Below are 51119 nucleotides of genomic sequence, written 5' to 3'. Positions count from 1 at the left end.
ACGCATCTTTTTATGCTCGTCCTGGGGCAGTTCTCTGACTATCGGGCAGTCCACCTGAATGCTAATAGCTAGTGGTAACAGGCCAACAGCCCATCCGGGCCATCGATAACAGTGATGGGGGTTTCAAAGATGGGCGTGAGAATCTCATCGCGCATGATCTCCTCCGGACTGCCGAAAGAAACGATGCTTCCATCCTTGGCCGCACAAATATAGTCGGCATAGCGGGCAGCGAAGTTAATGTCATGGAGAACGATGATGATCGTCCGGCCAAATTCCTTAGCGGCCTTTCGCAGGTGCTTCATCATCTCCACGGAGTGTGAGATGTCCAGGTTGTTGAGGGGCTCGTCGAGAAGCACGTAGTCCGTCTCCTGGCAGAGCACCATCGCCACGTAGGCGCGCTGGCGCTGGCCGCCGGAGAGCTCGTCAAGGTACCGGCTCTCCAATTCACCCAAGTGGAAGAAGTCGATGTAGCGCGAGACTATCTCTTCGTCCTCCGCAGTCAGACGCCCCTTCGAGTAAGGGAAACGGCCGAAGCTCACCAGCTGGCGCACGGTCAGCTTGGTAATGAAGTGGTTCTCCTGGCGCAGGATGGAAAGGATCTTCGCCAAGTCCTGCGATTTCGTGGAGGACACGTCGTAACCGGCGACCTCGATGGTGCCCTCGTCGACGTCGAGAAGCCGGCCAATCATCGTCAGCATCGTGGACTTGCCTGCGCCATTCGGCCCAATCAGCGCGGTAATACCGCCGGAGGGGATCTCCAAATCGATTGGACCGATGTTGGTCTCGCCGGAGTAGGACTTCGAAACATTGGAAAGCTTGATCACAGCTTGCCCTTTCGCAGAATGACCAGAAGGAAGACGCTGCCGCCCACTAGCTCGATAATGATGGAGACCACGCCCTGCGCGTAGAAGACGTGCTGCATGAGGAAGTAGGCGCCGGTGAGCACAGCAAAGGCCGTGGCAACCGCCATTGGGAATAAAAAGCGGTGGTCATACGTCTCCGCCGCCTGGTAAGCCAAGGTGGCCACGAGGAAGCCAAGGAAGGTCATAGGCCCTACAAGCGCGGTGCTCGTCGCCATCAGAATGGAGACCAAAATCAACGTGTAGATTGCATTGACCTTGTGGTTAACGCCAAGGTTCGTCGCGGCATCGCGCCCGAGCGCTAGCACGTTGAGCTGGCGGGAGTTCAGGAATATCAGCAGTGTCACCGCGAGGACCAACGGTATGGCGATGGGATAGTACTCGCTCTCCGCGTTGTTAACGGAACCAAAGAGCCGCGCAGTGAGCACGTCGAATTCACTGGGCGTGAGCATGCGCTGCATAAACGTCGAGAGCGAGCCCAGGCCTCCGCCGATAATGATGCCCACGAGCAACATCGCATGCATATTGTTGCGGCGGCTGGTCAGCAGCCAGGAGTACAGCACGAGGGAAAGGCCCACCATGAGAACAAGCTGCACAAGGAAGGTCCCCATGTTGCGGGCCTGAGTTAGGCCGGAGGCACCAAGGAAAAAGATCGTGGCTGTATTAATCGCGACGTACAGGGATTCAAACCCCATGATGGAGGGAGTAAGGATCCGGTTGTTCGTCACCGTATGAAAAGCCACCGTGGCCACGGCCTGGCATACGGCGACGATCGCCATGGCGGTCACCGCATCCGCGCGGCGACGCGCGATCAGCCACCACTTGCGGGTGCCAAACTCCATCGGGTTGTCGTAGGCCAAAAGCCCGAAGGCGAAGGCCAAACCGGCAACAATCAAGGCGGCGAGGATGATCCAGTACTTTCGTGCCGCAGCAGCAGACTGGAAGCTGCCCACGTTTCGCCGGGCACGTGACGTTTGCACAGGTTCCTTCGTCTTAGGGATAGAGATACTTACACTCACTTGGTCGACCTCACGATCAAGACGACGAATACGATAGCACCGACAACACCCAGAATGACTGATACGGGCATCTCAAACGGGGAGATAATGGTGCGGCCAATGAGGTCACACAAGGTCACCGTGGCGATGCCGAGCAGGCAGACCCACGGGAGGTTAGAGCGCAGGTCATCGCCGCGCAACATGCTCACTACGTTGGGAACGATGAGCCCAAGGAACGGCAGGGAGCCAACGACGACGGTGACTACACCCGTCGCCACCGCGATAAGCCCGGTTCCCAACAGAATCATCCGCTTGTAGTTCAGGCCAATATTGGTGGCAATGTCCTCCCCTAGCCCAGCGACGGTGAGTTTGTCAGCATAGAAATACACAGCCAGCAAAACCAGCAGGACGATCCATAGGACCTCGTATTGCCCCTCATAGACAGAGGTAAAGGATCCCATGAACCAGATTCCGAGCTGCTGCAAGGTATCCGTGGCCAGCGCCACGTAGGAAGATACTGCGCTAACGACAGCGCCCAGCATAATGCCGATAATCGGCACGATGAGTGAGGAGCGCAGCGCCACACGGCGCAGGAACGCGAAAAACACCATGGTTCCCACGAACGCAAAAACCACCGAGATAACCATCTTCACCAGCACGGATGAGTGCGGGAAAAGGATTAGAGAAAAGAGCAGGCCCAGTCCGGCCCACTCGGTGGTTCCCGTCGTCGTGGGTTCCACGAAGCGGTTTTGGGTCAGCAGCTGCATGACCAAACCGCTCATTGCCATCGCGGCGCCCGCCAAGACGAGCGCCACGGTACGCGGTATGCGGGTGGTGAAGAACATCGACCAGCCGTCCTCATTATCGAGGATGCTGTATTCCCCCACCATGAGGGAAAGGAGGAGCAACGCGATGACACCGAGCACGCCGAGGCCTAGCTTCCAGGTCAGCACAGGTCCGCGGGAATTGCGCGAACCGACAGCTGGGCGCTCGGCCGCAGTGTTGCTCTTCACCGTCACGGTTTAGCCTCCTCCTTCACTGCCGAGGGTTGTTTAGGCGTTGGCCTTCTCGAAGGCGTCGGCAAGCGCGTTCAAGATCTCGGTGTAGGTAATGATGGACTCATCAACGTAGGTGTCATTCGGCGCCACGTAAACGTTGCCTTCCTTTACAGCGGTTACGTTCTTGAGCGCCGCGTTGTCCTTGACCAGCTTCTCGCCCGGCGTGACATCCTGGCCTTCCTTGGAGATAGCGGAGTCACGGTCCATAACGAGGATCCAATCCGGGTTGGACTCGGCAATGGCCTCAACGGAGATGTCGTCACCCTCGTGGTCATCGGAGGCGTTGGACACCTCCAGGGCCGGGGTCAGGCCAAGCAGCTCAAAGACCGGGCCATACACGCGCCCGATACCGGGAGCGATGTAGCCGATTTCGCCGCCAGAGGTGTTCACAGCCATGACCTTCTGCTCTGGGTTGTAGGCCTTCTTAGCACGCTCAGCAGCGGCGTCGAAATCCTCGATGAGCTTAGCGGCATCCTCTTCGTGGCCGAAAACCTGGCCCAGGGCCTCAGTGTGGCGCTTGAGCTCGTCGAAGAAATCTTCGTCATCACGCGGCTCGAAATCAAGCACCGGGACGTCCTCGAGCAGCTTCTCGATGTCCTCTTGGTACTGCTCGAAGCGCTGGCCATTCCACACGACGTCCGGCTCTGCAGCTACCAGACCTTCAAGGTCCGGCTCCTTGTGGGATCCCAGGTCAACCTCGACGGTGTCCTTGTTGTAGGTATCACGCAGGGACTTCGGGACCAGCGGCAGCGGCGCGGCAGCAAGGTCGATATCCCACTGCGCCAGGACAGAAAAAGCGCGGTTATCCGTCACCGCAGGGTTCTCCACCGGCAGGGTGACTTCCTTTGAACCGAAATTATCTTCCACGGTGATGGTGGACGCGCCTGCCGCCGCGGATTCGGTCGGCTCAGCGGTCTCCTCAGACTGACTGGAAGAGCAGCCAGTGAGGGCAAGCGCTGCCACCGAGAGAGTAGCGGCAAATTTAGCGGCGGTCGTGCCCGCGGCACGGCGAGAAAGGTTAAACATAGCTTCCTTGCATATTAGGTGTGGCTAACCACAGTTGGCAAATAAGGGCAGCGTCTAACCTAACTCAAGTAAAGCTTACCTTTCAAGCATGCTGATGTTTCCTAATTCATGATGGGGGTAGCAGACCACCACCTGCCACCCCGTGACATGCCTTTTAGAACAAAATATTTACGCTTAGCCTTCCCCCTTCTCCGCGATGAGATCACTCACCGACACTGGCCCTTCCCTATCAAAATCCTCCCGCACCGCGCGGCGGAAATTCGGATCCGCCAAGAAGTCGAGGGCAACCTGTGCCAAACCCGCCGCCGAATCAACGGCCGCATCTACCGCCTGCGGCGTGGCAGCCCAGCGCGCAAAGTCCTCCGTGTGCAGGGCCACGTCAGTTGGCGATACCTTCACCATCGGATGCAGACCGGGCACGAGGTGAGAGACATTGCCAAAGTCAGTCGAGGCAGCCACCGTATCCGGCACCGTCCCAGCGGGCAGCGCGGTGCGTCCGCGGCGCGCCTGCGTGGCCGACCACCGCTCCACCAGCGCCGCGTTGTTGCGCACGGGCAGAGTCATCGGATGCTCATCCCAATCAAGCTCCACCTCAACACCGGCCATGAGTGCAGCGCCCCGGACGATGTCTTCCACCCTGGCGGACAGATCCATGAGTGTGCGCGTCCCCAACGAGCGCACGTAAATAGTCATTTCCGCCGCGCTCGGGATAATGGAAGGCCGATCGCCACCGCCCATGATGGCGTGCACGCGATCCGAGGGCGGCATTTGCTGGCGCATAAGCCCAATCCCCTGGTAAGCCAGGCTCGCAGCGTCGAGCGCGTTGCGCCCCATAAAGGGCTGGGAGCTCGCATGCGCGGCGACGCCGCGAAAAGTAACGTGCAGAATGCGGCGGCCCACCCAGGCGTGCGCGCCGATGTCATAACCAAAGCCATGGATCATCACCGCGGCATCGACTCCTTCGAGGCTGCCGCCGCGGATCATGTATTCCTTGCCGGAATGCCCCTCCTCCGCTGGGGTCCCTTGGAGGAGGATGCGGCCGGACACGGGAGGGGCGTCGTCCAACACGGCAGTAGCCGCCAAGAATCCAGTAACGCCCGCTGCGGCGATGACGTTATGCCCGCACGCGTGCCCAATCTGAGGCAGGGCATCGTATTCCGCCAGGATGGCCACAGTGGGATGCCGTTCAGGGTCAAAATCTGCACTCTGCCAGGAAGCTTCGAAGGCGGTCTCCACGCCGTAGACCCCGCGACACGTGGAGAAGCCGTGCTCTTCAACGATGTCCGCGAGTACCGCCATGGAACGATGTTCTTCGAAGGCCGTTTCAGGGTGAGCGTGCAGGTCCGCGACGATGTGCGCGGCCTTCTCCCGCAAGGCCTCAGCCCGCGCGGCCGCCGCGTCCCAGAGCTTCGCTTGGCCTGGGTAGTCCTCTCCCTGTTTTTCCGGTGGTGCTGCAGACGCCACGCGCTTGGCGACGCCCTCCTCCATCGCTTCCAAATACGCTGTCGATGGATTGTTGCGTTGGTTCATGCGCTTAACCAATCATGACGTTGTTGCCCGGTCCCAGCGGAAGGTCCACATAGAACCAGATGGCCAGCAAGATCGCCCAAGCCGTAAAGAATGGGACCACGAAGGGCACGAGGCGCGACATCAGGGTTCCCAGGCCCGCCTCGCGTTCATAACGCTGGAGGAAGCCAAGCATGACAATCATGTACGGGTTCAGCGGGGTGATGATCTGGGTTGCGGAATCGCCGACGCGGAATGCGCCTTGGATGAAGGCCGGCTCATAGCCCAGCAGAGCAAACATCGGAACGAAAACTGCCGCCATGAGCGTCCACATGGAGGAACCGGAAATAATCAACAGGTTCAGGCAGGACGCGAGTGCGATGAAGGCGAAAATAGCTGGGAAACCGGTAAGCCCGATGGATTCAAGGAAGGCCGCGCCCTTCACTGCGGTGAAGGTGCCGATACCGGTCCAGGCAAAGAGTGCCACGAACTGGCCCAGGATAAAGGCCAGAATAAGGAAGCTCATCATGTCTTTGAGAGCACCGATCATCATGTTCACAACGTCGGTGATCCCCTTGACCGTGCCGACTACCTTGCCGTAGACAACGCCGAGCACCAAGAAGTAGGCGAACACGATAAAGACGATGGAATTCAGCAGCGGGGACTTGGGCAAGAAGCCACCCTCTTCATTGCGCCACGGCGATTCTGGCAGAAGGACTGCAAAGAGAATGATGGCGGTGAGGATGACCGTGGCCACACCGGACCAGATGAGGCCCTTGGACTCGGCTGGGCGCAGCTCAGCGGTGAGCTCCTCGCCGTTTTCATCGCGGTCGCCGCGCTCGGCGGCATCCTCGGGATCAATGTCTTCTTCGGTGGGAACCTCCTGCTTCCACATGCGCGGCTCGATGACCTTATCGATGATGAAGCCGGCCAGCACACCCAGCACGATGGAAGAGGCCACATTGAAGTAGTAGTTCGACATGGCGTTAACCGGAGCGAACTCGGTATTCGGCAGGGTCTCCATGACCGCGGTGGTAATACCGGCGAAAAGTGCATCCAGCGAGGTGGGCACCAAGGAAGTGGAATAACCAGCACCCACGGCGGCGAAGCCGCCGATCAGACCCGCCACCGGATGACGGCCCGCAGCCTTGAAGACCATCGCGGCCAGCGGCGGGACGATAACGAAGGCGGCATCCGCCATGACGGAGGCGGTCACGCCGATAACGCCGACTGCATAGGGCAGTAGCCACGGCTTCGCCGAACCGAAGAGCTTACGGATGAGTGCCGAGAGCATTCCGGAGCGCTCCGCCACACCCACCGCCAGCATGATAGGCAGCACCGTTACCAGCGGCGGGAAGTTGATGTAGTTCTCACCCATTGTCGTGGTGAACCACGTCAGCCCCTCACCGGTGAACAAACCTTTGACCGGCTGGATCTCATCCGATCCGGGCACCTTAATCTCGACGCCCATCTTCGCCATGATGGTGGAGAGAACACCGGTAATGAGGAAAAGAATCAGGAAGATGGTGAAGGGTTCTGGCAGCTTGTTGCCAATGTATTCGACACCATTGAGGAACTTATCCAGCATCCCCCCGCTGGACTGTTGGCTCGATTTTTGCTCAGCCTTGACGGAATTCGCCTTCGGCTTTTCCGCGGTACCAGCGCCTCCTTGTGGCGCTGCATTCGATGGGCTGTTCATGGGTACTCCTGTCGTAGGGGTCAGTCCCAGTGCTCCACGTCACACTGTTGGGGAAAGGCTACCACGGGAATGTAACTTGCATAACAAATAGTTTGGGATTGGGTCACATTGTGTTCGGCCAGACCTACTCCGACTCCGCTCTCTCGCCGCCCGCTCACCTCCGCATACCTACAGGCTCTCCCCAACTACGCCCACGGTAAATAGTGGCCAAAAATCGCCAGTTTTTAGCCTCTTATCTACCGTGAGCGTCACCAGATTGCCCGAACGTTACGTCCCCACGCTCAGCTTCGTCACCGCTCGCCGGCACCAGCCCATAAAGCCGCGCGAAAGGATCCCACTCACTGTCGCGGTGCGCATCATATTCCGCAAAGTTGGCAGCATCGATGGCAGCACTGTCTGATACAAGGTGCGCAATGAGCGCGACCGTCATATCCATGCCCGCCGCAACACCTGAGGAGGTCCATCGATTGCGGTCGTGCACCCACCGCGCCTCCGGCTGCCAGTCCACCGTCCCTCCAAAGGAACTCGCCCACGCAAACGCTCGTTTGTTACTTGTGGCGGTGTAGCCCTCCAAGAGCCCGGCCGCCGCCAGGACCGCAGAACCCGTACACACGGAGGCAACCACCGGCGCTTGCGCACCCACCTCACGAAGCCACGTCAGAAAAGATTCGTCTTCCACGAGCTTCCGGGTCCCCTTTCCTCCCGGGACGAGGAGAACGTCGGCCGGCTCAATCTGCCCATAAGAGATTGTCGGCACTACTTCCACGCCCTGCGAGCTAGCAACTGGCCCACTATCCGACCCTGCGAAAACAACGGCGACATCAGGCACCGCTTGAAGCAGCTGGACGGGCCCGAAGACGTCGAGAAGCTCAAAGCCCTCAAACAAGACGACCGTGATGCGGAGAGATTCGGTATCCATGCGGCCATCCTAAAGCAGGCTGCAACGACACCGATATTGAACTACCTCCCCCGAGCATCCGTGAGCACACGTAATTGAAGCAAAACCGGATACAGATGGCCCACAACCCCGACAACAAGAAGAACTGTAGCCGCTAACAATCCGTCTGCCGCAGCGCACCATCCAGCGCTACATATATGGAGCAACAATCCCCACGCATGACCGGCTGCCGACGATCGCATGGGACGAAGAGGGGTCGCCCCTTCACGCTTGGCAGACTCTTCTCTGCGCATCGCCAAAATCATGCCGTTCCATCCGCTTCGCGTGAGCACAGCATTGAATAGCTCGACACCCCACCGACGGCTAGCAACGCGAGAGAATGACATCCGCCGCCACAGCGAAACCGGAATATGGCGCTCCAGAGAATCCCCAACAAAGGGAGCGAGCCCGAATCCCAAGAGAATAGCTGTAATTACGAACCCCACGGCATTCGCACCAGTTTCATTCGCCACAACATTCAGCCCTAGCACGGCTGTGATAGTCCCAGCGAAAGCGATCACTTCTACCCCCTTTAAAGGAACTCAAGAAAGCCTGCTAGCGGTTTCACGCTTCTTTCTCTATTCAGAACCCCCCTGACGCTTCCCGCCAGACAGCTGTTACCCAAGCTTAGCCACCAAAACGGTCTCGATACAGCATTCCCCTCGGTGAACACTCATGCTATTTGTGGAGCCGTCGGGGCTTGATTGGGGGGCTTTTGTGGGACTGGTGTGGGACTAGTGGGGTGTTTTGTGGGACTAATGCGGGACACGGGTGGCCCTACCTGCACGCACCGGACATGCGCCATTACTGCAGGCCAGGGATACAAAACGAGAAGAAGCCCCAGCTAGAACGTTATCTAGCTGGGGCTTTCCGGTGGAGCCGCCGGGGACTGAACCCCCACACCACAACACAGCAGGTCACAGGCGCAATTCAAGAAATAAGGACGGGAAAATTCCCTAATCCTTCCCTAATAGCACCAGGAAAGGCAACCATGACCACCCCACAAACCACCACCAACCCGGCACGCCGGAGTACCGGCACGCCACGCTTGCGGCACCTCATTCACCACATCGAACCACACGGAGTAATCCACACTCTATGCGGCCAACGCCTCTACAAGAATAAGGGTGCCACCACCGGGGCGTCGTAGGCTTCATCATCCACATCGGCCACGCCAAGCACCCCGTGGTCACCCCGGAGTTCTTTACTAACGGCCGCTATGTGTGGACCATCCTCATGGTCTTCTTCGTCTACTCCACCCAGATGGGCTTCATTTTCCTGCTGCCATTTGCCGCACATGACCTGCACGGCATGAACATCGATAAGGCCTCCCTGCTGATGATCCCGGGCTATATTTGCGCCATCCTCATTGGTATTTTCTCCGGCAAGATCGGTGGCGTTTTGTCCTCTCGCGCCACCATCTACACCGCTTTCGCCCTTGTCGCCGGCGCGCTGGTGGCGGCCGCGCTCTTCGTGCAGCTTCACGTCGCCGTACTCATCCTGGCCATCGTGGCCTTTGCCTCCGGCTTTGCGCTGATGTACGCCCCGCTGGTCAATACCGCACTGCGCAATATCACCGCCACCAAGTCCGGCATCGCGATTGGCTTTTATAACCTGACCATCAATATCGCCATCCCACTGGGCATTGCCTATACGGCAAAGCTGCAGGACCTCACCAGCTATAACACCGTGCTGTGGATCCTCGCGGCAGTCGCCGCCATCGGTATTGCCCTGTACGTCGTCTCTGACCTCAAGATGGCCCGTTCCGAATCCCGCCTAACCCGCTCAGGAGAACAATTATGACTTCCCGCACCGACGTTGCTTCCATCATCGACCACACCCTGCTCAAGCCGGAGGCCACCCCGGAGCAGTTCCGCGCCTTGGTCAATGAGGCGGCCGAGCTAGGCACCTACTCCGTCTGCGTTTCCCCGTCCGCCCTGCCCATCGAGGTTCCAGAATCCATGCACATCGCCACCGTCGTGGGCTTTCCCTCCGGTGCCGTAAAGCCGGAGATTAAGGCCGCTGAGGCAGCCCGCGCGGTTGCTGATGGCGCCGAAGAGGTGGACATGGTCATCAATATCCCCCTGGCCATCGAGGGCCGCGCCGAGGATCTGCAGGCCGAAATCCAGGCCGTGCGCGATGCCATCCCTGGCAAGGTGCTCAAGGTCATCATCGAGTCTGCCGCGCTTTCCGACGACGCCATTGTCCTCGCCTGCAAGGCCGCCGCAGCCGCCCAGGCGGACTTTGTCAAGACTTCCACCGGTTTCCACCCCGCCGGCGGTGCGTCCACCCACGCGGTCACGCTCATGCGCGAGACCGTAGGCGACGCTCTCGGCGTTAAGGCATCCGGCGGCATCCGCAGCGGCAAGGATGCACTGGCAATGATCGAAGCCGGCGCTACCCGCCTGGGGCTGTCTTCCTCCGCCAAGATCCTCGAGGAGCTTTAAGCCATGCCCGCACACACGAACTTCGATGTCGACTACGCCCGCACCTGGGCCGAACACGATCCGGATGCGGACACCGCCCGCCAGGTACTGACGTGGATCGAGGAAGGCAATTCCGAAGAACTCGCCGCGACCTTCGCTGGCCCCTTGAACTTCGGTACCGCGGGCCTGCGCGCCGCCGTGGGGGCGGGCGAATCCCGTATGAACCGCGCCGTGGTCATCCGCACCACCTACGGGCTTATCACCTGGCTCAACCAGCAGGTCGATGCCCCGGTCGTCGTCATTGGCTGCGATGCCCGCCACGGTTCCGCGCAGTTCCAGCGCGATGCCGCCCAGGTCATCTCCGCCGCCGGCGGTAAGGCCCTGGTTCTGCCTGCACAGAACCCGACCCCACTGACGGCTTTTACGGTTCGCTCCTTGGGCGCAGATGCCGGCATTATGGTCACCGCCTCCCACAACCCTCCAGCCGATAACGGCTACAAGGTGTACTTGGGCGGCCGCATCGCCACCGGCCCAGGCGAGGGCGTGCAGCTTATTTCTCCGGCAGACTCCGAAATTGCCGCCGCTATCGCTGCGGCTCCCTATGCCGACGAGGTTGCGCTTTCTTCTGAGCGCATCGAGGACGTCGATACCCGCGAGGACTATCTCGACCGCGCCGCCCAGCTAGTCGGTGACAATACCGATATCACCATCGCGCTGACCGCCATGCACGGCGTGGGGGCCGAGCTCGGCAAGGAACTGCTTTCCCGCTGTGGCTTCCGCGTCTCGCTGGTGCCCGAGCAGGCCGAACCCGACCCTGACCTCCCTACGGTGTCCTTCCCCAACCCGGAAGAACCCGGCGCCTTAGACCTTGGAATCAAGCACGCTGAGGAGATCGATGCCGATATCCTTATCGCTTATGACCCAGATGCTGATCGCTGCGCCGCCGCCGTCCCCACGGCGGAAAACTCTTGGCGCCAACTAAGCGGCGACGAAACCGGTGCCCTCCTGGGCGATTACCTTGCTCGCCGCGGCGCTACCGGTAACTTCGCCAATTCCCTGGTCTCCTCCCGCCTGCTCGGGCGCATCGCCGCGCACTACGGTCTCGGCCATAAGGAAACGCTTACCGGTTTCAAATGGATCGCCCGCACCCCAGAGCTATCCTTCGGCTATGAAGAGGCCATTGGCTTTTGCCCCGATCCCGCCGCGGTCAGCGACAAAGACGGCATTTCTACTTCCGTCGTACTTGCCAGCCTTGCCGCTGAATGCAAGGCCGCTGGAACTAGCTTGCTAGGCCGCTTGGAAGAAATCTACGCCACGGTTGGCGCCCTGCACACGCAGCCGTTGACCTTCCGCGTAGAAGACTTGAGCCTCATTGCTCAAGCAATGGAGAAGGTCTCCGCGAACCCACCGACCGAGCTTGCTGGCTCCCCTATAACCAAGGTGGAAAAGTTCGCCCAAGGCTCGAAGTTCTTCACCGACAACGATGACCGCGTCATCGTCCGCCCCTCCGGCACTGAGCCCAAGCTCAAGTGCTACCTCGAGTCTCCCGACGCCGATCGCCTCGATGCCATCGCCGCCGATCTGCGCGAGTACTTCGGGCTCTAAGCCGCCACGCTCTACGCTTTAGCCGCTGCTGCCCTCGGATTCTCTTTCACAGGGACAGCAGCGGCTTTTATCCGGCATGAACCGCAGCATAGACACCGTGGTTCCTTCGGCATTTTTCTTTGACCTCAGCCAGGGTGTCGACTACACGAGGGAAACCTCAGCAGTTCCTCTTTAGGATTTCGCCTCTGCCTCAAGAACGAAAAGGCGTTTACCCCAGCCAACAGCCGTGGTGGAGGCAATAAAAGCGCCGTTGTCAGCGACAGCAGCGTTGATGTCTTCCTGAGTCGGTATCTTGGTGCCGAACATGGAAAGCCTCACCATGTCCTCTTCATAGGAATGCTCATCTCCGCCTACCGTATCGATAACCTCGGTAAAGATATAAACCCGCCGGAACGTATCCTTACTTATTGCACGGTTTAATTGGTGAGCTACTTCCTCGCTACCAAAGACACCCCAGGGATCGATGAAAACTACATCAGTTGCCCACACATAGTCCACTTCAGTGGGATAAAAACCGCTTCCCTCGCCATTCGTCTCGCATCGTGCACGAGAGGTTACTGCGATTTCCTGTAGCACCGCTTCCGAGGAAGCATCACTGATAATACGGCTCTGGGCATGCTCCCATCGTCGGAGTATTTCATCTGCATATACCGCGCCTCCCTGGCCAATGATGAGAACGCGAGCGGTTTCATCTAAATACTGCTGTAGTGCCTTAGCTGCCGAAGGAGCAGTCCACCCAGCGCTCACATTCTTTTGCTCAAAGCGTTCGGCCACGAGTTGTGGGTCACGGCTAACATACTCTGACCACGGCAATCCCTTTTCCCCTTGAGGTGCTGACTCACCGGTACGAAGACTGTACTCAAGTCGCATCAGCGCCATCGCCTCAAGATGCGCAGGCCCGCTTAACCAGCGCACCGCATTTGAATCTGGGTCCGCCAGTTCCATTCCCATTGCAGTCAACGTGAGGGCGTTCCCGCTGATTTCGACGAGTTGAAGAGCGGCCAAGTAACGGACAAATCTTCCCAAAGCCTCCTCGTGAAGTTCTGCCGCAACAGCAAGGGCAGGGACTGTGTTGGCACCCGCATCGATTTCTTGAAATAGTCCTAAACGTACTGCAGTGCGAAGCGCAAAGGCCGAGTTCAACTCAGCTAAATCATGGATATTATGCAAAACACTATTACTACTGCTCGATGCGTTTCCTTTGCCGTGTTTCGGGTTAGTACGCCGCCAGTAGCCCGTGATTTCTTGATGCTCAGGGGTAATTCCGGAAGCTTTAAACAAACGGCGCAGCGGTTTTAGCCGAGAAGCTTCCCCTGCCGCCCATACGTATCCTTCGCCATCAGGCAATAATGAAGGAGAAGTAGCTTCAAAAAGCGCCCTAGTCTTTTCCACGAAGTCCTCACCCCGTTCGCGTACCGCCCAGTGGACCTGTACTGAATCGGAAATGTCTAAGCTCTGAATATCAGCGCTCGTAGGAACCTCTATCACCGCAATCGCAGGGTGCCCGCACGGGAGTGATTCTACGCAGCGGCCAATTGCCGGGAGCGCAGTCTCATCTCCTGCCAAAAATAGCCAATCGGTATGCGTAGGTAACTGTGCACAAGACTTCGGACCTGCCACAAAAATGGCGTCACCTATTCGAGCGTTCTGTGACCAGTTTTCTGCTAGGCCCTCACCGTGGCGCGCGAAATCTATTGCTAACCGCTGGTTAGCAGCGTCAAAGTGGCGGACTGTGTATGTCCGGAATAGATTTTTGACAGCTTCTGGCCACAGTAGGTTGCCATCTTTTTGGGCGATTGGGTGCGGCCTTTCTCCAGTTTCCGGATCCGGGAAGATCAGCCGAACGTCGTCATCAAAACCATTGCTTAATAATGCAGGAACGGAAATACCATCGTGTTTGTGCTCCTGGAGTTGCTCTCCGCTGAGCGTAATGCGCCGCATGCATGGCGATATATCTTCGACATTTTGCACATATAATTCCCGGTAAGAGATTGGATAAATTTCTCTACCTCGACTGTTTCTGGGCATAGTTTTAACCATTCCTTTTGGTCAAGTTGATTTTTATTTCGTTGCCGGAGAGGCAAGAACGAACTCACCACTTCCTTGGACTTCATCACCTAAAACAACGCCTTCCGATAAATCGGAAGGCGTTCATGACTACCTGCTGCAACGGAGTGAGCCCCTTCTAGCAGGTATCAGGGTTGTGCGGGCCTTGACTACTTTCCAACCTTTTCCAGCGTCGGCATCGTCTTATCCAATACCCAAGCTCGACTCAAGCTCGTCGGGTTGTTAAGTCCGGCGACGACGGCTGAATCACCAGCGAGAGTCGCATCGGCTTTCACCTGTGGCAAATCTTTGTATCCCGGAATATTTTCAACCTCTTCGATTGAGCCGTCGCGGTTATAAATAACCATGAAATCAGCGGCTAGGTAGGAAACATTTTCCGGGGAAAGCGTGACGCGGCCACTATTATTAGCTGGGACGGATCCGTCCGTCAGCTTGTCCGGGAACTTCATGCCCAGATCGTAGATGAAGGAAGCACCCGGATCCTCAGGGTCAGCAACGGCGCCAAAGGAGCCTTGGGCGAACTGGGAAACAACGCCGGTTTTACCGGAGAGGTTAGGCAATTTTTCCTTTGCGTCGGAGAAACGCTTCTGATCCTCTTCAATAGCTTTCTTCGCTTCGGATTCCTTATTGAAGATCTTGCCCAAAGCTTCTAGCTGAGATTCCCAGCCAATTCCCTCACCCTTATCGGAGATTCCGCCGAGAGTCGGTGCGATTGCAGACAATTCCTTGTAATTAGCCTCGGAAATTGTCCAGTAGTCGCCAACGATGAAGTCGGGTTCGATTGCCGCGATTTGTTCCTGGGGCAGAGTCTTGAAGTCTGTCTGATCGATCACCTTGACGCCATCGAGCTTGGCCTCGCGCCAAGGCGAGTTCTTGTCTATTCTATGCTGCACAACGGCAGCTGGTTTAATTCCAAGTTCCAGCAGGTTATCAACGGCCGTTCCTACGGCAACCACGTTTTGCGGGTTGACCGGATACGTGTCCGTTCCCCGTGCGTGCTCAATGGTCACGTATTCTGCAACCTCGGAGGTTGTTGCCGCTTCATCGATTGAATCGTTCGACGAGCAGCCCGACAGAACTAATCCGGCACAGATAGCGGCAGCAATGAATGACCGCGCACCTCTTTTTACTGACATCCTTTATCCTTAAAGTCGGTTTCCTCAAGCTACCTTTCAGCTCTTTTCATCAGAATTTTCGGTAGACCCGAAGGTAACTTTTAAGTTAGGTTAGCATTACCTATGCCACGTTGCAATAGTTTATTCTAGTTATTGATCTATAGTTATTACCTACCTAAAGGGGTATACCTTCACCCTTTCGCACAACGACAGGGGCGATATCAGACAGCTACTTGTATGCATTTTCATCAATGTCCGAGGACACGGTCACGATAAGTTCTGGATCGTCTTTTCGATACGCGGAGTATCGCCCTCGATTCTGTCGTTATGCCGAATGCCGACGCCAGCGGCGTAGCCGCATTTACGCCAATCCCTAATCTCCAGCAACTTATTTTGAACGCCCCTTAAGTAAATGAAGGCTTACCTTACTTTAAGTGGTAATATGTTTTCCCATGATTGACAACCACCCCCAGCAAAAGTCTGAGCCACAACTCGGCCGAAGCTCCCCTCCCCTTCCAGAGGTGGCAAGTACCCGATCGCGGAGGAACGATCCTGTGGGCACGTCGGGATATATGGAATTTTGTCAACCGCACTGGGACGAATTCACCGTTACGCACCTCTCCCGCCCCCACAACTTAGGATTTCCCATCGTGATCGATATGGCAGAGATGACCGGTCATGAGCGTCTCTCGTCCTTCTTGGGCCATCGGGTCACAGCACCCTTGGATCTGGACTCGGAGCTCCTCATGGTTTCGTCCGGGCCAGACTACCGAAGCACCAGCGCCTACTGGGCACTCTTTAGGGCCTACTTCACGGACATCGGAAAGCAGCAGTGGGCAGGCCAACAGGCTCGGTTATGTGGTCGCCTGCAGCTAGGTGCGGGCTGGCAGCCACTGCAGGGATTGGAGGCCACGCTATGAGTGTGCGCACTACCCGCCTACTGGGCCTAGGGGTACTGTTCCTACTGGTCCTCGGCGGCACGATCTGCAGTTTGCTGTACGGTGCCCGTTCCATTCCTGCGGAGGATGTGTGGGCCGCGCTGCGGGATCTCCCAGGGGCGAGCGGCTCCCAAGACGAAGTTCCAACCAATCAACGCGTAGTAGCCGAGCTGCGGCTACCGCGCACCCTGCTGGCCATTATGGTGGGGGCGGCACTGGGAGTGGCCGGTGCTCTCATTCAGGGCCATACCCGCAATCCCCTGGCAGATCCGGGAATCCTAGGTGTCAGCTCCGGCGCTGCCCTGAGCGTTGTGGTCAGCTTCGCTCTGTTTGGCATCACCGCCCCGTGGGCCACCGCAGTAGTAGCCTTCCTCGGCGCGATCGCAGCCACTGCACTAGTCTTCGGCCTAGCCTCCGCAGGCAAAGCAGCAGTGGACCCTTTGACCTTAGTACTGGGCGGAGCCGCACTGTCGGCGGTATTAAGCGCCATTACCAGCGCATTCGTTCTCACCAATGACAATAACCTGGATCGAATGCGCTTTTGGACCGTCGGTTCCCTTGCCGGTCGGGATATGAACATTGCACTAGGCATCCTGCCGTTTATAGTGCTGGGACTGATCCTGGCGTTTGCCACCGGCCCACAGTTGAACATCTTGAACTTAGGCGACGACGTGGCCGCAGGACTCGGCATCAACACCGCGGCCGCAAGACTTGGCGGCATGGGCATCATCGCACTGCTGGCCGGGGCGGCCACGGCTGCAGCGGGCCCGCTGGGCTTCATTGGTCTGGTAGTGCCCCACATTGTCCGGGCTCTCACAGGCCCAGATTACAAGTGGATTTTGCCTTACTCTGCACTGGCCGGCGCGGCACTGTTGCTGTGTGCGGACGTAGTGGGCCGCCTCATCGCCCGCCCCGGGGAGCTCCAAGTGGGCATCGTATTGGCCTTCGTTGGCGCGCCGTTCTTCCTCGCCTTAATCTCTCGGAAAAAGGTGATGACGCTGTGATACGACATAACAAGGCTGTACAGGATAAACAAAGCACTTCGTGGCAGATGCCGGGCAGGGTGCCATTCCGAGCTGGGCCAATCTCCTTTCTCTGGCGCCCGCGGGTGGTGCTGGTGTGTCTTATCGCCACAGCGCTCATTGTCTTTTTAGGAGCACTCTCCATCGGACTGGGCGACTACCCTATTTCCGTCCCCCGAGTACTACAGGTGATCTTTCATGGGGAAGGATCCCGCGTGGAAAAACTCGTGGTCCTCGAGTGGCGCATGCCTCGAGTAGCCACAGCCATCGCGGTCGGCTGCGCACTGGGACTTTCTGGAGCGCTAACCCAGACGGTCACCCGGAACGCGTTGGCCAGCCCCGATATCCTCGGCATCACCACGGGCGCCTCTGCCATGGCCGTAACGGTCATCGTGCTCGGCGGTGGCGGCAGCGGCTTCGCCGGCTGGCTCGCTGGAATTGGGATTCCCTTGGCCGCGTTTCTGGGCGCGATACTGAGCACCACGGCTATCTGGGCGTTGGCTTGGCGGCGCCACGCGGATTCCTACCGCCTCGTACTCGTGGGCATCATCATTACCGCGCTGCTAAGTTCCTACATCAATTTCCTCATGGTCCGCGCGGAACTGCGGGATGCCAGCCAGGCACAGTTCTGGCTCACCGGGTCCCTGGCCAAGTCGGAGTGGAATACCACCATCCCCATGGTCGCCCTTGTGATTGTATGCGCCCCGTTGCTGGCTTGGATCTCCCACCAAACGCTGGCCACCACTCTGGGACCCGATCTAGCCCGAGCGCTGGGCCAGCGAGTCAACGGCGTGCAGGTGGCAATGCTGGCGTTGGCCGTAGCGCTAGCTGCGGTAGCTGTTTCCGCTGCCGGCCCCATCGGATTCATCGCCTTTGTAGCGCCTCAAGTAGCCCTTCGGATGTGCGGCGTACCCAGTCCCCCGCTTGCGGCGTCGGCTCTTACCGGCGCAGTACTGTTACTAGGTGCGGACATCGTGACCCAAACTATTCTGCCGGTGGAACTTCCGGTGGGTATTGTCACCTCCGCGCTGGGCGGTATCTTCCTCATTTACCTACTCGTTCAACGCACTAGGAGCACAGACGCATGACCTCCCCCATACCTCAGTCAAGCGCAGACCAACCGAATACCACCAGTAGCGTGGTCGCTTCCTCGGTCACGGTAGGCTACGGCCAGCGCACCATCATCCGCGATCTCAACGCCACGTTCCCAGCGGGAAAAATCACCACTATCGTGGGGCCCAACGGGTGCGGTAAATCGACCTTGCTGCGTGCCATGTCCGGACTGCTCGACCTCGATACAGGGACCGTATATGTAAATGGACAAGATATCTCGGCCATCAAGCGCAAGGACGTCGCCCGAAAACTGGCAGTGTTGCCCCAATCACCCGTGGCACCTGAAGGCCTGTTGGTCTCCGATCTGGTAGCCCGCGGTCGGCACCCGCACCAAGCATGGTTCCGGCAGTGGTCCTCTACCGACGAGGAAGCAGTCTTCGCGGCTCTAAGCCAGACCGGTTCTGCAGATCTTGCGAGCCGTACGTTGGATGAGCTTTCCGGAGGCCAGCGCCAGCGGGCGTGGATCTCCATGGTGCTAGCGCAAAACACCGACATCCTCTTCCTAGACGAGCCGACCACTTACCTTGACCTGGCTACCTCCGTGGACATCCTCGAACTTGTCGATAGCCTGCGTCAGAAACTAGGAAGAACCGTAGTAATGGTGCTGCACGATCTAAACCTGGCGGTGCGCTACTCCGATTACCTTGTGGTTATGAAGGAAGGCCAGGTAATAGCTTCCGGCCCACCCGCCGATATCATCACCGCAGAGCTGCTGCAGCAGGCTTTTGATCTGCGGGCACGGGTGATCGAGGATCCGGAGACTGGAGATCCGCTCATCGTTCCACTCAGAATGAAGCGCCCTGGGTTTAGTTCCTCCCTCAGCTAAGGATTCCTCCGCTAGCCAACCTTCCGCATCAATCTTTGAGGGGAAGGAATGCCCAGGGCGGTGAAACGCACCATCCGGCCCGGTGTATTCCGCATAGACGCGCTTGCCCTTAACCGACACCTTGCCGAATTCCCGGCGCGTGCGCTCAGCCTTCCTCCGTGCCATTGCCACACCTTCCACAACGAGGGACTAGGGACTAGGGAAACGTTCCCTATTCATTCCCTAATCAGAGTCATTTAGTGGCAACTCGTGGCCACCTGTGGCAACACAGTATCATGCCAATGAACTGCACAGATACAGCAAATCCCCCGGTGAACGCTCACCAGGGGAAATGCTATCTGTGGAGCCGCCGGGAATTGAACCCGGGTCCTTCGTCACCTCGCCAGGGCTTCTCCGTGCGCAGTCTGCACAGGATCTCTACTCGGCCCTCCGGCTCGGGCAAACTCGCTCCGGATGATGGGCCCAGTTGCTCTCAAAGTCCCCGACCGGCCGAACAACAAACCGGTCAGGCAAGTTCCTTAGTCGATGCCAGGATCTAGGTCAGGAACCAAACCTAGGCTGACAGACACGCGTCGCTGTAATTAGGCAGCGAGGGCGTAGTCACGCTGAGAGTTCTTCTCTGCGTTTATTGGTTGCTACGACGCTTAACGGTGGTCTCTAGCCTGCACCGGCACGCTTCCCCTGGCTCAATGTACGAAGTCGAAACCAAGTCGACCCCTCATTTACACATTGCTGTGAAAGCTGCGCAGAACGCATCTTTATGCGCCCTACGGTCTGTTCAACGCTACTGCACCTGCCCCTATTCCCGCAAGCTTCACCCCAGGCCACATGAGGCATAGCTTTCATAAGCACCCCCTTGTGATTAGCATCAACTTAAACGCTGTTAAGGTGTGTGAGTCCGATACTCCTACTTTGTTAAAGGCTGCAAAGTGAGCACACATACCGAAACCACCAGTTCCCCGGAAGACGCTAAACGCCCAGCAAGCAACACCGAATGGGCCATCTCGCTCTTCGGCACCGCCGTGGGCGCCGGCATTTTGTTCCTCCCCATCAACGCCGGCAGCTTCGGCTTCTGGCCCCTTCTCGTGGCCACCCTTCTCATCGGCCCGATGACATACTTCTCCCACCGCGGACTCGCCCGCATGATTTGTGCGTCACCTCGCCAGGGTGAGGACATCACCGCAGTGGTCACGGACTATTTCGGCAAAAGCGCAGGTTTTATCATTTCGGTGGTTTATTTCTGCGCCATCTTCCCCATCGTCCTGATTTATGGCGTGTCGATTACCAACACGGTTAACAGCTTCATCGTCAACCAGCTGAATGGACCAACGTTTCCGCGCCCGCTTCTCGCGTTCGTTCTCGTGGGCTTTATGACCATCGTCTTCGCCTTTGGTCAACGCATCGTGCTCGCCGTGACGCAGTTTCTGGTCTACCCGCTGATCTTCTGCCTCGGCGCGCTGTCCATCTACCTCATCCCGCGCTGGGATATCGCCTCCTTCATGGAGGTAGGCAACAATGATTGGCGCATCGTCGGCTCCGTCGCACTGATCATCCCCGTGCTGGTCTTCTCCTTCAACCACTCCCCCGCGATTTCCCAGTTCTCCTTGGCCATGGTTGCCGCACACGGCCGCGAAAAGAGCTCCGAGAACGCCTCGCGCGCGCTGGCGCTGACCGCCATTCTGCTCACCGTGTTCACCATGTTCTTCGTGTGGTCCTGCACGCTGACCCTCGGCGCGGACGGCCTCACCGAAGCCCGCGAGCAGAACTTGCCGGTTCTGTCTTACCTGGCCAACGTCACCGGTGTTCCGGTCTTGGCCTTCCTCTCCCCCATCATCGCGATGATTGCCATCATCTCCTCCTACTTCGGCCACGTCCTGGGAGCTACCGAGGGCGGCAACTTCCTGTTGCGCAGCGCCGCTCCGCGCGCCACAGCGAAGCTCTCGGAGAAGCAGCTCAACTCCGTCATGCACGGCATCATTTTCGTAGCGGCTTGGATCGTCGCCATCATCGATCCTTCGATCCTGGGCCTCATCGAGGCCATCGGCGGCCCCTTCATCGCCTCGATCCTCTACCTGCTGCCGATGTATGCCATCCACCGCATCGATGCTCTCAAGCAATTCCGCGGCCGCCCCAGCAACGTGTTCGTTGTCGTCACCGGCCTCATCGCCGTGGGCGCCACCATCTGGGGACTATTCGTCTAGCTTTCCTCTAACCACGCCTTCAACACAGTGGCGTGGTTGATCTCGCGGTCTTTGGCGGCGAAAAGAAGGGTGACGTCGCCAGCCGCAGCAAGCTGGCGTAGTTCTTCCAGCTCTTCGCCGTCGTTCTCGTCGAGCTCCGCACGGTAGCGCCGGGCAAATTCCTCGAAGGTGTCAGCCTCGTGCCCCCACCACTTACGCAACCCCGGGCTGGGCGCGACATCCTTGAACCAGTGGTCATACGAGAGACGTTCTTTGGCCACGCCACGGGGCCAGAGCTTATCGACGAGCACCGCTACCCCGCGCGGCTTTTCATCACTCCGAATAACGTCATGAACCTTGGCCGTATAAATCATGGCTCCCAGGTTAGGCGTTGATCCCCTTTACGCGGCGCCCGAGCTCGCGGGTGATGTCGCGGTCCTGGTCACGGCGCTTAATCGCCTCACGCTTGTCATAGTCCTGCTTACCCTTGGCCAAACCAAGCTCGCACTTGGCGCGGCCATTCTTCAGGTACACCTTGAGCGGGATGAGCGTCTTGTTGCCATCGCGCACCTGGCCCATGAGCTTGTCGATTTCCCGGCGGTGCAGCAGCAGCTTACGTGTGCGCTTGGGTGAGTGGTTCGTCCACGTACCCTGGGAATACTCCGGGATGTGGAGGTTGCGGATGTAGACCTCGCCGTCGTCGATGGTGGCGAAGGCGTCTGCCAACGAGATCTTGCCTTCGCGCATCGACTTAATTTCGGTGCCCACGAGCACCATGCCGCATTCTAGGGTGTCGAGAATGGTGTAGTCGTGGCGGGCACGTCGGTTGGTGGCCAAGGTCGAGTTATTGTCGACGGCCGCCTTTTTCTTCTTTGCCTTCTTCGCCATAGTTCGGACTATATTACGCTACTGCCAGGCACAACCTACAACGGGCCTGTTGACCTATGTCCGCACGTAGGCGCGCATGGTCACCTGCGCGGTCAGCGCAGCGCACAGGATTGCCACGAGCCCCACGATGGGCAGAGCCGTCCACACGTCCCCAGACGTCACTGGGGCCAGCAGCTGGTTGTGGTACAGGTCCTTCAGCGCGGGATCGATCACGGTGTTCTTTCCCACGATGACGCCGACCCCGGCGAGGATGACACCGCCGAGTGCGCCAAGGACAGCCTCCATAATGAAGGGCGCGTGGGTAATCCACCGCGAGGCACCGACCATGCGCATGATCGCGGTCTCCCGCTGGCGCTGGTAAGCGGCGATCTGCACCATGTTCGCAATCAGCATGATGGCGGCCAACGCCATGACTGCAGCGAGGACGAAGGTAGCATTCCGGATGGCGTCGAGGTTGCCCGCGGCGCTGCGCACCTCCTCCTGCTGGTCGATGATGTCGCTGACGGCGGGGTCGGACGCGATGGCGTCGATAGGCGCGGTATCCGTCGGATCCTTCAGCCGCACGTGGAAGGCCGCCGGCAGCGCATCCGGGGAGGTTTCCTCAACCATGACCGGATCGGTTTCCTTGAACAGTTCCACGAAGCGCTCATAGGAATCTGCACGATTGCGGTAGCTCACGGACTCGATGTCTTCATCCGCCTCCAGCTTCTTCTTCAACCCGGCGCAGGCGGAGTCCTTACACTCCGGATCATTGGCAGAGATATCCTCATTGAGCTGGACCATGACCTCGACGCGCTCGAGATAGATGTCTTTGGTCTCGTTGGTCATCTGGGTCACCAGAACACCGGCCACCACCAGGGCCACCGAAATGGCCGTGGTAATCACCATGGCGATGGTCATGGTGATGTTACGCCCTAGCCCTTTGAAAGCTTCCCTGAATACAAAGCCCAGATTCACCTAGACCGCCTCCCCGTACATCGCGTTCTTCTCATCGCGCACCAGCGTGCCGTTGTGCAGCTCAATGACGCGCTGGCGGGCCTCGTTAACCGCGCGCGCGTTGTGCGTCGACATCACGACCGTCGTCCCGCGCCGGTTAATCTTGGTGAGCAGAGACATGATCTCCGCGGCGGTGGAAGGATCGAGGTTGCCTGTGGGTTCGTCGGCAAGCAGCAGCTTGGGACGGTTGACAAAAGCCCGCGCAATCGCCACGCGCTGCTGCTCACCGCCGGAGAGCTCATGCGGCATGCGGTGCTGCTTGGCACCGAGGCCGACCATGTCGAGGACCTCGGGGACCTGCTTGGCAATCCGCGCCTTGCGTTTGCCGATGACCTCCAAGGCAAAAGCCACGTTGTCATAAACGTTCAGCTTGGGCAGCAGGCGAAAGTCCTGGAAAACGTAGCCGATGGACTGACGCAAGCGGTTGACCTCGCGGCCCTTCAGCGTGTTGACGTGGAAGTCCCCGAAATAAATATCCCCCGAGCTGACATTGGTTTCGCGCACCATGAGCTGGAGGAAGGTCGACTTACCGGAGCCGGAGGGTCCGATGAGGAAGACGAATTCTCCGTCTTCTATCTCAAAGGACACCTTGTCCAGCGCGGGCCTCGTGGAGGTCGAATAGACCTTGGACACATTCTCGAAAGTGATCACTTAAGCCACATTAGCAACATTTGTTACTCGGGCCTAGGACTCCTGCTGCGCCATGCGCCACCGGATCCCGGATTCCAGGAAGCCATCGATATCCCCATCCAATACCTTGGAAGGGTCTCCTACTTCATAGTTCGTGCGCAGATCCTTGACCATCTGGTACGGGTGCAGCACATAAGAGCGCATCTGATTACCCCAGGAGGCATTGCCACCCGCGCCCAGGGCATCGAGTTCCGCGCGCTCCTCCTGGCGCTTGCGCTCCAGCAGCTTCGCCTGCAGCACGCGCATGGCAGAGGCCTTGTTCTGGATCTGGGACTTCTCGTTTTGACAGGTCACCACGATGCCGGTCGGGATGTGCGTCAGGCGCACCGCCGAATCCGTCGTGTTGACCGACTGACCACCAGGGCCCGAAGAACGGTAGACATCCACGCGCACCTCCGAATCCGGCACCTCGATGGAGTCGGTCTGCTCCACCACCGGAAGCACCTCGACCTCAGCGAAAGAGGTTTGACGGCGGGCTTGGTTATCGAAAGGCGAGATACGCACGAGGCGGTGCGCGCCCTGCTCCACGGAGAGCTGGCCATACATGTATTCACCGTGCACCACGAAGGTGGCCGACTTGATGCCGGCTTCTTCGGCATAGGAGATGTCGTAGACATCCACCTTGTGGCCGTTCTTCTCCGCCCAGCGCGTGTACATGCGCATGAGCATTTCCGCCCAGTCCGCGGCATCCACGCCACCGGCACCGGAACGGATGTTGATGACCGCCTCGCGCTGGTCGTACTCACCCGAGAGCATGGTGGTCACCTCGAGCGATTCGATGGCGGCGCCGAGCTCCTTCAACTCTGTGTCGACGAGTTCCTGAGAGGCCTCATCGCCTTCTTCTTCCGCCAGCTCCGCCATCACCGGCAGATCCTCAATCCGCCCGCGCAGGGACTGTAACTTGCGCAGCTTTGCCTGCTGCGCCGACAGCTCCGAGGTCACCTTCTGAGCATGGTCGGGGTCATCCCACAGCGACGGGTCCCCCGCCTGGGCCTCGAGCTCGCGCACGCGCTCGGACACCGCCTCCGGGTCCATCACCTTTTCAATGGAGGTCAAAGTGGCGCTGAGTTCCTCAAGTCGTGCTGTTTGTTCCGGACGCATAGCCCCCTACTCTACTTATTCTTTCTCCCTGATTAGCCATCGGCCGCGTTTAGCGCGACAATAGGCGGCATGAGTGACCAGCCAAGCCTCACCGAGATGATCGATGCCATCATCAAGACCTTCATCGTTGCCCACGCGGACGATACCGACGCCCACCTTGCCCAGGCGCTTGTCTATAACGCCGGCCGCCTGGCCTGGCGCCTGCGCGAGCAGGGAGTAGACATCGAGCAAAAGACCTCCGTCTCCGATGTCGTCACCGACGCCGACTTCGCCGCCGAGCGTTTCGTCGCCGGTGTGCTCGAGGCCCTGCGTGGCGAGGACGGCATCGTGGGCGAGGAGGGCGCGAACCGCGAGTCGAAGTCCGGCCGCACGTGGGTCATCGACCCCGTCGACGGCACCTACAACTTCGCCTCGGGTTCCGACTATTGGTGCTCTGCGCTCGCGCTTGTCGACGCTGAAGGGGTCATCCTCGGCGCCGTCCACCGCCCCGCCATGGGCTATACCTGGTTCGGCGGCCGCGACCACGCCACGAGCCTGGACGGCAAGGACGTCGCCAAGCTCAGCGATGCCCCCGCCGACAAGCTGTGCCTCTCGACGTACCTGCACCCTACGTCCATGACCGACCCGAACATCGCCGCCGCCTGGGAGAAGGTGGCACCGCACTTTGCCACCGTGCGCATGCTGGGGGCGGGTTCCGTGGATCTCTCCTGCGTGGCGGATGGCACGTGGGGTGCCTGGATGCAGCACTCGGTCAAGGACTGGGATTGGTATCCAGGTCAGGCGCTAGTGCTGGCCGCGGGCGGCGCGGCGCGCAAGGTTGAGGCCGGCGGTGTGGAATGGTGTATCGCGGGTAATAAACAGGTAGTTGATCAGATGGAGGAATGGCTTCGTGGGTAAGTACAAAGAAGACCTCGGCCTGGCGCTGGAGATGGCAGGCCACGCGGACGCCATCACGATGCACCGCTTTGAGGCTGCGGACCTGTCCGTCAAGGAAAAGCCGGACATGACCCCGGTCTCCGATGCGGACCTGGCCTGCGAAAAGGCCATCCGTGAGGCGCTCAAACGCTCCCGCCCGCGCGATGAGGTGCTGGGTGAAGAGTTTGGTGGCGAGGCCTGCTTCGAGGGCCGCCAGTGGGTTATCGACCCTATCGACGGCACGAAAAACTTCGTCCGCGGCGTTCCCGTCTGGGCCACCCTCATCGCGCTACTGGAAGACGGCGAGCCGGTGGTCTCCGTCGTCTCCGCCCCCGCCCTGCGCCGCCGCTGGTACGCAGCCAAGGGCGGCGGCGCCTACCGCGTCTTCGGTGGCGAACCGAAGCGCCTACGCGTTTCCGAGGTCTCCAAACTGGAGGATGCCTCCCTGTCCATGAGCTCCTTGTCTGGGTGGCAGCCGAACCGCGACGCTTTCATCTCATTCACGGACAAGGTCTGGCGTTTGCGCGGCTACGGCGACTTCTGGAATTACTGCCTTGTGGCCGAAGGTGCCGTCGACATCGCTGCCGAACCCGAGGTTTCGCTGTGGGACCTGGCTGCCCCGGCACTGCTCGTAACCGAGGCCGGTGGACGCTTCACCAACGTCCGCGGCGAAGACGGCCCCCACGGCGGCTCGGCGCTTGCCTCCAACGGCAAGCTTCACGACGCCGCCCTCAGCGCCCTCTCCTAGCGCCGTGCGGCGCCGCACGCCGGCGTCATCCCCCAGCGCCGGCCTGCAAACCGCACTCCGCAGGTCATTTCGATCAAATAAGGCCCCAGATCGTTAACGATCTGGGGCCTTAAATGTTAGAAACGTACTTCTAGTTCTCCGGAATCGTGAATCCGGAACCCACGCCCTCGCGGCGGTTCAGGTCCGCGATGATGGCATCGGTGTTGGACACGACCGTCGGGTTGTGCAGCGCACCCTGCCACGGAGTGCGGCAGGACGGCAGCCCCGGAATCAGACCACGGGATACCGAGCCAACAATGCGGCCATTGTGGAAGACCGGCGCACCGGAATCTCCAACCATGGCGCACACCTGGTTGATGGTGATCTTCTGGCTGTGCTGGAAGGTCATGCCACAGGTGCGGCCGGTAGCCACGCCGCGCTTGCAGGTGATGTCACCCGGCTGGGTGGCCCCACCAATCCCGTACGCGGTCACACCGTTGTAGCTGCGAGTCACCTCTGCCTGGGAGCCGAACTCGATGAGCGAGTAGTCCAGCTGCGCGTTCTTGGACACCACGGTGCCGGTGGGACCTACCTGCCAGGAATCCGCCGAAGACACCGGATCACCCACGTTGCCGCAGTGACCGGCAGTAATCCCGACCTTGCGGCCTTCAGCATCCGTGCCGGCAGCCGTCAGCGTGCACATGGTGTCCTCACGGATGTACAGCGGGGTACCCGGGCCGTACAGCGACTTGCCTTCAGTCATCGCAACATTAGATTCCTCGGGAATCTGGGGCGCATCGTAGAAGGAGCCGGGTACCCGGTGCAGAACATAGTCCGCGTGCGGTTTACCGGCCGCAATCTTGGAGAACAGGTCGTTCTTCCACACGTAGTTCGGATCAGTACCCTGGGGCACGAACTCCGGCTGCGTGGCCTCCTCCAGCAACCCGATGGGAGTCGGGTTCGTCAGCGGTTCACCCGTGATGGCATCAGCGCCGGCATAGTCCTGCTGCTCGGACGGGGCCGGCAGCTGCGTCTGCAGGTTCGCCTGCTCCGCGACGCGCTGCGCCGCAGGAGAATTCACGGCTCCTTCGACCGCCTTGTTCACATCCTTCGATGCCGCTGCGGCAGCCCCGTTGACGGCGGTGTCGACGGCGTCGGTCAGCGCTGCGTCCACTGGCTTGGTCTCGATGCCTACGGACTTCAGGTCCGCGCGCACTTGGTCAACAAAACCAGCCGAATCGATCTCCGGGATGGTGGGGAGCTCCTGGGCACCCGCCGCTGGGTTACCCAGGAAGAACGCACCTGCGAAAGCCGAGCCCACGAGGACTTTCTTAAGGTGCGGAATTTTTCGCATTGAGCAATTCCTCTTTCACTTCTTCTCGTATTGGTCTATAAGACCTACCCATGATGGCACGCGCATCGAAGCGGCCGTTTCTAACGTGTGAGACTGTGTCCAACCCGTTACATTACTGACAGTTTTCGGGTGCCCCCTCTCTTCTTTCACCGCCTCCCCGCCCCGGCGCGGCCCTACTATGGAGGCATGTCTGAGACCTCCAATTCTCCTTCACCCGCTGCAGACATTGAGGAAATTGTCGCCGTTGTCCTACGTGATACCCACGGCCGCGTGCTAGTCCTCCGCATCACCTCCACCCCAGAATTCGTCCTGCCTTTCGGCTCCATCGATGACATGATCAATCCCGCCCGCGCGGCCCAGCTCATCGCTCACGAGGCCATACGTGCCGTGGTCGATATGTCCAAACTGCGCCGGCTTGCCACCTACATCTCCCCGGCCGCCAACGACGCCCCACAAACTATCCACGCACACGTCTATGTCTACGAAGAAGAAATCTCCGTGGCACACCCAGATAAGGAGATCGCTGAGCTGGCGTGGGTCGATCCCGCCGCCCCGGACGTCACTATCGCGCCATTACTTAGGGAGAGGGTATTCCCCGCCTTGCAGGAACTCTAGGTCCATAACGTCTAGACTCCCCACCATGATTACGCAGCGACTACTCCCCGTTCTCGCCGCCGATTCCCTTGCCCTTGCGCTGGCCGGCTGCGCCACCGATGACAGCACCGACGCCACGCTTTCCGACGTCTCCCCTACAACCACCCAGGCCGCCGACGCCGAATCCGGTGCTCCAGCACCCGCGGCTCCGCAATCGTCCGCGGTCGATGCTCCGGCTCCAGAGGACTCCCAGCCTGCGGCAGGCGACGACGCTGAATCGACTCAGAACACCGACCCGGCCGCAGCTGGCAACGAATCCTGCGCAACGGCCCAGCTCGATATCGGCCTAGCCAACGAGCAAGGCGCGGCCGGTTCACTTTTAGCGGACATCACCTTCACCAATACGTCTTCCGAGCCCTGCACCTTGCACGGCTTCCCCGGTGTTTCCGCCGTCGCCAACGACGACGGCACCCAGCTTGGCGCTGCCGCCGTGCGCGAAACCGGCAAGGAAGCAACAACCGTCACGCTTCAGCCCGGCCAGTCGGCCCGCGCGGGCCTCAAGATGACCAACGTTGGCGTCCTCGACCCCGCTTCCTGCCAGCCCCAGACAGCCGACGGCTTGCGTGTGTACCCACCCGGCGAAACCGCCAGCGCTTTCATCCGCGCCGAAGGCCTCGAAGGCTGCGCGGGCGATGCGAATTACCTTTCCATCCAGCCCGTCGCCGCCGCCTAAAGCCCACCCCCGGGGGGATTCGAAAATAGACCTTTCAACGTAACTGGCCGCAAATCATGAAACTCACGCCCCTCAGGTAACAAGCCTTAAAGTTGATCCCCCAAGCTATTGCACAGCAATCACACAGGGGGCATTATAAATCTGCCACATACTGGCAAATTCTCTTCTCTCTCAAGGAGCTGTCATGCCCAACCTCAATCGGATGATCCAGGCCTTGCCGCAACTTGTTGCTGCAATCATCGCAATCATTACTCTCATCACTGGTGCCGCTTCCACACTAGGAAGCTCGAAGCCAAGCACCCCACCCGCAACGGAGCAGCGAATCGGGGACGAGTTCATCGACCCAGATTTCTTCCTCGGTGGCTATAAGGTTGATTTTGTCAAATCAATCACTGTCGCTGGAAAACCAATCCAAGGCAACGCGGCTCGTGCAACCGCAAATGCAAACGGCGATGCATCTGTCGCCCGCGATTTTCTAGATAGGCACAACTACAAGACACTGACCTTCAACGCCGCCTGGGACGAAAACGTCAAGCGCGACCCATCAGCACAACAGGCTGTGATCAAGGTCTACCTTGGCAGAGCCGAGAACGAGTATGCAAAGACCTACGTTGTTAGGCCTGGCGAAAGCATCAGTGCCGGCCCGATTAATATCAGCGGTCTCGAGTACGTCAGTATCCGAATCGTTTCCCCGGGTTCCAAGGGTGTTTCGATCTACAACGCACGCCTCCACCGCTAGCCGCTCAATTCCCCGGTGACCCAGAACTAGTTGGTTCTGGGTCTTCTCTCTTTCCAGCACAACGTAACCGGTATCAGCGGTCTACACTCGCGGCCATGGAATCAAAGACGCTGACATCGCTGGTGTTTGGGAATGTTGTGCTGGAATCGCAGTTGACGAAGACGATTATCGTCGTTTATTCGGACGACATGCGGTCGTGGTACTTCCGTCCCAGTCCCTATACGGAACTCAAGGTGCCGCTCGACGAACTGCAGGGGAAGCTGAGCAGAGAACGCGCGGAGCTTATCTCAGAGCGCATTTTTGATAACGTCAAGCTGGAGCTCGAGGAGAGCTACCCCGGAGGCGTCGACCGCGCCCAAAAGGAGCTCTGCGGTTGGCTCCTGTGTGAGGAATCAGCCGCTTAAACCAACATCAGGCCGGTGTACGTGCTGATTTAGGCTCGATGCGGCCCGTTGGACCGTACGCCAGCCGGCGATGTGCCCACTCGAATGGACCGGGCTTGCCCCAAGCCTCAAGCAGAGCGGCAAGAAGCAGCGTGAGAACAAAGACCAACAGACCGATTCCTAACTTGCCGCTCACCGAAGCATCCGCACCTAGCCCGAAGCCAGCTGGGGTAACCAGAATGATGAAGAAGACCGACTGCGCAATGTAGCCGGACATCGAGCGCTTGCCTAGCGCCACGAAAGCATAGGCCCACCCGGGGACCCAGTTGTCGAATCTCTCCGTGAGCAGTGCCAACACTCCCAGGATCCCCGGACCGGTAAGGAAACCGAAAGCTTGGTTCAGCATGAAGAACACCGGTTCCAATTCGGCTGGCAGGACACCAGCGGCAGTAAGACCCCACGGAAGCCCCACAAAGACGATGACCATACCTGCAATAACAACCCAGGTGATGAGAGTGCGGCGGTGTGCAGAAACGTTGGCCAGCACGCCCTCCCGCGCCCAGATGTACCCGATGAGCAAAGCGCCTACTAGCCCCACGAAGGCGACGGGGATCTGCCCCAAGGCGGCAACCTCACCGCGCAGGTTGCGGGCAAAGTAGTCGCCGAAGGTAACAAGGTCAGCGGTCATCGGCCGCGAACTGGGCAGAGGATTGAAGTAGCCAAAATAGGCTCCAAGCGCACCTGAACCAGCGAAAACCGCATATCCGCCAAAGAACCAGTAGGCAATGCGCCGCAGCGTGCGCGTCGAAAGCGTAAAGCACCACGCCAGGGCGATGCCCATGAGGCCATAGACCAGCATGATGTCGCCGTCGAAAAGCACGAAGCCATGCGCCAGACCAAACAGCGCCAGCAATCCGTAGCGGCGGATGAGCACGCGCCGTGATTCTTTAGTGGTGTAGCCCTTGCGCTGCAGGCTGGCCGCAATAAGACCAATTCCGAATCCCAGCAGCATGCAGAACATGGGCAGGCCTCGCACACGTACAAACATGCCGGTGAACACCGCGGAGAAAATGTCTAAAGTGCTGCTGGGGCGCACACCGCCCACGGTGGAGCTGGGCCCCAAGGACCTCTCGTTCACAATCCAGCTCTGCACAGCATTCGCCATGGCAATCCCCAACAGCGCCGTGCCACGCGCTAAGTCGGGAACGATAAGGCGTTGCTGTTTCTCCTGCATACACCCTATTTTACTCTTCTCAAGCATCATCTAAAGGCCGTTTGACTAGGCTAAGCCCCATGCCTGAGCCACTGTCCTATTCCTCCACCGAGGGCTTCCCGCAGCTACACATGTCCCGCGTCATAGACGCCGATTTCGATACTGCCGCAGACAAACTGTTCCGCTGGGGCCTGCAGCGCAGTGGTCTTTTTCGGGTTCGCCCGAGCCACGCCACGGTGGAAGAAGGCGCGGAGGTCGGCCTCGGGTTGGGGCCGTGGGAGTTTCGCTGCCGCGTGGTGGATGTATTCCGCGAGGAGGGCCGCTGCGGCTTTACCTACGGCACCCTCCCTGGCCACATCGAGCGCGGCGAGGAAACCTTTACGCTGGAGCGCCTGCGGGATGGGCGCACGCTGCTGCTTGTCGACGCCTCCTCCCAGCCCGCCCACCTAACCTTCCTGCGCCCGCTGCTCGATATTCCCCGGCGCGCACTGATCCGGTGGTTTTATCTGCGGGCGCTGGATGAGCGATAGGGATGGCAGCCGCTTTAGCCGCAGTCCCAGTCGAAGAGAACCTTGTCGAAGTTACGCGCGGCGAGGTCTTCGGGGTGGATGTAGAAGTTTCCGATTCCTCCATCACCCCATTCGAATGTGCCACCATTATCCACAGTCGCGAGTGCGATGTGTTCATCGCCGATAGACAGCTTGCTGGGGTTCCAGTAGGTAGCGTAGCCGCCGAGGCGAACCTCGCACTGCCCGTCCTCGAGGTTTACGCGCTCCTCTGATTCCTCAGCGGTGGGATCAACGCTGAACCCCTCGGCTTCAACGCGGGCCACAATCTCATCGAACATTTCCTTCTGGCCGTCCTTAGTATCGCCGGGGAGCTTGGTCGCCTCAATTGTGGTTTCCCCGTCGATAACGCGACGCGTAATAATGTCCCAGCCGTATGTGTGAACATCCACAAAGTCCTCGCCGCGCCGCAGGAGGGCACGAAGATCATTGTTCCAGAAGGCGGTGCGGCCAAACTCGTGCGCGTTTTCGGTAACGCTCAGCTCGCTCAGCTTCCCGTCGATAGTCGTAGCCTCCAGCGGTTCTTCGGCTGGGTGCTCTCCTGAATCCTCTACTTCCTCCGGCACCTCGCCTACGTGTGGGGCGGAAAGATCTTCGAGGTATCGAGCGAAGGGCGTGGAAGTGCGTTCACCTGTCGCCACATACTTGTTACATAGTTCCATTCCCCATCCGTACTCACCGGGTACGAAAAGCTGAAGGAGGCCGGACGTAGGGAAACCGGGAAGCGGTTCAAACTCAGCGAAGTTGAACTGAGCAATAAAGAACATGGGCTCGTCGTCGTACTCGGGGTACTGCGCGTGCTCTGGCAGGTACGGGGTTCCGCACAGCTTGGAGGTGGTAGGCGAATCTGGGCGGGAGCTTTCCTCAAAGTCGATGATCGGGCGCATGGGGACACTGTCGAAGGAATACTTCAGGGCATAAAAGTCGTCTTCTGCTGTCATGGGGGCGATTTTAAAGAAGAATCATGCAGGTAGCTCGGGGGATATTCCCCACCGCTTTTTCGAAAGCAAGCGGCACGCAGGCGTTCAATGTAGCTTGGCTCACATGGATAACACGTCACGCTTCTCTCTAACGCCCCTGTTAACGGCGTTGATCGCTGCTCTTGGAACAACCGCTCTTGCCGTTGCATCAGGTCTCCTTCCAGTAGCCGCTGCTGAAGAAGAGACGAATTCCTCCAGTTCCTCTTCGAGCAACATGGCCCCCACCATGGTGGTCTTCGATTCCTCCGGCTCGATGATCACCAACGATGCCGGCGGGCAGACCCGCATTGATGCCGCCAAGGAGGCTGCCCGCACCTTCATCACCGAAGCCGGGGACGACGCCCCTCTGGGGCTTGTCACCTACGGCGGCAACACCGGTGAGGCTCCCGAAGATGAGGCGGCCGGTTGCCAGGACATCACCGTGGTCACACCACCCGAGGCCGGTAACTCTGAGAAGATGATCGCCCATATGGATGGCCTGCAACCGCGCGGCTTTACGCCCATCGGCGAGTCCCTACGCAAGGCCGCCGCTGAGCTACCAAAGGAAGGCCAGCGCAGCATCATCTTGGTCTCCGATGGCGTTGCCACCTGCACCCCGCCACCCGTGTGTGATGTGGCGAAAGAGCTGAAGGAGCAGGGCATCGACCTAGTCATCAACACCGTTGGCTTCAACGTTGAGCCCGAGGCACAGCAGGAACTGCAGTGCATTGCCGACGCCACCGGTGGCACCTACGCCGACGCCTCCGACGCCGATAGCTTGGCCAAGGAGCTGAACCGCGCAGCACCCCGCACCTTCAACGCCTACGAGTCAGACTTGGAGGAAATTGACGGCGGCGAAACCGAAGGTTCCCCGGCCAAGGTAGACCGTGACGTAGAGGCCTTCTCCACCACTCTTCTTCCGACGGAAGGTAAAGGGCACTCGGCTGAATCCACCACCTACTTCACCACCCCTATTGCTGAAGGCGAGTACGTGGTGATTAGCGCCAACACGACACAAAAGCCGAGTATTAATAACTTCCGAAAAGGTGGATCACACCAATTAGATGTTGACTCAGTCGAGCTATCCTGCGAGCTCGACACCGCTACCGCTACTGACCTCGGCCCGAACCAATACCAAACAGCGACCTTGTATAGCACCCAAGGTGGTGAAGAGGGCTGCGACTCCGATGAGCTTGCCTTCATTATCGAGCGACGAGGTGATTGGAAACAGGATGAGGAGCTCGGCGTAGAAGTGACCATCACCCGCTTTGGCGAGCCGGACATGGAGGGCCAACCAGATCCGGCCGAGGAAAAGACCCCTGTAGACCCAGTCACGGTGTCCGGTGACCCCGCCGAGGTTACTCCCGGAACGTGGTTCACCGACGCTGCTGAGCTCACCCCACAGCAGCCAGTACGTGCGCAAATCGTGCCTGGTGAAACGCACTTTTATCGCATTTCTGCCGAACACGGGCAACAGGTTGCCGGCACGGTCTCCATGGTCGAAGAGGCCGATGACTTTGACAACAACGGGCCGGGTGACTCCCTCGTTCTTACCGGCTACAACGAAGCACGCGCAAAAATTGATCTGGAGGGTTCCCGCGCCGTCGTAATTAAAGACGGCACAATCGATTTCAGTTACCCCGCGCCCATCCTCTTTGCCAACCGCTATGGCGGCTCGCTCAACGATGGTGCGGGAGGTCTAGGAATTGAAAAGGTATGGCAGGGCGGCGAGCAATATATCGCCGTCAACTACGAGAAGCTCCTCACCGACCAGGAAATTGATGAAAATACGCAGCTTCCCGTGCTGACCTATGACCTCGTTGCAGACGCCGTGGGCGATCCCGTTCCGGAGCCTACCTTTGCACCAGTCAAGCTCGAGACCGAGAAGCCCTCTGCGCCAGCAGAAAAAGAAGATAAAGAAGACACGGAGAACCGCGCGCAAGACAACGATGATTCATCGCTCTTCTCCGGCTTCCCCTTCCTCTTGGTAGGGCTCGGCCTTCTGGTCCTTTTCGGCCTCGTCATCGCTCTGGTTGTTGTCATCAGGAGCCTCAACCGCTAGCCACGCTCGCGACGAATGTCGTTCACGGTAAATAGTGCCCCGAATCTTCAAGATTTCGGGGCTTATTTACGGTGACTGTCGTGACGTAGTACTCCACCCTGCAGGGCACCACCTCCGCTACTGAAGCGGAGCCATCGCGTGTCTTAAAGTGTGCGCAACCGACAACGCCGTAATGGCTGAGGTTTTGGGATTTACGGGACTGGGAGCAGATTCGCTAACCAGAGAGAACGTACCGGCCGAGCCTGATACCTCGATGTGATGGCGCGTATCAGCCAGATTCGGAGAAGCAATGAGCTCAACCGATACGCGCTCAAGCGATCGCGCAAGCAACTCGTCATCGCTGGAGCCTCTGCCGCGAGTTGCCCAAGCAAGAGCGACGGAAACATTGACGTTGCCGGGGAATTTTGCAATCGCGTCACTAGGCCTGCCGCTGAAAAGTACAAACGGTTCTGTTGCGTTTTCTAATTGCGCGCGCTCGTCATCATTCATCCATCCTTGAATGAGGGCTTCGGCTTTCTTGGTCGTTCGAATCTTTACGGTGTCCACGGCATTCGACTCTGCAAGCGCTGCCCACAAATCGAATCCGCCGATCGCACCAGAGGTGACATGCACTTTCCCAGGTCCAGATAACAGTGCTTGGCGCGCATCAGGATCGGCCAAAGCGCCTACCGAAGTCAACACCAGATCCTTGCCACGTGTAATCACCGCCGGTCCGTGTTCTTTCGCCGCCGCAACGCCTGCGCATTCAACCACGATGTCGTGGGCATCGATGAGCTTCGGAAGATTGTCATCGTAAAGGGATACTCCCAAGGCGCCGCGTTCCCGGTGCGTGGCAGCATCACGTACAAAGGCACTGACTTCGAATTCCGATGGGTCAAAAAGCGTCACCAATTGGCGCCCGATTGCGCCAAAACCAAGGAGTAAGACGCGTGGAGCCGAAGCAGACATGACAATCCTCCATTACCTTGCGGTTGATATGTGAGCCCACTCTATCCCCTTTAGTTCTTGCCACGGGATTTCTGGCTTGGGCTGGGGGTAAAGGTCTGGCCCTTAACCCTGGGCTGGCCTCGGGCTCGCCTCAAAACGAAGAAGAACCCCACCAGTCACGTTGACTGATGGGGTTCTGGAAGTTGGTAGCGGGGGCCGGATTCGAACCGACGACCTCTAGGTTATCGGATTACATTCGAGCCTAACAGGCGTTATTCGATTCTGACCATGCTGTTTAGAGGAATTTTCGATCATTTAGAACCATTGAGAATCATCCAGAATCATCCCTCTAGTGCACCATCTAGTGCACCACCTTCAAGTGCCGACTGCATGGCCAAAACGTCGGTAAGGTCCGTGTAGTTTCGGGCGTTCATGGCCTCAGTGTGACCAAAGAATGCGCTGCGAATCTCGGAGGCAACTCCGCGAGCGATTGCTCGGTTGTTGAGTACCGTGCGCCAGGCGTGTGATCTCATAGAAGAAAACACTCTGAACCAGTGCGCCCTCTGGGCTAGCATTGGACTGCTATCTACACTTTCCTAGGATAGGCACGAGAAAGGGGTTATGTTAATGAGACGCATGATGGCGCGGATAGGGTTCATTAGTATTGTCTCCCTATTACTCTCCTCTTGTAGTTTTGATGACCCATTGGCTTCTCATCTCGCGTCCGTAGAACGATCGGGACATGCAATCCCCGTTACTGAGTCCATCACACTGGAGGAACTCTACGGACCAGAGTGGACTGAGTTTTCGCTCGTGTGCCCATACACTCCGTATCAAACAGTCAAAGAAACACTTATGGCTGATGATCCCCCTGTTCCAGAACACGGCTTCTCCGATCACGAAAACTTCCTCTTTCTTAGAGGAAAGGGCGACAGCGAACAATGGGTGAGGTTCTCTCGACAGGCTCTCGATCTGTGTTCTCCATCAAGTCCGTCTTCTTTAATCATGGAGTCAACGACAGTTGCTCTCAGTTTTTCTCTGGATAATCCGGGTGGTGCTTGGATTCTAACCGGCTTGAACAAGTAGTCGTATGGGCTCGCTGCTCCTGGGCAGTATCGGGAACACTCAGATTGGGGTCAGCGTGCACGCCCAGGCGATCATCGTCGCGGCCTTGAACGAGCAGTGGGATCGTCTTGACGGTGGCCAGCAACGGAGCATCGTGAAGGGCCTGACCCCGGAAAGTAGACACGTCGGGGGGGGGTTAGCTATGCGGCTCGGGTCAGTGTAGCTGATTGGAGTGCTTCGAACCGGAGGACTACGGCGACTACATCCTGCCGCTGACAGTCCTGCGCCGACTGGAGTGCATCTTGGCTCCCACCAAGGACAAGGTTGTAGACCTAGCCACCAAGCTCAATGCCGAAGGCATGAGTGAGGCTTACCTGGACTGGGAGGTGCAGTCACAGTTCGGGTTGTCCTTCTACAACACCTCGCAGTTGGACTTGACCCGAATCGCGGAAACCGACGACCACGTATTCGACTCGCTTATGGATTACGGCGGCGCATTCTCACAAAGCGTCCGCGATATTTGGGACGCATTCGACTTCGCGGTCAAGATGCGCACCCTCGATCAAGCTGGCCGCCTGTGGCCGGTGGTCAAGCACTTCTCCACCATTGACATGTCTGTAGAGGCACTCCCAGACGCACAGATGGGTGACCTGTTCGAGCACGTCATGTACCGCGCCTTTAACACCAAGGGCAAAGCTGCGGGTGCCTTCTACACCCCGCGTGATGCGATTCGTCTCATGGTGGACATTCTCTTTGAATCCGACGATCTGGGCTTAACCTCGCCGGGTGCTTCGCGCACCGTCTACGAAACTTTCATGCCACGACGGATACAAACGCGCGCGAACTACGATTTAGCCGCCTGACTGGTTCACCGACGTAACCTCGCGCTTCATTGGACGTCGAAAGTCTTCGACTGTTTTTCATTATCTTCGACCCAGTGAACGGTTAGCTTTGTGCCTGCGGTGCCCATCGAATACGAGACTGGCACTTTCCAGATGACCCCAGGTTCCAGCGTGATTGGCTGATCATCCACAAGGAGTCTCATAAGGCCCGATGCGGCTTGGCCTTCGAAGGTCACCGCTTCAGCAGCGAGATCACCAGTATTGGTAACCTCAAACCAGTGTTTCGTTTCGTATTTGATCTTGCCGCGCTTGTCAATTTCCTTTTCGTGTCGCTCGCTCTTTGACTCGACGCGGAAGCGGACGCCGAGCGGCTCATGGCGCACCCCGACCACGGAGAGATCGATTTTGACTAGGTCATGCTCGACGGCAGCCCAGACTTGGTTCTCCAGTTGGCGGATGTCATCGAATTCTCCGAGCAGTCCCCGCTCCTTGATTTCATTCTTGAAATTTCGGAGACCCTCGAGTTGCGCAGTATCGACGTCATGAGGCAGTGGGGCTCTTGAGAAAAACAGGTGTACCGGTTTCCCGCTGTTTACTGCTCGCTCAATCTCTTCAACTGTTCCCGACACTGCATCTGGTGTTGGTGAGCCGAGTCGGCTGCCGAAGAGCGCGACCACGATGTCGGCTCCGTCGACTCCCTGGGTGTTGATGATCTCCTGAGGGTGACCTCCGAGCAGCGGTACAGAATTGGTCTCCCACCGCCACGGCAGTAAGACTACATTCCGAGTCGTCGCGTGGAGTCGATTCCATGAGTGCAGAGCGCCCTCGACTGCATCTCGGGCATCGGGTACGTCGGATGGGGAGGCGACGAGAACGCGCAGAACGGTTGCCGGAAAGCTCATGACTTTATTCAACGTGTCTAACTGCCCGGGTGACGAGAGGAGAGTCCTAGGACCACTAGGAACTGGTCGCGATTGTCTGTTCGCTGCCGTCGCGGCGCAGGCCCTGTCGCGCGCGGCCAAGGCGGGCGATACCTCTCCCGGGGCCGTGACGGCGGCGATCAAGACGACGGCCGAGTGGCTACACAATACGCCGGCGATCGCGCGCGATTCCTATATCAATCCGCGGGTGATCGAGCTGTTTGAAAAGGGCACGGTCATCTCGGGTAAGGCGACCGACGCGAAGGTGCGGGCCCTGCTGACCTAGGCTTCGTCGCTCTCCGGCCACGTGATGGGCGTGGGCGACACATCGCGGGCGGCGAAGCGCTCCGAGCCGATTCCGGCGGCGACGACGAGCACGATGCCAAGGACCTGGATTGGCAGCGATACTTGGGCGAGGACGATCGCGCCGATAAGCACGCTGATCGCGGGCTCCAGCACATGAGGGTGTCGAAGGCGGCCGGGGCCATGGCACGCAGCGCGACGATTTCGAAGGCGAGAGGGATGACCGGCATCAGGAGTGCGAGCCCGAGCGCCGTGGCGATGACCGGCAGGGACAGGTACGGCAGCGCCTCGGGTAGCCCGATGGGCGCGTAGGCGATGGCGACGATCGGGATGGTGTAGGCGAGGGCGCTGATACCGGAAAACCGATCACCGACGCGTTGGGTTAAGACGATATACAGCGCCCACCCGAGCCCGGAGCCGAGGGCGAACAGGATGCCGACGACGTCGACGTTACCGATCCAGGGCCGGGTCAGTAAGACGACGCCGATCATGGCGAGGGCGGGATAGGAAAGGGCGCGCCGCGAGGTGCTTGTGAGCGCGGCAAGGACGAGTGGGCCGAGGAATTCCAGAGCCATGGCGGTGCCGAGTTAGATGCGCTGGATTGCGGCAAAAAGAAGAAAGTTAGCGAGCCGGTGGTGACGCCGAGGGCGGTGACGAGACCGGCGTCACGCCAGGTCATACCGCGCAGGCGCGGGCGCGCGATTGCCAGGATGAGGACGGCGCCGGCGGCCACGCGCAGCCAGGCAGCCCCGCGCGGCCCGACGTCGTTGATCAAGCCAACGGCGAAGGCTCCCGAGAGTTGGACCGAAAGCATGGCAAGGACGGTGAGTAGCCAGGGCGGCACCTCGGCCGCCCGGGCTTGCTGCTTGTCGCGCCATAGGCTCACCCTTCCAGGCTAGACCCTGCCTTGGCCATTGCCCACGCCTGCGGTTCAATGGGGCTATGACCCGACCCACGATCATGTTTGTGTGCGTTCACAATGCAGGCCGCTCCCAGATGGCGGCGGCCTTTGCCAAGACGCTGTCCGGCGGACGCATTGAGGTCCGCCCCGCGGGCTCCGCCCCCGCTGATTCGATCAACCCCGTGGTACGAGAGGCGATGGCGGAGGTCGGGATCGATCTGGCCGCGGCGCGCCCGAGGGTGCTGGTGGCCGAGGACGTGCAATCCTCCGACGTCGTCATCACGATGGGCTGCGGCGATGCGTGTCCGTTTTCCCGGCACGCGCTATGAGGATTGGCAGCTGGCCGATCCGGCTGGGCAGGACCTTGCCACCGTGCGCGTGATCCGCGACGAGATTCAGGCTCGGGTGCGCGAGCTGGTGGCGAGCCTGCAGCCCTAGGCGCCGCGCCGACGCATTGCACCCCGCCCTCGACTTAGGCTAGGATTACCTTAATTTGTGGCACGGCGCAGGAGGGAATGCACATGGCGAAACGGGGTTTTGAGGGCGTGCTGACGCGCGGATTTGGAGCGCGCGACCACAGCGCAACAGTCACGGCCGTGACCTACCTCGCCCCGCATTTCGTGCGAATCCACCTGGTGAGTGCAAGTCTGCTTGCCGAGGTCGTTCTCACGCCCACGGCCTGGCTGCGGTTCTGGTTCCCCGATCCGGACGGCAGCGACCAGGAACATCAGCGCGGCTACACCATCGTCGAGGCCGACCCGGATACCGGTGAGTTCGCGATCGACGTGGTGCTGCACGAACCCGCCGGGCCGGCCTCCAGCTGGGCAAGCCAGGCACAGCCGGGCGATACCATCGCGGTCACTACGCTCGGCTCGACGGGTTTCGTCCTGCCCGAGGAACTACCCGACGGATACCTCGTCATTGGTGATGCCGCGTCGCTGCCCGCCATCAATTCAATCCTCGAGGTGCTTCCATCCGAGCTGCCGGTCGAACTGTACCTGGAAGAGCACACGCTCGATGACCACATGCTGGAAATCCGCACGCATCCGCGCGCGCGAGTGCATTGGGTGCCGCGCGTCGATGAGGCGAGCCTGGCGGCGGGACTGGCTGCGCGGGACTGGTCGAACTGGAGCGCGTGGGTGGCGTGTGAGTCCGACAGCTTGAAATATGTGCGTCGCCGCCTGATGAACGATTTTGGCTTCCCGAAGTCCGAAATCCAAGCCCGCGCCTACTGGTGTTATGGGCGGGCATTCGGCAAAAAACGCCCCAAGGATCTGCCCGAGGCTGCCGCCGCGCAGGTACCTGCGGCCGGCGAGGCTGCGCCTATCAGCGGGACGTGGCGGGCTGAGGCCGGTCGGCGCCTGCTCGCCCCGCTGCGCACAACCTTCATCCTGGCGGCGATCGTGCAAGCGCTGGCCACACTCGCGCAGCTGGCCCCCTACGTCCTGCTCGTCGAACTCGCCCGGCTGCTGCTCGTCGGCGCCGGCACCGACGCGCTCATCCGCCTGGGCTGGTGGGCCGGCCTGGTCCTTATCGCGGGCGCGCTACTCACGACCGGGCTGATGACCTGGCTGCACATCGTCGATGCGCGCGTCAGTCAGGACCTGCGCACCCGACTGCTGATGACGCTCGGACGCGTGCCCCTCGGGTTTTTCGATACCCGCAGCGCGGCGCACATCAAGCAGCTGGTGCACGATGACCCGCTGGCGATGCACTACCTCATCACGCATGCGGTGCCCGATGCGGTCGGCGCCATCGTCGCGCCCGTGGCCGTCTTGGGCTACCTGTTCGTGATCGACTGGCGGGTGGCGCTCACCCTGCTGCTGCCGGTGCTCGCCTACCTGATCGGCATGTACATCATGATGACGCAGTCGGGCCCGCGCGTAGTGCAGGCGCCGCAGTGGCGCCAGCAGATGGCCAGCGCTGCTGACGCCTACCTGCAGGGGCAGGCCGTCGTGCGCGTCTTCGGGGGTGCAGCCGCCGCGCCCTTCACCCGGAGCCTGCGAGACTACCTCGATTTCCTGCGATCCTGGCAGCAGCCGCTCAGCGGCCGCAAAACCTTCATCGATCTGGTCACGCGCCCCGCGACGTTCCTGTTCCTCAGCTGCGTGGTGGGCACCGCGCTCATCACCGCGGGCATGATGGATCCGATCTCGCTGCTGCCCTTCCTCTTTCTTGGCACGACGTTCGGTGCGCGGCTACTGGGCGTCGGCTACGGTCTGCAGGCGCTACGCGACGGTATGCTCGCGGCACGCCGGATCCAGGTCATGCTCGACCAGGAGCAGCTGTCCACGCTGCCTGAGGTCGAGCACGCGGCGAGCGCGCCGAGGCCCGCTGGTCTCGTCGAGTTCGATGATGTGAGCTTTGGCTACGACGCGTCTACCCCCGTGCTGTCGGGCGTCTCGCTGCGCCTGGCGCCCGGTACCATCACTGCGCTCGTGGGCCCGTCCGGTGCGGGTAAATCCACCCTGGCGAGCCTGCTTGCCCGGTTCTACGACGTGACCGACGGCGCAATCCGCATCGGCGGCCACGATCTTCGTACGCTCGAGGCATCACAGCTGTATTCGCGGGTTGGCTTCGTCTTCCAGAATCCGCAACTGGTGCGCGCCAGCGTCCACGAGAACATCGCGCTCGCCCGCCCGGATGCCAGTCGGCACGAGGTGGAGCAGGCTGCCCGCGCCGCTCACATTCACGAGCGCATCCTCGCCCTACCGGACGGCTATGACACGATCCTGGGCGCTGACATCGCCCTATCCGGCGGTGAACGCCAGCGCATCACCATCGCCCGTGCGCTGCTGGCCGACTGCCCAATCCTCGTGCTGGACGAGGCGACGGCATTTTCCGACCCCGAATCCGAATACCTCGTCCAGCAGGCGGTCAGCCGCCTGACCGCCGGACGCACCGTGCTGCTCATCGCTCACCGCCTGCACACCATCACTGGCGTCGATACCATCGTTGTGCTCGATGGCGGCCAGATCATCGAGCAGGGTCGGCACGAGGAACTGCTCGCACGCGGCGGTCGCTACGCCGAACTCTGGGCAGCCGCCGAGACGAAGGCCACCTCATGATCCGCACGCTCATTAACCTGCTGCCACCGGCCCAGCGCCGCCATATCACCCCCTACCTGGCGCTCACGGCGCTAAGTATCGCGCTACGCGCCGCAGCGGCGCTCGCCCTCATTCCGCTCATCTCGGCCCTGTTCAGCTCGCAGCCGGGTGATGCCTGGCGCCCTCTGGCCATGATCGCGATCGCTACGGCGCTTGGCTGGGGGTGCGATAGCGCCGCGGCCCGCCACGCCTACGCTGTTGGCTTCGTGCTGCTGGATCACGCTCAGCACACCGTCGCCGAGCGCATCACCACCATCCGATTGCAGTGGCTGACCGGCGATAACCTGGCCACCACGCGTCAGGCGGTCGCTGCCACCGGTCCCGAACTCGTCGGGTTGATCGCCTACCTGGTGACGCCGCTGCTGAACGCCCTTATTCTTCCGGCCGCGATCGGCATCGGCCTGCTGTGGTTTTCTCCGACGCTCGGCGCTGCAGCGCTGGCGTTCCTGCCGCTGCTGCTTGGCGCCCTCGCCCTCTCGATGCGCCTGGCGCGCAGCGCCGACGCCGCCGCGGATCGCGCCCACGCCCAGCTGTCCGAGCGCCTCCTGGAGTTCGCCCGCACCCAGCAGGCGTTGCGCTCCGCCCGCCGCGTCGATACCGAGAGCAGCCATGTCGGCCAGGCACTTGCCGCGCGCACTCATGCGATGAGTCGACTGCTCGCCTACCGCGCGCCCGAGCAGCTGGTTTTCACTCTGCTGACCCAGCTCGCCCTCATTGCGCTCAGCGCCCTCGCGGTCAGCCGCGCCGTCACCGGCGAGGTTTCCCCCGCCGCCGCGATCGCGCTCATCGTCGTCATCGTCCGCTTCTTGGAGCCCCTGGCGCTCGTGGCCGATATCACCGCCGGCTTGCAACTGACCACGAACGCACTGCGCACCATCCACACCGTGCTTGCCGCACCGCGCGAGCACCCCGGAACCGCGACACCAACCCTCTCAACCGCTCCCCAGATCGAGGTCGCCGACGTCACCTTCGGTTATGACGCCACGCGCGAGCGCCCCGTGCTTGACGGCCTGAACCTCACCTTCCAGCCGGGCACCACAACCGCGATCGTCGGGCCTTCTGGCTCGGGCAAATCCACCCTGCTGTTCCTGCTGGCCGGGCTCCACCAGCCCACCTCCGGAAGCATCCGTATCCAGGGCACGGACCTCGCCGAGCTCACTCCCGCCGCCCGCCGCGCCCTCATCGCCGTCATCTTCCAAGACCCGTACCTGTTTGACGGCACACTGCTGGACAACATCTCCATCGGTAATCCCCACGCCAACGGCGAGCAGATCGAGCGCGCCACCGCACTCGCGCGCGTGGATGCCGTTGCCGCGCAACTCACCGACGGCATGGCCACAATGGTCGGCGACGGTGGCACGCTGCTATCGGGCGGGCAGCGCCAGCGCGTCTCGATCGCCCGCGCCCTGCTCAGCTGCGCCCCCGTGCTGCTAGTCGATGAGGCCACCAGCGCGCTCGATACCGAAAACGAACGCGCCGTCGCCGCTGCCCTGAGCTCGGAGACCACGCCCCGCACCCGCATCATCGTCGCGCACCGCCTGTCCTCCATCCGTCAGGCCGACCGCGTCATCTTCTTCGATGCCGGCCGCGTCATCGAGGACGGCAGCATCGAGGACCTGCTCGCCCTTGATGGCCGCTTCGCCGCATACTGGCGCCAGCAGCAGGCCGCCAGCGCTTGGCGCGTGCGCTAGTGCTCCCGCCAAGCCCTACGGTAGATTCAACGCCATAGCCTACGTGACCCAGCTCACCGCCGGGTTGAAAGGATGGCATCAAGAAACGCTGTGCAGCAATGGCTCTGGTTTTTGCAGCTACGCTCGCCGGTTGTGGCGACGAGACCGCACCTGAGAGGGGCCTGACCCCCGGAAAGTAGACACGTCGGGGGTTAGCTATGCTGCTTGGGTCAGTGTAGCTGATGTGAGTGCTTCGAAGGCATCGGGGGCTAGAAGATTGCACCAGGAGTGCCGTCTGCGCGTGTTGTAGCGCATGCACCATCGGAAGACTTCTTGGCGGCAGATGATGGGATTGTCAAACACTTTCCGATCACGCAGAACTTCACGCTTGAGACTGGCGTTAAACGATTCTGCCAGGGCATTATCGGCACTTGTACCCACTGCTCCCATGGATTGGCGAACACCAAGTACAGCGCAGTGCTCTCTAAATGCTTGTGAGGTGTACACACTGCCGTGATCGGAATGGAAAATTGCCCCTTTAAGGCTTCCGCGGACTTTTCTGGCATGAGATAAAGCTTCGATAACCAGCGATACCCGCATGTGATCGGCTAGTGCATGGCCGACGAGTTTGCGAGAGTAGACGTCGATGACTGTGGCAAGGTACATGTTCTTGCCGCTCTTACACGGCAGGTAGGTGATGTCGCCTACATAGACCTGGTTTGGCCTGTCAGCTGTGAATTTGCGGCCTACTAAATCTGGCATGACGCGGTGGCCAGGCTTGCGCCTGGTGGTGATACATCGACGCCGTTTAGTAAAGCCTTTTAGCCCCATGGATTTCATGATGCGTGCGACCTTCTTGTGATTGATCGGAGGAAAGTCCTTATCGTCGTTGAGGCTTGCAGCGATGCGTTTAGCACCATAAAGCCCGTTCTCATCATCGAAGATGCTCTTGATTCTTGCACCAATAAGAGCATCCGAACACGTCTTTAACCTACGCTTTTCACGGGTGTTGAGCCATTTGTAGAACGAGGAGCGATTGAGCTTTAACACGTGGCACATCCGCTTGACCGAGTACTCGGTTCGGTGGTCATAGACAAACTGGAAGCGGATCACCAGCGTGTCTCTTTAAGCAAAATATTTCGCGGCCTTACGCAGAATATCGCGTTCTTCGCGCAGCTTAGAGACTTCTTTTTCTAGCTGACGAATTCGCTCGGAATCAGTCGTCTCCTGGGCCTTGTCGCGCATGGCCTTCGTGCGGGCACGTTTGCCGGTGCCGTACTGCTGAAGCCAGGAGAAAAGCGAGGAACGATTGACTCCAAGCTCTGCTGAAGCCGCGTGAAGTGAAAGGTCCTCATTGTTTTCATAGAGGGCCACAGCATCACGTTTGAACTGTTCGGAGTACCTAGGCATGGTGGTAGATTACCTTTCTTCCCAACCCAACCGGGCTGGATATCAGGTGTCTACCAAACAGGGGTCAGGTCCGTCACCCTTGAAACCCTAACCGCCTAGAGTTAAACTAGTCCAACTTTCGGAGGCAAGTTCAATCCGTCAGGCATAGGACGATCTTCGCCCCATACTCCTTCCGATGATCATCGGCGTGGCCATCGGTGCGTTCATCTACGGGGTCGTGCCCGAAGACGGCCTGAGATTTATGGCCGGTGGAAACGTCTGGTGGCTGATTCCACTGGCTGCGGCGATCGGTATCCCGCTGTATGTCCGACTGGAGACGATGCTGCCGGTCGCCCTGGCTTTATCGGGTGCCGGGGTGGCCATCGGCCCGATCTTCGCGATGATGATCGGCGGGTCCGGGGCCTCGCCACCGGAAATCTCGATGTTGGCGGCAGTGTTCAAGCCGAAACTGTTGGCCACCTTCGTGATCACCATTCTGCTGGCGGTCATGCTGGCCGGCTACGCGATGACGATCATCCTCTAAACCACGTACCTCTAACGAAAGGAGACCCTCATGGGCTTCAAAGACCTGTTTCACACGAAGAATACGAACTCCGATTGCTGCAGTGTCGAGATCGTCGCCGACGACGACACCGACACCACCAGTGACCAGGAGGAGGAGCGTCCGCAGGCTCAGTCCTAACCTGCCACGCTCCTGGTATCTACCAGCATGTCCGGTTTCAGGCCGACGACGCTGATGATCAGTTCAGGCATCAACGCCCCCGCGCGAGTTCGCGCGGGGGCGTTGATGGTGTGAGGTGGGGTGGTCAGTTCTCGAGCAGCTCGGCAACGAGCCGGCGTACACGCGTGTCGATGTCGTCACGGACCAGACGCATGCGCTCGATCCCCTCTATCCCCCTCCTGGACGGCTCGTCGGTCACCCACCGTTCGCACGTTCCGTGGGCGTCGTCGGGAAGCTCCAGCTGGGCATCACCTCCCAGGATGATCACGCGGTCAACCTCGCGCAACAGCTGTGGATCTACACCCTTAGGGTGGCCTGCGGACATGTCGGCACCGGCCTCGGCGATGACCTCGACGGACTGGGGGTTGAGCTTCGTGCCGGGTCTCGTGCCGGCGGAGTGGATCTCGATCCGGTCACCAGCGTGCTTAGCGGCTAGGGCTGCGGCCATCTGGGACTTGCCGCCGTTGCCGACGCAGACGAACAGAACTGTTGGGTGGGTGCTCATGAGGTGAAGTTCTCCTTCTCGGATACAGCAGTCTGCGAGGACAGTGTCGAGGATACGGGTAGGGTCGGATCCTGGGGGAAGAGTTTCGGTCCCAGCCACCGCATGGTGTAGACCAGGCCGACAAGCACCGGGATCTCGATCAACGGGCCGATCGTACCGGCCAGCGCCTGTGCGGAGGTCGCCCCGAAGGTGCCGATGGCCACGGCGATGGCCAGCTCAAAGTTATTGCCCGTGGCCGTAAACGACACCGACGCCGACTGGGCGTAATTCATTCCCGACGCCTTCGCAGCAATCAGTGCGATGGCGAACATGCCGACGAAGTAGGCCAGCAGCGGCACAGCCACGCGGGCCACGGTCCACGGCTGGGAGGTAATCTGCTCGCCCTGCAGGGAAAACAGCAGCACGATGGTATAGAGCAGGCCGATCAGTGCCAGCGGGGAGATCTTCGGCAGGTAGGTGTTTTCGTACCAGGCACGGCCCTTGGTTTTTTCACCGATGATCCGGGAGGCCACTCCGGTGGCCAGCGGGATGCCAAGGAATACGAGCACGGAAACCACGATCGACCAGAAGGAAAAATTCGGCCGAGGTAGTCGCCAGGCCCAACCAAGCCGGCAGGACCTGGAGGTAGAACCAGCCGAGTACGCCGAGCATGATGACTTGGAACACCGAGTTAATCGCCACCAGCACGGCCGTGGCCTCCCGGTCACCACATGACAGATCACTCCAGACGAGCACCATCGCAATACACCGAGCCAGGCCGACGATGATCAACCCGGTGCGCAGTTCCGGCTGATCTGGCAGGAAGATCCAAGCCAAGGCAAACATGAAAGCCGGACCGACCAGCCAGTTGAGGACGATGGACACCGTCATCAGGCGTTTATCGGCGGCGATCTCGACGGCCTTGTCGTAGCGAACCTTCGCCAGCGGCGGATACATCATCACCAGGAGGCCAAGCGCTATCGGCAGGGAAATCCCACCGACCTCTAAAGCGCCCAAGGCGTCACCAATACCGGGGACCACCCGGCCGATGAGTAGGCCAACGGCCATGGCGAGAATAATCCAGACCGGCAGGAAGCGATCTAAAAAGGTCATGCGTGGGCGGTTATCAACATTCATATTCATACGAGCCTTTCACAGTATTGACAAGCATCAATACAAAAAGTAGCTTTCATATTGATGATTGTCAATATAGAATGGTTGGTATGACACTCTCGCAGACTCTCCCGCTGGCGGACTTGTCCGACTGTTGCTCACTGGGTGCTGGCCCCTTGACCAGTGGTGAGGCCGAACGCTACGCCACATTGTTCAAGGTGTTGGCCGATCCCGCCCGCCTGCGTTTGCTATCGCAGTTGGCGGCCGACGGCTGCGGCCCGGTCAGCGTCGGGGAGCTGACAGAGACGTCGGGATTGAGTCAGCCTACCGTGTCGCACCACCTGAAGCGGTTGACCGAGGCCGGGTTATTGGACAAGGTCCGGGTCGGTCGGACGGTGACCCATCAGGTGCGCCCGGAGCTGTTCGCGGAGCTGCGCACCGTGTTGCAAATGGACTGAATCACCACCGACGAGAAGGAGATGACCATACACGTGACCAGCAAAGACTTCGAGGCGATCATTATTGGCGGTGGCCAGGCGGGGCTGGCCACCGCCTACTACCTGCTGCGAGCAGGCGTGGACATCCTGGTCCTCGACGATCAGGAGGATGCGGGTGGGGCGTGGCGGCATGTGTGGCCATCAATGACGTTGTTTTCCACCGCGGAGTTTTCCAGCCTGCCGGGCAAGCCTATGCCAGCCTACGAGGGGTTTCCACCGTCGGACCATGTCATCGACTACCTTGCCGACTATGAGCAGCGCTACCGGATCCCCGTCGAGCGCCCCGTGCACGTGGACCGCGTCGAGCGGGTGGCTGGAGGCTACCGCCTCCACGCCGGTGATCGGTCGTGGACGGCTCCCCATGTCGTAGCCGCCACCGGTACCTGGTCTACTCCCTTCGTTCCGGCCTACCCGGGATTGTTTACCGGCACGCAGTGGCATTCGGCGAACTATCCGGGGGTGGGCCCCTTCCGGGGGTCGTCCGTGGCTGTGGTGGGGGCGGCGAACTCCGCCGCGCAGATCGCCGCCGAGCTCACAGGTGTTGCCGAAGTCACCTGGTATACCCGCCATCCACCACGGTGGATGCCCGATGAGGTCGACGGGCGGGTGCTGTTTCGCCGGAACCGGCAACGCGCCCTGGCCGTCCAGCGCGGCGAGACCGATCCAGGGGCCGACTCGGAGCTCGGCGACATTGTCGTGCTGCCTCAGGTGCGCGCTGCCCGCGACGCCGGATGGTTGGCGGCAACGCCGATGTTTAACTCCCTCAACGAAGTACGGGCCGATCATCTGATCTGGTGTACCGGGTTTCGGCCGTCCCTCGGGCCGGTGCGCCGGCTCCTGGACGGCACGACCCCAAAATACCCGGGCCTGCACCTGGTCGGTTACGGCGACTGGACCGGCCCCGGATCCGCCACGCTCACCGGGGTAGGCCCCTACGCCAAGCAGACCGCGCGGACCATCGCGGACTCATTCGGCATGACCGTCAAGTAATCCCCGCCTGGCTGACAACCCCGAGGGGCATTCTGTCGTCAGCACAACGAGAGGAGTGGAGTTTCGATCGCTGCAGGAAACACCGGCACCTCATCCTCCGGGGGCCGAAAAGTGTTCCACATCTTCCCGCCCGGCGGAGTTTGAATGTGATCTGATCCGGGGGCGGAGACAGGCCGGTCTGGAGCCTGCCTGGGTTCGTGGCCGCACGGAAAGCCGGCCACCACTGCTCAGCGGGGACAAGCTGCGCACCGCGCGGGAAAATCCGCGAGAAGATCAGTTACTACCCCTGAACCCTCGCGGTGGCGTGTAAGAAGTCGGTATATCTATCGCCGGGACATCCCAGCTCTTCGGCGACCGCATCAGCAGTGCTTACTCCGACTTTCTCGTACTCAGCCAACCTAGCGATTACCCGTCCCTGTGCTCAGGCCTGTTCCTACTCAGCTTCAGGCATAGTCAGGTGTGATGTCGCAGCAATGTCCGTGTGGCTGCTGTCCATCCCTGTCTCCTTGCGCCCGGGAGCTCTGACATTTTCAGCCTAGTGCACACGAGTACTGACCGGATGGTGTTCCGAAGCCGTCGTCACAACCCTGGTCACCGGGGGCCATCTGTGCCAACGCCTTCTGACTCTGACAGTAATTCTAAAACTGTTTTTTGAGGTGTACTCCATCGTTTCTCCTTATACACAGACAACGGCTGTCTAGTTCCCTGGTGGCTGTTTTCTGACCACAGCGATCGTGGCTTGCATCCCGCCATATGGAAGTTGTCTTTGAAGGCTAGGCTACAATTTCAGGGTGGAATCACAGCTAGTCGCCTACATCGATGAGTCCTCCGCCCTTAGACCCCCAGACCGGCAGGAGTACATGGTGTGTGCAG

The 51119-nt window shown here is 59.9% G+C and carries 48 protein-coding genes, 1 tRNA gene, 1 other RNA gene and 4 pseudogenes; 27 read left to right on the top strand and 27 right to left on the bottom strand.

Annotated elements, in window-relative coordinates; translation table 11 throughout:
* Window positions 1-68: 68 nt before the first annotated feature.
* The 7 genes from QKE52_RS12500 to QKE52_RS12470 all read right to left on the bottom strand — a co-directional run bounded on the left by QKE52_RS12500 (window position 69) and on the right by QKE52_RS12470 (window position 8066).
* The gene (locus QKE52_RS12500) at window positions 69-824 is read right to left on the bottom strand and encodes an ATP-binding cassette domain-containing protein (RefSeq protein WP_347948925.1); all 756 of its coding nucleotides are present in this window, start codon (window positions 822-824) and stop codon (window positions 69-71) included.
* Window positions 821-1840 carry an iron chelate uptake ABC transporter family permease subunit gene (locus QKE52_RS12495; RefSeq protein WP_046647510.1) on the bottom strand — a complete coding sequence of 340 codons (1020 nt, stop codon included), beginning with the start codon at window positions 1838-1840 and terminating at the stop codon, window positions 821-823. Before QKE52_RS12495 ends, QKE52_RS12500 begins: the two co-directional genes overlap by 4 nt.
* Window positions 1841-1875: 35 nt before the next feature.
* Window positions 1876-2877, bottom strand: coding sequence for an iron chelate uptake ABC transporter family permease subunit (locus tag QKE52_RS12490; RefSeq protein WP_046647508.1), 1002 nt, complete (start codon window positions 2875-2877; stop codon window positions 1876-1878).
* Window positions 2878-2910: 33 nt separating this feature from the next.
* Window positions 2911-3942, bottom strand: a complete 1032-nt coding sequence (locus tag QKE52_RS12485) for an ABC transporter substrate-binding protein (RefSeq protein ID WP_175974692.1) — start codon at window positions 3940-3942, stop codon at window positions 2911-2913.
* 174 nt (window positions 3943-4116) lie between these two features.
* A complete protein-coding gene (locus tag QKE52_RS12480; RefSeq protein WP_175974694.1) occupies window positions 4117-5472 on the bottom strand; it encodes an amidohydrolase in 1356 nt (451 codons plus the stop codon).
* A gap of 4 nt (window positions 5473-5476) precedes the next feature.
* Window positions 5477-7147: an AbgT family transporter gene (locus tag QKE52_RS12475; RefSeq protein WP_347948924.1), complete on the bottom strand. Its 1671-nt coding sequence runs from the start codon at window positions 7145-7147 to the stop codon at window positions 5477-5479.
* 232 nt (window positions 7148-7379) lie between these two features.
* A complete protein-coding gene (locus QKE52_RS12470; RefSeq protein ID WP_347948923.1) occupies window positions 7380-8066 on the bottom strand; it encodes a DJ-1/PfpI family protein in 687 nt (228 codons plus the stop codon).
* A 1009-nt stretch (window positions 8067-9075) separates the two neighbouring features.
* Between QKE52_RS12470 and QKE52_RS12465 the strand changes: the two genes are divergently transcribed.
* From QKE52_RS12465 to QKE52_RS12450, 4 genes and pseudogenes are all read left to right on the top strand, one after another.
* Window positions 9076-9234: a hypothetical protein gene (locus tag QKE52_RS12465; RefSeq protein WP_158010535.1), complete on the top strand. Its 159-nt coding sequence runs from the start codon at window positions 9076-9078 to the stop codon at window positions 9232-9234.
* Window positions 9225-9887: pseudogene (locus QKE52_RS12460) on the top strand (MFS transporter); the annotation flags it as partial. The gene QKE52_RS12465 and the pseudogene QKE52_RS12460, both read left to right, overlap by 10 nt.
* The gene (gene deoC, locus QKE52_RS12455) at window positions 9884-10531 is read left to right on the top strand and encodes a deoxyribose-phosphate aldolase (protein WP_070512024.1); all 648 of its coding nucleotides are present in this window, start codon (window positions 9884-9886) and stop codon (window positions 10529-10531) included. The pseudogene QKE52_RS12460 and the gene deoC, both read left to right, overlap by 4 nt.
* Before the next feature lie 3 nt (window positions 10532-10534).
* Window positions 10535-12115 carry a phospho-sugar mutase gene (locus tag QKE52_RS12450; RefSeq protein ID WP_070717233.1) on the top strand — a complete coding sequence of 527 codons (1581 nt, stop codon included), beginning with the start codon at window positions 10535-10537 and terminating at the stop codon, window positions 12113-12115.
* Between the two features lie 171 nt (window positions 12116-12286).
* Here the strand turns inward: QKE52_RS12450 and QKE52_RS12445 are convergent, their stop codons facing one another.
* Both QKE52_RS12445 and QKE52_RS12440 read right to left on the bottom strand, forming a co-directional pair.
* Window positions 12287-14086, bottom strand: a complete 1800-nt coding sequence (locus QKE52_RS12445) for a siderophore-interacting protein (protein WP_246823966.1) — start codon at window positions 14084-14086, stop codon at window positions 12287-12289.
* Between the two features lie 245 nt (window positions 14087-14331).
* Window positions 14332-15318 carry an ABC transporter substrate-binding protein gene (locus QKE52_RS12440; protein ID WP_347948922.1) on the bottom strand — a complete coding sequence of 329 codons (987 nt, stop codon included), beginning with the start codon at window positions 15316-15318 and terminating at the stop codon, window positions 14332-14334.
* Window positions 15319-15947: 629 nt separating this feature from the next.
* Here QKE52_RS12440 and QKE52_RS12435 point away from each other — a divergent pair.
* Genes QKE52_RS12435 through QKE52_RS12420 form a run of 4 tightly spaced genes read left to right on the top strand, consistent with a single transcriptional unit; the run spans window position 15948 to window position 19196 of the window.
* Window positions 15948-16217, top strand: coding sequence for a hypothetical protein (locus QKE52_RS12435; protein ID WP_347948921.1), 270 nt, complete (start codon window positions 15948-15950; stop codon window positions 16215-16217).
* Window positions 16214-17239 carry an iron ABC transporter permease gene (locus tag QKE52_RS12430; protein WP_175974705.1) on the top strand — a complete coding sequence of 342 codons (1026 nt, stop codon included), beginning with the start codon at window positions 16214-16216 and terminating at the stop codon, window positions 17237-17239. Before QKE52_RS12435 ends, QKE52_RS12430 begins: the two co-directional genes overlap by 4 nt.
* On the top strand, window positions 17239-18345 hold the full coding sequence (locus QKE52_RS12425; RefSeq protein ID WP_118853198.1) for an iron chelate uptake ABC transporter family permease subunit: 1107 nt from the start codon (window positions 17239-17241) through the stop codon (window positions 18343-18345). The genes QKE52_RS12430 and QKE52_RS12425 overlap by 1 nt, the downstream gene beginning before the upstream one ends.
* On the top strand, window positions 18342-19196 hold the full coding sequence (locus tag QKE52_RS12420; RefSeq protein WP_070512040.1) for an ABC transporter ATP-binding protein: 855 nt from the start codon (window positions 18342-18344) through the stop codon (window positions 19194-19196). The genes QKE52_RS12425 and QKE52_RS12420 overlap by 4 nt, the downstream gene beginning before the upstream one ends.
* A gap of 338 nt (window positions 19197-19534) precedes the next feature.
* On the opposite strand, the gene ssrA is transcribed toward QKE52_RS12420, so the two are convergent.
* Window positions 19535-19914, bottom strand: a transfer-messenger RNA (tmRNA) gene (ssrA, locus tag QKE52_RS12415).
* Window positions 19915-20125: 211 nt separating this feature from the next.
* Between ssrA and QKE52_RS12410 the strand changes: the two genes are divergently transcribed.
* The gene (locus QKE52_RS12410) at window positions 20126-21397 is read left to right on the top strand and encodes a septum formation initiator (RefSeq protein WP_347948920.1); all 1272 of its coding nucleotides are present in this window, start codon (window positions 20126-20128) and stop codon (window positions 21395-21397) included.
* Here the strand turns inward: QKE52_RS12410 and QKE52_RS12405 are convergent.
* Genes QKE52_RS12405 through prfB form a run of 5 tightly spaced genes read right to left on the bottom strand, consistent with a single transcriptional unit; the run spans window position 21394 to window position 25051 of the window.
* Window positions 21394-21750: a DUF488 family protein gene (locus tag QKE52_RS12405; RefSeq protein ID WP_347948919.1), complete on the bottom strand. Its 357-nt coding sequence runs from the start codon at window positions 21748-21750 to the stop codon at window positions 21394-21396. The genes QKE52_RS12410 and QKE52_RS12405 overlap by 4 nt on opposite strands.
* A 10-nt stretch (window positions 21751-21760) precedes the next feature.
* Window positions 21761-22264, bottom strand: coding sequence for an SsrA-binding protein SmpB (smpB, locus tag QKE52_RS12400; RefSeq protein WP_046647497.1), 504 nt, complete (start codon window positions 22262-22264; stop codon window positions 21761-21763).
* A 54-nt stretch (window positions 22265-22318) separates the two neighbouring features.
* Window positions 22319-23221 carry a permease-like cell division protein FtsX gene (gene ftsX, locus QKE52_RS12395; protein ID WP_347948918.1) on the bottom strand — a complete coding sequence of 301 codons (903 nt, stop codon included), beginning with the start codon at window positions 23219-23221 and terminating at the stop codon, window positions 22319-22321.
* Window positions 23222-23911 (bottom strand): cell division ATP-binding protein FtsE, encoded by a 690-nt coding sequence (gene ftsE / locus QKE52_RS12390; protein WP_070700999.1) that lies wholly within the window; start codon window positions 23909-23911, stop codon window positions 23222-23224.
* Between the two features lie 33 nt (window positions 23912-23944).
* On the bottom strand, window positions 23945-25051 hold the full coding sequence (gene prfB / locus QKE52_RS12385; RefSeq protein ID WP_347948917.1) for a peptide chain release factor 2: 1107 nt from the start codon (window positions 25049-25051) through the stop codon (window positions 23945-23947).
* A 69-nt stretch (window positions 25052-25120) separates the two neighbouring features.
* On the opposite strand from prfB, the gene QKE52_RS12380 reads away from it, so the two are divergent.
* Entirely contained in the window at window positions 25121-25948 is an 828-nt protein-coding gene (locus tag QKE52_RS12380; RefSeq protein WP_347948916.1) for an inositol monophosphatase family protein, read from the top strand.
* Window positions 25941-26714, top strand: a complete 774-nt coding sequence (gene hisN, locus QKE52_RS12375) for a histidinol-phosphatase (protein WP_070701006.1) — start codon at window positions 25941-25943, stop codon at window positions 26712-26714. The genes QKE52_RS12380 and hisN overlap by 8 nt, the downstream gene beginning before the upstream one ends.
* A gap of 130 nt (window positions 26715-26844) precedes the next feature.
* Here hisN and QKE52_RS12370 read toward each other — a convergent pair whose 3' ends face one another.
* A complete protein-coding gene (locus tag QKE52_RS12370) occupies window positions 26845-28047 on the bottom strand; it encodes a S1 family peptidase (protein WP_070680304.1) in 1203 nt (400 codons plus the stop codon).
* Between the two features lie 186 nt (window positions 28048-28233).
* Here QKE52_RS12370 and QKE52_RS12365 point away from each other — a divergent pair, with 186 nt between their 5' ends.
* The 4 genes from QKE52_RS12365 to QKE52_RS12350 all read left to right on the top strand — a co-directional run bounded on the left by QKE52_RS12365 (window position 28234) and on the right by QKE52_RS12350 (window position 30517).
* Entirely contained in the window at window positions 28234-28662 is a 429-nt protein-coding gene (locus QKE52_RS12365) for an NUDIX domain-containing protein (RefSeq protein WP_070754072.1), read from the top strand.
* A 25-nt stretch (window positions 28663-28687) separates the two neighbouring features.
* Window positions 28688-29374 carry a DUF4232 domain-containing protein gene (locus tag QKE52_RS12360; RefSeq protein WP_347948915.1) on the top strand — a complete coding sequence of 229 codons (687 nt, stop codon included), beginning with the start codon at window positions 28688-28690 and terminating at the stop codon, window positions 29372-29374.
* A 184-nt stretch (window positions 29375-29558) separates the two neighbouring features.
* Entirely contained in the window at window positions 29559-30113 is a 555-nt protein-coding gene (locus QKE52_RS12355) for a hypothetical protein (protein ID WP_158397659.1), read from the top strand.
* A gap of 95 nt (window positions 30114-30208) precedes the next feature.
* Window positions 30209-30517 (top strand): hypothetical protein, encoded by a 309-nt coding sequence (locus QKE52_RS12350; protein WP_158397660.1) that lies wholly within the window; start codon window positions 30209-30211, stop codon window positions 30515-30517.
* 7 nt (window positions 30518-30524) lie between these two features.
* Here QKE52_RS12350 and QKE52_RS12345 read toward each other — a convergent pair whose 3' ends face one another.
* Window positions 30525-31730 carry a DUF418 domain-containing protein gene (locus QKE52_RS12345; protein WP_347948914.1) on the bottom strand — a complete coding sequence of 402 codons (1206 nt, stop codon included), beginning with the start codon at window positions 31728-31730 and terminating at the stop codon, window positions 30525-30527.
* Between the two features lie 59 nt (window positions 31731-31789).
* Between QKE52_RS12345 and QKE52_RS12340 the strand changes: the two genes are divergently transcribed.
* Window positions 31790-32239 carry a DUF1990 domain-containing protein gene (locus tag QKE52_RS12340; protein ID WP_347948913.1) on the top strand — a complete coding sequence of 150 codons (450 nt, stop codon included), beginning with the start codon at window positions 31790-31792 and terminating at the stop codon, window positions 32237-32239.
* Between the two features lie 14 nt (window positions 32240-32253).
* On the opposite strand, the gene QKE52_RS12335 is transcribed toward QKE52_RS12340, so the two are convergent.
* The gene (locus QKE52_RS12335; RefSeq protein WP_347948912.1) at window positions 32254-33216 is read right to left on the bottom strand and encodes a YwqG family protein; all 963 of its coding nucleotides are present in this window, start codon (window positions 33214-33216) and stop codon (window positions 32254-32256) included.
* A 103-nt stretch (window positions 33217-33319) separates the two neighbouring features.
* Between QKE52_RS12335 and QKE52_RS12330 the strand changes: the two genes are divergently transcribed.
* The gene (locus QKE52_RS12330) at window positions 33320-35296 is read left to right on the top strand and encodes a VWA domain-containing protein (protein ID WP_347948911.1); all 1977 of its coding nucleotides are present in this window, start codon (window positions 33320-33322) and stop codon (window positions 35294-35296) included.
* A 117-nt stretch (window positions 35297-35413) separates the two neighbouring features.
* Here QKE52_RS12330 and QKE52_RS12325 read toward each other — a convergent pair whose 3' ends face one another.
* From QKE52_RS12325 to QKE52_RS12315, 3 genes are all read right to left on the bottom strand, one after another.
* Entirely contained in the window at window positions 35414-36244 is an 831-nt protein-coding gene (locus QKE52_RS12325; RefSeq protein ID WP_347948910.1) for an aspartate dehydrogenase domain-containing protein, read from the bottom strand.
* Between the two features lie 183 nt (window positions 36245-36427).
* Window positions 36428-36574: transfer RNA gene (locus QKE52_RS12320), tRNA-OTHER, on the bottom strand.
* Window positions 36565-36756, bottom strand: coding sequence for a hypothetical protein (locus tag QKE52_RS12315; protein ID WP_347948909.1), 192 nt, complete (start codon window positions 36754-36756; stop codon window positions 36565-36567). Before QKE52_RS12315 ends, QKE52_RS12320 begins: the two co-directional genes overlap by 10 nt.
* Window positions 36757-37078: 322 nt before the next feature.
* Here QKE52_RS12315 and QKE52_RS12310 point away from each other — a divergent pair, with 322 nt between their 5' ends.
* Window positions 37079-37309, top strand: a complete 231-nt coding sequence (locus tag QKE52_RS12310) for a hypothetical protein (RefSeq protein ID WP_144014150.1) — start codon at window positions 37079-37081, stop codon at window positions 37307-37309.
* Between the two features lie 206 nt (window positions 37310-37515).
* Window positions 37516-38151 carry a type I restriction-modification system subunit M N-terminal domain-containing protein gene (locus QKE52_RS12305; RefSeq protein WP_144014151.1) on the top strand — a complete coding sequence of 212 codons (636 nt, stop codon included), beginning with the start codon at window positions 37516-37518 and terminating at the stop codon, window positions 38149-38151.
* Between the two features lie 26 nt (window positions 38152-38177).
* Here the strand turns inward: QKE52_RS12305 and QKE52_RS12300 are convergent, their stop codons facing one another.
* The gene (locus tag QKE52_RS12300; RefSeq protein ID WP_185963841.1) at window positions 38178-39032 is read right to left on the bottom strand and encodes a DUF4062 domain-containing protein; all 855 of its coding nucleotides are present in this window, start codon (window positions 39030-39032) and stop codon (window positions 38178-38180) included.
* Between QKE52_RS12300 and QKE52_RS12295 the strand changes: the two genes are divergently transcribed.
* Complete coding sequence (locus tag QKE52_RS12295; RefSeq protein WP_049157405.1) at window positions 39031-39336, top strand: hypothetical protein; 306 nt, start codon at window positions 39031-39033, stop codon at window positions 39334-39336. The genes QKE52_RS12300 and QKE52_RS12295 overlap by 2 nt on opposite strands.
* Here QKE52_RS12295 and QKE52_RS12290 read toward each other — a convergent pair.
* Entirely contained in the window at window positions 39333-39509 is a 177-nt protein-coding gene (locus QKE52_RS12290) for a hypothetical protein (protein WP_305138042.1), read from the bottom strand. The genes QKE52_RS12295 and QKE52_RS12290 overlap by 4 nt on opposite strands.
* A gap of 331 nt (window positions 39510-39840) precedes the next feature.
* Window positions 39841-40239, bottom strand: coding sequence for a hypothetical protein (locus QKE52_RS12285; protein ID WP_239663651.1), 399 nt, complete (start codon window positions 40237-40239; stop codon window positions 39841-39843).
* A 56-nt stretch (window positions 40240-40295) separates the two neighbouring features.
* On the opposite strand from QKE52_RS12285, the pseudogene QKE52_RS12280 reads away from it, so the two are divergent.
* The 3 genes and pseudogenes from QKE52_RS12280 (at window position 40296) to QKE52_RS12270 (ending at window position 45052) form a co-directional block, all read left to right on the top strand.
* Window positions 40296-40692, top strand: a pseudogene (locus tag QKE52_RS12280) (arsenate reductase ArsC).
* Between the two features lie 83 nt (window positions 40693-40775).
* Window positions 40776-43322, top strand: a complete 2547-nt coding sequence (locus tag QKE52_RS12275) for an ATP-binding cassette domain-containing protein (RefSeq protein ID WP_347948908.1) — start codon at window positions 40776-40778, stop codon at window positions 43320-43322.
* Window positions 43319-45052 carry an ABC transporter ATP-binding protein gene (locus tag QKE52_RS12270; protein ID WP_347948907.1) on the top strand — a complete coding sequence of 578 codons (1734 nt, stop codon included), beginning with the start codon at window positions 43319-43321 and terminating at the stop codon, window positions 45050-45052. The genes QKE52_RS12275 and QKE52_RS12270 overlap by 4 nt, the downstream gene beginning before the upstream one ends.
* 195 nt (window positions 45053-45247) lie before the next feature.
* On the opposite strand, the pseudogene QKE52_RS12265 reads toward QKE52_RS12270, so the two are convergent.
* Window positions 45248-46441, bottom strand: a pseudogene (locus QKE52_RS12265) (IS3 family transposase).
* Between the two features lie 175 nt (window positions 46442-46616).
* On the opposite strand from QKE52_RS12265, the gene QKE52_RS12260 reads away from it, so the two are divergent.
* Both QKE52_RS12260 and QKE52_RS12255 read left to right on the top strand, forming a co-directional pair.
* Window positions 46617-46964, top strand: a complete 348-nt coding sequence (locus tag QKE52_RS12260) for a permease (protein WP_347948906.1) — start codon at window positions 46617-46619, stop codon at window positions 46962-46964.
* A gap of 30 nt (window positions 46965-46994) precedes the next feature.
* A complete protein-coding gene (locus QKE52_RS12255; RefSeq protein WP_347948905.1) occupies window positions 46995-47123 on the top strand; it encodes a hypothetical protein in 129 nt (42 codons plus the stop codon).
* Window positions 47124-47247: 124 nt separating this feature from the next.
* Here the strand turns inward: QKE52_RS12255 and QKE52_RS12250 are convergent, their stop codons facing one another.
* The gene (locus QKE52_RS12250) at window positions 47248-47667 is read right to left on the bottom strand and encodes a low molecular weight phosphatase family protein (protein WP_063279266.1); all 420 of its coding nucleotides are present in this window, start codon (window positions 47665-47667) and stop codon (window positions 47248-47250) included.
* Window positions 47664-48783, bottom strand: a pseudogene (gene arsB / locus QKE52_RS12245) (ACR3 family arsenite efflux transporter). Before arsB ends, QKE52_RS12250 begins: the two are co-directional and overlap by 4 nt.
* An 86-nt stretch (window positions 48784-48869) precedes the next feature.
* Between arsB and QKE52_RS12240 the strand changes: the two are divergent.
* Both QKE52_RS12240 and QKE52_RS12235 read left to right on the top strand, forming a co-directional pair.
* Entirely contained in the window at window positions 48870-49217 is a 348-nt protein-coding gene (locus QKE52_RS12240; protein WP_301715159.1) for a metalloregulator ArsR/SmtB family transcription factor, read from the top strand.
* A 21-nt stretch (window positions 49218-49238) separates the two neighbouring features.
* Complete coding sequence (locus QKE52_RS12235) at window positions 49239-50246, top strand: ArsO family NAD(P)H-dependent flavin-containing monooxygenase (protein WP_239207749.1); 1008 nt, start codon at window positions 49239-49241, stop codon at window positions 50244-50246.
* Window positions 50247-51119 lie beyond the last annotated feature (873 nt).

This window comes from Corynebacterium sp. c25Ua_47, assembly GCF_039907205.1.
GTDB classification, from domain to species: domain Bacteria; phylum Actinomycetota; class Actinomycetes; order Mycobacteriales; family Mycobacteriaceae; genus Corynebacterium; species Corynebacterium hiratae.
Note: the sequence above shows the minus strand (reverse complement) of the source record. Positions and strands in the feature narration are given on the sequence as shown.

Excerpts from the sequence above, each read along its gene's own strand:
- QKE52_RS12485 (WP_175974692.1), bottom strand. The coding sequence starts at position 3,942 with ATGTTTAACCTTTCTCGCCGTGCCGCGGGCACGACCGCCGCTAAATTT.
- QKE52_RS12480 (WP_175974694.1), bottom strand. The coding sequence starts at position 5,472 with ATGAACCAACGCAACAATCCATCGACAGCGTATTTGGAAGCGATGGAG.
- QKE52_RS12475 (WP_347948924.1), bottom strand. The coding sequence starts at position 7,147 with ATGAACAGCCCATCGAATGCAGCGCCACAAGGAGGCGCTGGTACCGCG.
- QKE52_RS12470 (WP_347948923.1), bottom strand. The coding sequence starts at position 8,066 with ATGGATACCGAATCTCTCCGCATCACGGTCGTCTTGTTTGAGGGCTTT.
- QKE52_RS12465 (WP_158010535.1), top strand. The coding sequence starts at position 9,076 with ATGACCACCCCACAAACCACCACCAACCCGGCACGCCGGAGTACCGGC.
- deoC (WP_070512024.1), top strand. The coding sequence starts at position 9,884 with ATGACTTCCCGCACCGACGTTGCTTCCATCATCGACCACACCCTGCTC.
- QKE52_RS12450 (WP_070717233.1), top strand. The coding sequence starts at position 10,535 with ATGCCCGCACACACGAACTTCGATGTCGACTACGCCCGCACCTGGGCC.
- QKE52_RS12440 (WP_347948922.1), bottom strand. The coding sequence starts at position 15,318 with ATGTCAGTAAAAAGAGGTGCGCGGTCATTCATTGCTGCCGCTATCTGT.
- QKE52_RS12430 (WP_175974705.1), top strand. The coding sequence starts at position 16,214 with ATGAGTGTGCGCACTACCCGCCTACTGGGCCTAGGGGTACTGTTCCTA.
- QKE52_RS12420 (WP_070512040.1), top strand. The coding sequence starts at position 18,342 with ATGACCTCCCCCATACCTCAGTCAAGCGCAGACCAACCGAATACCACC.
- QKE52_RS12405 (WP_347948919.1), bottom strand. The coding sequence starts at position 21,750 with ATGATTTATACGGCCAAGGTTCATGACGTTATTCGGAGTGATGAAAAG.
- smpB (WP_046647497.1), bottom strand. The coding sequence starts at position 22,264 with ATGGCGAAGAAGGCAAAGAAGAAAAAGGCGGCCGTCGACAATAACTCG.
- prfB (WP_347948917.1), bottom strand. The coding sequence starts at position 25,051 with ATGCGTCCGGAACAAACAGCACGACTTGAGGAACTCAGCGCCACTTTG.
- QKE52_RS12380 (WP_347948916.1), top strand. The coding sequence starts at position 25,121 with ATGAGTGACCAGCCAAGCCTCACCGAGATGATCGATGCCATCATCAAG.
- QKE52_RS12370 (WP_070680304.1), bottom strand. The coding sequence starts at position 28,047 with ATGCGAAAAATTCCGCACCTTAAGAAAGTCCTCGTGGGCTCGGCTTTC.
- QKE52_RS12365 (WP_070754072.1), top strand. The coding sequence starts at position 28,234 with ATGTCTGAGACCTCCAATTCTCCTTCACCCGCTGCAGACATTGAGGAA.
- QKE52_RS12360 (WP_347948915.1), top strand. The coding sequence starts at position 28,688 with ATGATTACGCAGCGACTACTCCCCGTTCTCGCCGCCGATTCCCTTGCC.
- QKE52_RS12355 (WP_158397659.1), top strand. The coding sequence starts at position 29,559 with ATGCCCAACCTCAATCGGATGATCCAGGCCTTGCCGCAACTTGTTGCT.
- QKE52_RS12350 (WP_158397660.1), top strand. The coding sequence starts at position 30,209 with ATGGAATCAAAGACGCTGACATCGCTGGTGTTTGGGAATGTTGTGCTG.
- QKE52_RS12345 (WP_347948914.1), bottom strand. The coding sequence starts at position 31,730 with ATGCAGGAGAAACAGCAACGCCTTATCGTTCCCGACTTAGCGCGTGGC.
- QKE52_RS12340 (WP_347948913.1), top strand. The coding sequence starts at position 31,790 with ATGCCTGAGCCACTGTCCTATTCCTCCACCGAGGGCTTCCCGCAGCTA.
- QKE52_RS12335 (WP_347948912.1), bottom strand. The coding sequence starts at position 33,216 with ATGACAGCAGAAGACGACTTTTATGCCCTGAAGTATTCCTTCGACAGT.
- QKE52_RS12330 (WP_347948911.1), top strand. The coding sequence starts at position 33,320 with ATGGATAACACGTCACGCTTCTCTCTAACGCCCCTGTTAACGGCGTTG.
- QKE52_RS12325 (WP_347948910.1), bottom strand. The coding sequence starts at position 36,244 with ATGTCTGCTTCGGCTCCACGCGTCTTACTCCTTGGTTTTGGCGCAATC.
- QKE52_RS12315 (WP_347948909.1), bottom strand. The coding sequence starts at position 36,756 with ATGAGATCACACGCCTGGCGCACGGTACTCAACAACCGAGCAATCGCT.
- QKE52_RS12310 (WP_144014150.1), top strand. The coding sequence starts at position 37,079 with ATGGCTGATGATCCCCCTGTTCCAGAACACGGCTTCTCCGATCACGAA.
- QKE52_RS12295 (WP_049157405.1), top strand. The coding sequence starts at position 39,031 with ATGACTTTATTCAACGTGTCTAACTGCCCGGGTGACGAGAGGAGAGTC.
- QKE52_RS12300 (WP_185963841.1), bottom strand. The coding sequence starts at position 39,032 with ATGAGCTTTCCGGCAACCGTTCTGCGCGTTCTCGTCGCCTCCCCATCC.
- QKE52_RS12275 (WP_347948908.1), top strand. The coding sequence starts at position 40,776 with ATGGCGAAACGGGGTTTTGAGGGCGTGCTGACGCGCGGATTTGGAGCG.
- QKE52_RS12270 (WP_347948907.1), top strand. The coding sequence starts at position 43,319 with ATGATCCGCACGCTCATTAACCTGCTGCCACCGGCCCAGCGCCGCCAT.
- QKE52_RS12260 (WP_347948906.1), top strand. The coding sequence starts at position 46,617 with ATGATCATCGGCGTGGCCATCGGTGCGTTCATCTACGGGGTCGTGCCC.
- QKE52_RS12255 (WP_347948905.1), top strand. The coding sequence starts at position 46,995 with ATGGGCTTCAAAGACCTGTTTCACACGAAGAATACGAACTCCGATTGC.
- QKE52_RS12250 (WP_063279266.1), bottom strand. The coding sequence starts at position 47,667 with ATGAGCACCCACCCAACAGTTCTGTTCGTCTGCGTCGGCAACGGCGGC.
- QKE52_RS12240 (WP_301715159.1), top strand. The coding sequence starts at position 48,870 with ATGACACTCTCGCAGACTCTCCCGCTGGCGGACTTGTCCGACTGTTGC.
- QKE52_RS12235 (WP_239207749.1), top strand. The coding sequence starts at position 49,239 with ATGACCATACACGTGACCAGCAAAGACTTCGAGGCGATCATTATTGGC.